General features: G+C 40.3%; 55 protein-coding genes, 3 tRNA genes and 1 pseudogene (1 of these 59 running past the window's edge). 32 read left to right on the top strand and 27 right to left on the bottom strand.

Features of this window, described 5'->3' with window-relative positions; translation table 11 throughout:
- On the top strand, positions 1–385 hold the 3' portion of the coding sequence (locus VB732_RS11485) for a biopolymer transporter ExbD (RefSeq protein ID WP_323230962.1). Its footprint begins 17 nt before the window's first position; 385 of the gene's 402 nt are visible here — the last part of the coding sequence; its start codon lies beyond the left edge, outside the window; its stop codon occupies positions 383–385.
- A gap of 81 nt (positions 386–466) precedes the next feature.
- Here the strand turns inward: VB732_RS11485 and VB732_RS11480 are convergent, their stop codons facing one another.
- Both VB732_RS11480 and VB732_RS11475 read right to left on the bottom strand, forming a co-directional pair.
- Complete coding sequence (locus tag VB732_RS11480; RefSeq protein ID WP_323230961.1) at positions 467–1,231, bottom strand: thioesterase II family protein; 765 nt, start codon at positions 1,229–1,231, stop codon at positions 467–469.
- 630 nt (positions 1,232–1,861) lie between these two features.
- Positions 1,862–3,082, bottom strand: coding sequence for a glycosyltransferase family protein (locus VB732_RS11475; RefSeq protein ID WP_323230960.1), 1,221 nt, complete (start codon positions 3,080–3,082; stop codon positions 1,862–1,864).
- A 723-nt stretch (positions 3,083–3,805) separates the two neighbouring features.
- Here VB732_RS11475 and VB732_RS11470 point away from each other — a divergent pair.
- From VB732_RS11470 to VB732_RS11460, 3 genes are all read left to right on the top strand, one after another.
- On the top strand, positions 3,806–5,287 hold the full coding sequence (locus VB732_RS11470; RefSeq protein WP_323230959.1) for a carotenoid oxygenase family protein: 1,482 nt from the start codon (positions 3,806–3,808) through the stop codon (positions 5,285–5,287).
- Positions 5,288–5,573: 286 nt separating this feature from the next.
- On the top strand, positions 5,574–5,723 hold the full coding sequence (locus VB732_RS11465) for a hypothetical protein (protein WP_323230958.1): 150 nt from the start codon (positions 5,574–5,576) through the stop codon (positions 5,721–5,723).
- Between the two features lie 285 nt (positions 5,724–6,008).
- On the top strand, positions 6,009–6,668 hold the full coding sequence (locus VB732_RS11460) for a hypothetical protein (protein ID WP_323230957.1): 660 nt from the start codon (positions 6,009–6,011) through the stop codon (positions 6,666–6,668).
- A 423-nt stretch (positions 6,669–7,091) separates the two neighbouring features.
- Here VB732_RS11460 and glgB read toward each other — a convergent pair whose 3' ends face one another.
- The 3 genes from glgB to VB732_RS11445 form a co-directional block, all read right to left on the bottom strand.
- A complete protein-coding gene (glgB, locus tag VB732_RS11455; RefSeq protein WP_323230956.1) occupies positions 7,092–9,383 on the bottom strand; it encodes a 1,4-alpha-glucan branching enzyme in 2,292 nt (763 codons plus the stop codon).
- A 179-nt stretch (positions 9,384–9,562) separates the two neighbouring features.
- Positions 9,563–9,892 (bottom strand): hypothetical protein, encoded by a 330-nt coding sequence (locus VB732_RS11450; RefSeq protein WP_323231020.1) that lies wholly within the window; start codon positions 9,890–9,892, stop codon positions 9,563–9,565.
- Positions 9,893–10,396: 504 nt separating this feature from the next.
- Positions 10,397–10,579: a hypothetical protein gene (locus VB732_RS11445; RefSeq protein ID WP_323230955.1), complete on the bottom strand. Its 183-nt coding sequence runs from the start codon at positions 10,577–10,579 to the stop codon at positions 10,397–10,399.
- 485 nt (positions 10,580–11,064) lie between these two features.
- On the opposite strand from VB732_RS11445, the gene VB732_RS11440 reads away from it, so the two are divergent.
- The 4 genes from VB732_RS11440 to VB732_RS11425 all read left to right on the top strand — a co-directional run bounded on the left by VB732_RS11440 (position 11,065) and on the right by VB732_RS11425 (position 15,929).
- The gene (locus tag VB732_RS11440; protein ID WP_323230954.1) at positions 11,065–11,763 is read left to right on the top strand and encodes a hypothetical protein; all 699 of its coding nucleotides are present in this window, start codon (positions 11,065–11,067) and stop codon (positions 11,761–11,763) included.
- Between the two features lie 95 nt (positions 11,764–11,858).
- Positions 11,859–13,697: a penicillin-binding protein 2 gene (locus VB732_RS11435; RefSeq protein ID WP_323230953.1), complete on the top strand. Its 1,839-nt coding sequence runs from the start codon at positions 11,859–11,861 to the stop codon at positions 13,695–13,697.
- A gap of 223 nt (positions 13,698–13,920) precedes the next feature.
- Positions 13,921–15,036, top strand: coding sequence for an iron-containing redox enzyme family protein (locus tag VB732_RS11430; protein WP_323231019.1), 1,116 nt, complete (start codon positions 13,921–13,923; stop codon positions 15,034–15,036).
- 200 nt (positions 15,037–15,236) lie between these two features.
- The gene (locus VB732_RS11425) at positions 15,237–15,929 is read left to right on the top strand and encodes an SAM-dependent methyltransferase (RefSeq protein ID WP_323230952.1); all 693 of its coding nucleotides are present in this window, start codon (positions 15,237–15,239) and stop codon (positions 15,927–15,929) included.
- Positions 15,930–16,079: 150 nt separating this feature from the next.
- Here VB732_RS11425 and VB732_RS11420 read toward each other — a convergent pair whose 3' ends face one another.
- Positions 16,080–17,126 carry a glycerophosphodiester phosphodiesterase gene (locus VB732_RS11420; protein ID WP_323230950.1) on the bottom strand — a complete coding sequence of 349 codons (1,047 nt, stop codon included), beginning with the start codon at positions 17,124–17,126 and terminating at the stop codon, positions 16,080–16,082.
- A gap of 59 nt (positions 17,127–17,185) precedes the next feature.
- Between VB732_RS11420 and VB732_RS11415 the strand changes: the two genes are divergently transcribed.
- From VB732_RS11415 to VB732_RS11400, 4 genes are all read left to right on the top strand, one after another.
- On the top strand, positions 17,186–18,250 hold the full coding sequence (locus VB732_RS11415) for a vWA domain-containing protein (RefSeq protein ID WP_323230949.1): 1,065 nt from the start codon (positions 17,186–17,188) through the stop codon (positions 18,248–18,250).
- Between the two features lie 134 nt (positions 18,251–18,384).
- On the top strand, positions 18,385–18,849 hold the full coding sequence (locus tag VB732_RS11410) for a hypothetical protein (RefSeq protein ID WP_323230947.1): 465 nt from the start codon (positions 18,385–18,387) through the stop codon (positions 18,847–18,849).
- Positions 18,850–18,954: 105 nt separating this feature from the next.
- Positions 18,955–20,991, top strand: a complete 2,037-nt coding sequence (gene ligA / locus VB732_RS11405; RefSeq protein WP_323230946.1) for an NAD-dependent DNA ligase LigA — start codon at positions 18,955–18,957, stop codon at positions 20,989–20,991.
- A 287-nt stretch (positions 20,992–21,278) separates the two neighbouring features.
- The gene (locus tag VB732_RS11400) at positions 21,279–21,509 is read left to right on the top strand and encodes a DUF6737 family protein (protein ID WP_323230945.1); all 231 of its coding nucleotides are present in this window, start codon (positions 21,279–21,281) and stop codon (positions 21,507–21,509) included.
- Positions 21,510–22,126: 617 nt separating this feature from the next.
- On the opposite strand, the gene VB732_RS11395 is transcribed toward VB732_RS11400, so the two are convergent.
- A complete protein-coding gene (locus tag VB732_RS11395) occupies positions 22,127–22,480 on the bottom strand; it encodes a hypothetical protein (protein WP_323230944.1) in 354 nt (117 codons plus the stop codon).
- 542 nt (positions 22,481–23,022) lie between these two features.
- Between VB732_RS11395 and VB732_RS11390 the strand changes: the two genes are divergently transcribed.
- The gene (locus tag VB732_RS11390) at positions 23,023–24,234 is read left to right on the top strand and encodes a sensor domain-containing diguanylate cyclase (protein WP_323230943.1); all 1,212 of its coding nucleotides are present in this window, start codon (positions 23,023–23,025) and stop codon (positions 24,232–24,234) included.
- 159 nt (positions 24,235–24,393) lie between these two features.
- On the opposite strand, the gene VB732_RS11385 is transcribed toward VB732_RS11390, so the two are convergent.
- Positions 24,394–24,981 (bottom strand): thioredoxin family protein, encoded by a 588-nt coding sequence (locus tag VB732_RS11385; protein WP_323230942.1) that lies wholly within the window; start codon positions 24,979–24,981, stop codon positions 24,394–24,396.
- A 131-nt stretch (positions 24,982–25,112) separates the two neighbouring features.
- Here VB732_RS11385 and VB732_RS11380 point away from each other — a divergent pair, with 131 nt between their 5' ends.
- A complete protein-coding gene (locus VB732_RS11380) occupies positions 25,113–25,673 on the top strand; it encodes a hypothetical protein (RefSeq protein WP_323230941.1) in 561 nt (186 codons plus the stop codon).
- On the opposite strand, the gene VB732_RS11375 is transcribed toward VB732_RS11380, so the two are convergent.
- Both VB732_RS11375 and VB732_RS11370 read right to left on the bottom strand, forming a co-directional pair.
- A complete protein-coding gene (locus VB732_RS11375; protein WP_323231018.1) occupies positions 25,670–26,188 on the bottom strand; it encodes a hypothetical protein in 519 nt (172 codons plus the stop codon). The genes VB732_RS11380 and VB732_RS11375 overlap by 4 nt on opposite strands.
- A 170-nt stretch (positions 26,189–26,358) precedes the next feature.
- Entirely contained in the window at positions 26,359–26,982 is a 624-nt protein-coding gene (locus VB732_RS11370; RefSeq protein WP_323230940.1) for an exopolysaccharide biosynthesis protein, read from the bottom strand.
- A 277-nt stretch (positions 26,983–27,259) separates the two neighbouring features.
- On the opposite strand from VB732_RS11370, the gene VB732_RS11365 reads away from it, so the two are divergent.
- From VB732_RS11365 to VB732_RS11355, 3 genes are read left to right on the top strand one after another with little or no spacing between them, the layout of a single operon-like run.
- Positions 27,260–28,042: an ABC transporter permease gene (locus tag VB732_RS11365; RefSeq protein WP_323230939.1), complete on the top strand. Its 783-nt coding sequence runs from the start codon at positions 27,260–27,262 to the stop codon at positions 28,040–28,042.
- 6 nt (positions 28,043–28,048) lie between these two features.
- Positions 28,049–29,362 carry a cytochrome P450 gene (locus VB732_RS11360; protein WP_323230938.1) on the top strand — a complete coding sequence of 438 codons (1,314 nt, stop codon included), beginning with the start codon at positions 28,049–28,051 and terminating at the stop codon, positions 29,360–29,362.
- A gap of 8 nt (positions 29,363–29,370) precedes the next feature.
- On the top strand, positions 29,371–30,186 hold the full coding sequence (locus VB732_RS11355) for a hypothetical protein (RefSeq protein ID WP_323230937.1): 816 nt from the start codon (positions 29,371–29,373) through the stop codon (positions 30,184–30,186).
- A gap of 18 nt (positions 30,187–30,204) precedes the next feature.
- On the opposite strand, the gene urtE is transcribed toward VB732_RS11355, so the two are convergent.
- Positions 30,205–30,903, bottom strand: coding sequence for an urea ABC transporter ATP-binding subunit UrtE (urtE, locus tag VB732_RS11350; RefSeq protein WP_323230936.1), 699 nt, complete (start codon positions 30,901–30,903; stop codon positions 30,205–30,207).
- Between the two features lie 109 nt (positions 30,904–31,012).
- On the opposite strand from urtE, the gene VB732_RS11345 reads away from it, so the two are divergent.
- Positions 31,013–31,621, top strand: coding sequence for a Uma2 family endonuclease (locus VB732_RS11345; protein WP_323230935.1), 609 nt, complete (start codon positions 31,013–31,015; stop codon positions 31,619–31,621).
- Positions 31,622–31,659: 38 nt separating this feature from the next.
- Here VB732_RS11345 and VB732_RS11340 read toward each other — a convergent pair whose 3' ends face one another.
- The 8 genes from VB732_RS11340 to VB732_RS11305 form a co-directional block, all read right to left on the bottom strand.
- Entirely contained in the window at positions 31,660–31,884 is a 225-nt protein-coding gene (locus VB732_RS11340) for a type II toxin-antitoxin system HicA family toxin (protein ID WP_190944452.1), read from the bottom strand.
- 2 nt (positions 31,885–31,886) lie between these two features.
- On the bottom strand, positions 31,887–32,093 hold the full coding sequence (locus VB732_RS11335) for a type II toxin-antitoxin system HicB family antitoxin (protein WP_323230934.1): 207 nt from the start codon (positions 32,091–32,093) through the stop codon (positions 31,887–31,889).
- Between the two features lie 59 nt (positions 32,094–32,152).
- Positions 32,153–32,899, bottom strand: coding sequence for an urea ABC transporter ATP-binding protein UrtD (urtD, locus tag VB732_RS11330; protein ID WP_323230933.1), 747 nt, complete (start codon positions 32,897–32,899; stop codon positions 32,153–32,155).
- Complete coding sequence (gene urtC / locus VB732_RS11325) at positions 32,874–33,992, bottom strand: urea ABC transporter permease subunit UrtC (protein WP_323230932.1); 1,119 nt, start codon at positions 33,990–33,992, stop codon at positions 32,874–32,876. Before urtC ends, urtD begins: the two co-directional genes overlap by 26 nt.
- Before the next feature lie 30 nt (positions 33,993–34,022).
- On the bottom strand, positions 34,023–35,183 hold the full coding sequence (locus VB732_RS11320) for an ABC transporter permease subunit (protein ID WP_323230931.1): 1,161 nt from the start codon (positions 35,181–35,183) through the stop codon (positions 34,023–34,025).
- 180 nt (positions 35,184–35,363) lie between these two features.
- Positions 35,364–36,680 carry an urea ABC transporter substrate-binding protein gene (gene urtA, locus VB732_RS11315; protein ID WP_323230930.1) on the bottom strand — a complete coding sequence of 439 codons (1,317 nt, stop codon included), beginning with the start codon at positions 36,678–36,680 and terminating at the stop codon, positions 35,364–35,366.
- Between the two features lie 193 nt (positions 36,681–36,873).
- Entirely contained in the window at positions 36,874–38,019 is a 1,146-nt protein-coding gene (locus tag VB732_RS11310; protein ID WP_323231017.1) for an FAD-binding oxidoreductase, read from the bottom strand.
- Positions 38,020–38,255: 236 nt separating this feature from the next.
- The gene (locus VB732_RS11305; protein WP_323230929.1) at positions 38,256–40,247 is read right to left on the bottom strand and encodes a zinc metalloprotease HtpX; all 1,992 of its coding nucleotides are present in this window, start codon (positions 40,245–40,247) and stop codon (positions 38,256–38,258) included.
- Positions 40,248–40,659: 412 nt separating this feature from the next.
- On the opposite strand from VB732_RS11305, the gene VB732_RS11300 reads away from it, so the two are divergent.
- On the top strand, positions 40,660–41,967 hold the full coding sequence (locus tag VB732_RS11300; protein ID WP_323230928.1) for a glutamate-5-semialdehyde dehydrogenase: 1,308 nt from the start codon (positions 40,660–40,662) through the stop codon (positions 41,965–41,967).
- Positions 41,968–42,084: 117 nt separating this feature from the next.
- On the opposite strand, the pseudogene VB732_RS11295 reads toward VB732_RS11300, so the two are convergent.
- The 3 genes and pseudogenes from VB732_RS11295 to VB732_RS11285 form a co-directional block, all read right to left on the bottom strand.
- Positions 42,085–42,195 (bottom strand): annotated as a pseudogene (locus VB732_RS11295) (chorismate-binding protein); the annotation flags it as partial.
- 9 nt (positions 42,196–42,204) lie between these two features.
- Positions 42,205–42,876: a hypothetical protein gene (locus tag VB732_RS11290; protein WP_323230927.1), complete on the bottom strand. Its 672-nt coding sequence runs from the start codon at positions 42,874–42,876 to the stop codon at positions 42,205–42,207.
- 137 nt (positions 42,877–43,013) lie between these two features.
- A complete protein-coding gene (locus tag VB732_RS11285; protein WP_323230926.1) occupies positions 43,014–44,429 on the bottom strand; it encodes an isochorismate synthase in 1,416 nt (471 codons plus the stop codon).
- A 297-nt stretch (positions 44,430–44,726) separates the two neighbouring features.
- On the opposite strand from VB732_RS11285, the gene menA reads away from it, so the two are divergent.
- The 3 genes from menA to VB732_RS11270 are packed head-to-tail and all read left to right on the top strand — an operon-like array spanning position 44,727 to position 48,035.
- Positions 44,727–45,623, top strand: coding sequence for a 2-carboxy-1,4-naphthoquinone phytyltransferase (gene menA, locus VB732_RS11280; RefSeq protein ID WP_323230925.1), 897 nt, complete (start codon positions 44,727–44,729; stop codon positions 45,621–45,623).
- Between the two features lie 40 nt (positions 45,624–45,663).
- A complete protein-coding gene (locus VB732_RS11275; protein WP_323230924.1) occupies positions 45,664–46,668 on the top strand; it encodes an o-succinylbenzoate synthase in 1,005 nt (334 codons plus the stop codon).
- Positions 46,653–48,035: a 2-succinylbenzoate--CoA ligase gene (locus VB732_RS11270; RefSeq protein ID WP_323230923.1), complete on the top strand. Its 1,383-nt coding sequence runs from the start codon at positions 46,653–46,655 to the stop codon at positions 48,033–48,035. The genes VB732_RS11275 and VB732_RS11270 overlap by 16 nt, the downstream gene beginning before the upstream one ends.
- Here the strand turns inward: VB732_RS11270 and VB732_RS11265 are convergent.
- The 3 genes from VB732_RS11265 to VB732_RS11255 all read right to left on the bottom strand — a co-directional run bounded on the left by VB732_RS11265 (position 48,028) and on the right by VB732_RS11255 (position 49,374).
- The gene (locus VB732_RS11265) at positions 48,028–48,474 is read right to left on the bottom strand and encodes a thioesterase family protein (RefSeq protein WP_323230922.1); all 447 of its coding nucleotides are present in this window, start codon (positions 48,472–48,474) and stop codon (positions 48,028–48,030) included. The genes VB732_RS11270 and VB732_RS11265 overlap by 8 nt on opposite strands.
- Positions 48,475–48,652: 178 nt before the next feature.
- Positions 48,653–49,111, bottom strand: coding sequence for a type II toxin-antitoxin system VapC family toxin (locus VB732_RS11260; protein WP_323230921.1), 459 nt, complete (start codon positions 49,109–49,111; stop codon positions 48,653–48,655).
- A complete protein-coding gene (locus tag VB732_RS11255) occupies positions 49,108–49,374 on the bottom strand; it encodes a FitA-like ribbon-helix-helix domain-containing protein (RefSeq protein ID WP_323230920.1) in 267 nt (88 codons plus the stop codon). The genes VB732_RS11260 and VB732_RS11255 overlap by 4 nt, the downstream gene beginning before the upstream one ends.
- Positions 49,375–49,731: 357 nt before the next feature.
- Between VB732_RS11255 and VB732_RS11250 the strand changes: the two genes are divergently transcribed.
- From VB732_RS11250 to VB732_RS11240, 3 genes are read left to right on the top strand one after another with little or no spacing between them, the layout of a single operon-like run.
- A complete protein-coding gene (locus tag VB732_RS11250) occupies positions 49,732–50,196 on the top strand; it encodes a hypothetical protein (RefSeq protein WP_292717700.1) in 465 nt (154 codons plus the stop codon).
- A gap of 12 nt (positions 50,197–50,208) precedes the next feature.
- A complete protein-coding gene (locus VB732_RS11245) occupies positions 50,209–52,260 on the top strand; it encodes a hypothetical protein (RefSeq protein ID WP_323230919.1) in 2,052 nt (683 codons plus the stop codon).
- On the top strand, positions 52,250–53,407 hold the full coding sequence (locus VB732_RS11240; protein WP_323230918.1) for a hypothetical protein: 1,158 nt from the start codon (positions 52,250–52,252) through the stop codon (positions 53,405–53,407). The genes VB732_RS11245 and VB732_RS11240 overlap by 11 nt, the downstream gene beginning before the upstream one ends.
- A 131-nt stretch (positions 53,408–53,538) precedes the next feature.
- Here the strand turns inward: VB732_RS11240 and VB732_RS11235 are convergent.
- Positions 53,539–53,623 (bottom strand) — tRNA-Ser (locus VB732_RS11235).
- A 131-nt stretch (positions 53,624–53,754) separates the two neighbouring features.
- Positions 53,755–54,675: a TIGR04168 family protein gene (locus VB732_RS11230; protein ID WP_323230917.1), complete on the bottom strand. Its 921-nt coding sequence runs from the start codon at positions 54,673–54,675 to the stop codon at positions 53,755–53,757.
- On the opposite strand from VB732_RS11230, the gene VB732_RS11225 reads away from it, so the two are divergent.
- The 7 genes from VB732_RS11225 to VB732_RS11195 all read left to right on the top strand — a co-directional run.
- Positions 54,655–54,810: a hypothetical protein gene (locus VB732_RS11225; protein ID WP_163937771.1), complete on the top strand. Its 156-nt coding sequence runs from the start codon at positions 54,655–54,657 to the stop codon at positions 54,808–54,810. The genes VB732_RS11230 and VB732_RS11225 overlap by 21 nt on opposite strands.
- A gap of 14 nt (positions 54,811–54,824) precedes the next feature.
- Positions 54,825–55,799, top strand: a complete 975-nt coding sequence (gene nadA, locus VB732_RS11220; protein ID WP_323230916.1) for a quinolinate synthase NadA — start codon at positions 54,825–54,827, stop codon at positions 55,797–55,799.
- A 123-nt stretch (positions 55,800–55,922) separates the two neighbouring features.
- Positions 55,923–56,008, top strand: a tRNA-Tyr gene (locus tag VB732_RS11215).
- Positions 56,009–56,094: 86 nt separating this feature from the next.
- Positions 56,095–56,166: transfer RNA gene (locus VB732_RS11210), tRNA-Thr, on the top strand.
- 150 nt (positions 56,167–56,316) lie between these two features.
- The gene (locus VB732_RS11205; RefSeq protein WP_323230915.1) at positions 56,317–56,946 is read left to right on the top strand and encodes a site-specific DNA-methyltransferase; all 630 of its coding nucleotides are present in this window, start codon (positions 56,317–56,319) and stop codon (positions 56,944–56,946) included.
- The gene (locus VB732_RS11200) at positions 56,943–57,086 is read left to right on the top strand and encodes a PmeII family type II restriction endonuclease (RefSeq protein ID WP_323230914.1); all 144 of its coding nucleotides are present in this window, start codon (positions 56,943–56,945) and stop codon (positions 57,084–57,086) included. Before VB732_RS11205 ends, VB732_RS11200 begins: the two co-directional genes overlap by 4 nt.
- On the top strand, positions 57,067–57,671 hold a 605-nt coding region (locus VB732_RS11195), incomplete at its 3' end, for a PmeII family type II restriction endonuclease (RefSeq protein WP_323231016.1). The genes VB732_RS11200 and VB732_RS11195, both read left to right, overlap by 20 nt.

Genomic DNA, 57,671 nt, shown 5'->3' with positions numbered 1-57,671 from the left:
ACCAGAACTTCCACTACAGATCAACATCTTGCCGATGATTGACGTGATTTTTGCAATTTTGACATTTTTTATCATGTCAACTCTGTTTTTAACACGTTCAGAAGGTTTGCCAGTCAATTTACCGAAGGCCAGCACAGCGAAACAACAACAAGTTCCGACTAAAGTTACCGTTACGGTAGATGAAAAACAACAGGTAAGTCTGAACCGTAAACCAATTGAAATTGAGGATTTGACAGAGCAAATACGCGCTCTAGTTGGTTCTAACCCAGAAGTTTTGGTGATTATTAATGCTGATGAGAAAGTTGATTATGGTCGAGTAGTAGCGGTGATGGATCGGGTTCGTAAAGTTGAAGGGGCAAAGTTAGCGATCGCTACCCAAAAATAAAAAGTAGAAATATTGTACATCAGAAGTTCAGAGAGTCAGAAAATTTCTATATTCTGACTCCTTCTTATTTAATGGTTACTATCAGCTACGCTTAGACATCTGCAATTCTTGAGATATAAGTTTAAATAATAATTCTTGATGTGAATGGATAAAAAAGTGGTCGCCGTTGAACTCGTGTAATGAGAAAGCACCCATAGTCTGTTCTCGCCATGCTTGCAAAGCTTCATGACTAACTTCTTGGTCTTGCAAACCACCAAAAACAGTCATAGGACAGTCCAATGGCTGTTTTTGAGTGTAAATATAAGTTTCTAGAACTGCAAAATCTGCCCGCAAAACCGGGAGGAACATCTGCATAAGTTCTGGGTTTTCTAGTACTGCTTTGGGTGTACCGTTAAGACTGCGTAGCTCGTCTTGCAAATCAGAGTCTGATAGGGTGTGGAGGAATGGTTTTATCAGTGGTAATTGTGGGGCGCGGCGAGCAGATATGAAGAGGTGAAAGGGAGAAATACTATACTTAGAGCTAAGTAGATGTGTCAACTCGAAGCTAACTAATCCGCCCATACTGTAACCGAAGAAGGCGAATGGTTTGTCTAAGTATGGCATGAGAACTGGAGCGATCGCTTCCACAAGAGATTCTAATCGCGTCAAGGGTGCTAACTTCATCTGTCTTCCCCGCCCTGGATATTCCACTGCACAGACTTCAACATTACTAGGTAGATTATTAGGCCATGTGCGAAAAATTGCCGCACTACCACCAGCGTAGGGTAAGCAGAATAAACGCAAGTTTGCTTGAGGATTGGGCTGAGGACAGATAATCCAGGAATTAGAGCTTGGTGTAGTTGTCATCGTCGAGTTTAGAGCTAGATAATACAACTTTGCTTTAATTTTTAAATATATTCACTGATAATATTATGACAGTAATGGAACCTTGTCCGACATCAAATGACGAAGCGATCGCAAAAACCACAGGATTGTGCGATTACTTCGTTCCGCTATCGCTGCACTCGTAATGACCATTTATTGGGTCTAAAAAGCTTGAAACTCTTGCAGATAAAACTTGTGTGTACACTGTAGCCACTATATACGGAGAGGGTTAGGGTGGGGTAAAACTGAGACAAAAAACAGGTGAGTAAACTATTTCAAACTTGTGTATATACCATAGCCTTTTTAAGGGAGGAACCGGAATCAAAGTCCCCCTCTTTTAAAGGGGAATTTAGGGGGATCTAAAACTTTTGATACAGACAAGAGGACTTTTCAAACAACCTCAAATACTCCTGTCTGATTTTTGAATAAAATTTAAGATAAAACCATGATAGAAAGGGCTTTTCACTCTCAATATGTTTTCAAAAATCAAATCGGAGTTCTTCTATATGCCAAGACCATCGCTGTCTATAAGGTTATCGATATAATATATAGTGTCTTAATTACCTCCAACAAATTAATTTTTGGGCATTTAAGAAATAATGATAATAATTATCAAGGTGGAGAACTAACCAATGATCCATCAGACATTTGGTGGATCTGATTGGCTAAGTTCTTCAACTTGGTCTTTCTAGACAACATGATTTCACTAGGTTTAACATCTACTGACTCAAGAATTGTCTGCAAGCGATATACCCAATCATGTCGCAGTAGTGAGTTGACAACATTCTCTTTCCTAATTCTTGCCAAGCGTTCGGGTTGAGCATCCAAATCTGCGATAATCTCACCGATTTCAGGAGTATCAAAGGGAATCTTGATAACAGCATCAGGCCAATCAAAATATTTGTCGAATTCCTTTGAAACCGGAGGCTCACCAAGCATGATTGTTCCAGCAGCAGCACCCTCAAAAAAGCGAGAACCAAACTCTTGGTTAGTTCTTATGAATTCCGCCTCATTAATTCGTGCGCGATTGGCAAAGAAATAACGGCTTCTTTTAATTAAATTAGCTAATAAACTCCGATGTTCTTTAGCATTGTTTACCGCAAAGGTTTGTTGTTTAGTGGCATTTTTGATTCCAGAAATTTTGATGGTATCGTAGTAATAAAAAGCTTGTTGCTGTTGTGCAAATTCTAAGAGGGCTTGATGGGTTATAGGTGAACGACGACCCAGGTTGCAAACATCGATACTGCGGTGAGGCAATAAGGGATAGGGGCTGAATTTTAATGTGTCTACCCCAGGTGGTAAATAAGTACAGGGACGACCAGTGATTTTACTGATAGCCTCAGTAGAATTTTTTGTACCGACAAAAATATGATCGAAATCCTTTAAAAACTCCAAAAAATAGAAATTAGAAGGCTGAAGATATGATTCCCAAAATTCGAATATATAGCAAACTGCCTTATTGCATTTTTGCCGCCAATTTTTGAATGAATGCAGTGCGAACAGTTCAAAAGGAAAATTAAATGTAGGAAAGAACAATTCATACTCTTGGTTAAAGAAGTAGGGATTAGCTCCTGGCACGAGGGACTCAGCTAATGGTTTAGAATTAGTCAGATATCTAGTAATTTTGTAGATTTTTCGCGTTACACTGTCGTCGGCACTCAATAATTTGAGCATGTCAACAGCATCGTTCTCGGAGATCGTATCTTCAAACTCATATAAGTTACACAAAGCCACTAAATTAGCGATTTCACGCATTGATACTAAGAGAATACGTGATTTTTCATCGGACAATGAATTAAATTTCTCTGTAAATAAATATTTATCTGTTTTCATCTACTTCCCTACTTTAACAAAGTGTGCTAAAGCCAAATAATATCTGGTTTAATCTGTTACTTTTTCTACGATGGATTTTGTATGAGTGAATTTTGATGTTTTCCAGATTAGCTTTGGACTTCAGCATTCCTCAGTAACTACTTACATCAAAGCATGTAAAAGGATAATTTTGGCTAAAATATGATGAAGTTTTAGAAGGCAGTAGATAAAAAGCAGGGTGGCCATTAAAGTCGAAAAGCTAGCTGAGATAAAGGAACACAAGCTTTGAGAGAAGGGAAGATGCTAAGGGATGTGCTTACTATACTGAGTCATCAATTAGAAACTCTCAAAGCCTTGGTGATAAATAATCACAATCAATACAAGTGCTTCAAGCATTCGTTAAACGCCCACAAAAAATCTTACTCAAAGCTTCACATTTCATGACAAAAATGATTAACTTATATGAAGAAGAAATAAAAACTAGAATACACAAGTTGTTATCTTTCTTGATGAATATGTCATGTTCTCTCTAAATGAACACTTTAGACAATGCTTGATAAGCTTCAGTCCAAGCCACCATCACTTATTCTGTAGCAGCTTCTACCAAAATATCTTTCATGGCTTGCAGTAAACTTTCTCCGACAATAAGATATTTTCCCTATTCCCCACCTAAACGGTTTAATTGCATCAAAGACGAAAATGTAAGAATGCAGGTATGTACATCGATCATTATCAAAATTTGATATGCATACTATTAGCAAAAAGTCAAAAACAAAAGGTTGGGCAGGTGCAATACCTTCTCTACGAGACGCTACGCGAACGGTGAGCTTTGCTAACGCACAACCAGCGAAAGAATTTCCCTCTACCCAATTGCCAATTATCTCTGGTAAAATCCCAGAAGCCTTGCGCGGCACTCTTTACCGCAATGGCCCGGCACGGCTAGAACGCGGTGGCATTCGCATGGGACACTGGTTTGATGGAGATGGGGCAATTCTTGCTGTAAATTTTACCGATGCAGGTGCAACCGGGGTTTATCGCTACGTACAAACCTCTGGCTATCAAGAAGAAGCCGCAGCAGGTAAACTACTCTACGGCAATTATGGTATGACTGCACCAGGCCCAATTTGGAATCAATGGCAAAAGCCCATCAAGAATACTGCCAATACCTCGGTGCTTGCACTTCCAGATAAACTTTTGGCATTGTGGGAAGGTGGTAAACCCCACGCCCTCGATTTACAAACTTTAAAGACTTTGGGTGAAGATGATTTAGGAGGATTAACTAAAGGATTAACCTATTCTGCACATTGTAAGCGTGACAAGCAAACAGGAGAGATTTTCAACTTTGGTATCACCCCTGGACAAAATGCGACGCTGAATATTTACAAAAGCGATTCGACTGGGCGGATTATCCAACAAGCCGCATACCAGCTAGATGGTATACCATTGGTGCATGATTTTGTTTTAGCTGGACAGTATGTTGTATTTTTCATTCCGCCAGTGCGGTTGAATGTCTTACCCGTGTTAATAGGGATAAACAACTATAGTGATTCGCTAGAGTGGCAACCTAGATTAGGAACTCAGATTTTAGTTATTGACCGAGAAACTTTATCTGTAGTGAGTCGTGGAGAAACCGAACCTTGGTTCCAATGGCATTTTGCTAATGGTTATGTAGATGCTAGCGGTTCAGTAATTGTGGATATTGCCCGTTATGAAGATTTTCAAACTAACCAATATCTTAAGGAAGTAGCAACAGGTGAGACTCATAACCCAGCTAAAAGTACGCTAACACGAGTTCATCTGCATCCTCAAACTGGTAAAATTGCGTCAATTCAGCAATTATTTAGCAGACATTGTGAATTTCCCAATGTGCCACAGCAAAACGTGGGGAAAGCTTCTCGCTACACATATATGTCAACATCACGTTCGGGAACAGATATCAGCCAAGAAATATTAAATGCGATCGCTCGTCTCGATCACAATACCGAAACTCTCACTGAAGCAAACTTTGGAGAAAACCGTTATCCTTCAGAACCCATCCACGCCCAAGACACCCAAAACCCTGAGCAAAGTTGGGTGTTAACCGTTGTCTACGATGGTAACTCTCATAGTAGCGAAGTTTGGGTATTTGATAGCGATCGCCTGGATGCCGAACCCGTTTGCAAACTAGGATTACCCAACGTCATACCCCACAGTTTCCACGGCACTTGGAACCCAGCCTCTTCATAGGGAATAGGAGAAACCCACAGCTTTTAAGCTGTGGGTTTGTAAACTGTTACGCAAATAAGATTGCACATCAACTGGTGAGGTTGTCCTAAGTCAATAGTCCTTTGTCCAATTGGTAAACACAAATGACTAATGATTAATAGACCTCTTGCAACAGTCAAAAAATCAAGAATGTCATTCTGAAGGGAACGCAGTGGAGAGAAGAATCTCACTACTCTGTTTAGCACCGCTCAATATGATAATTTAAACATTTATGCAAGAGGTCTAATGACGTTCTACACCGAAAATAATGCAATATGTAGGCGCGTTAACTTATCAAGATTGCAGAAAACTGTATTGTCTTTTGACGGGTGTGTTGCCAAAATTGCAATACCACATTAAAACCAGTCAAGCAATTTTAGATTTATTCTGCCTACTAGAGGCGGCGGATGAACCGTAAGGAAAAATATCGGGTGATTTATAATCGCCGCTATACAAACAAAAACCGCCTACGCGGACTTAGTTTATATAGTCTTAAATTTTCATCTTTTAGATAAGACGTATTGAAGAAGAATTCAGAAGTCAGAATTCAGGAGTCAGAATCAAGACGCTCGTTTGCGTAGCGTCTCCCCTTGGGAGAAGACTCGCTTGCCGCCGGCGCTATCTGCTAGTCGTACAGAATTCATTCTGAATTCTGACTCCTGACTCCTGAATTCTGTTCGATAACCAAGTATTTCAAATTAAGATGAACAGACGTAAACATACAATTGAACATGCATTTACTATTATTCATAATGGCCCTCTACAAACTTTAGCAAACGTCTTGAGACAGATGCAGGCTCAAGACTGGTCACATGAGGAATTAAGATTGCAGTTAGAAAAACTAAATTATGAAATTCGAGAAATCGGTGAATATTTAAAGCTAGAGGCTTTATCTCAATACGAAAGTCTCCGTTTAGGTAGCGGGTTAAAAATTAACTTAACATGCCCAATCCATGAACTTTTTTATGTTGTATACTCTAGTACACTAGAACGCTCGGACTTAGAGTATTTAAAAGATATAAAAGTAAAAATTCGTACATTCGAACCAGTAGACGAAAAGTATTTAAGTGTTCAAAATAAACAGGAACTTTGTTTATTTCTGGAAGAAGCTTTATGTAATGTAGGTAAACATGCTAAAGGTGTCAGATGTATCGAAGCTATTGGGAAGAAAGACAATGATTCCTATACCCTTAAGATTCAAGATAACGGATCTGGACTGATTTCATATTTGGAAAGTAAAGGGACAAAACAATTAAAAAATATCGCCAAAAACTTGGGTGGTGATTTTAAACGTGAGACTCTTTATCCCAAAGGAACGATATGCCAAATAACTTGGAAATTAGTAAATAGTAAGAGTAATTAGGGCACAACACAAAAATTAAATATTTTTTTCATAAGAAACAACATGATATATCAAATCTTAAACCTAATTATTGATATGACCTTGCCAAATTTTCATTAGCGATCGCCAGTCCCTCTCCGAGTCGGAGAGGGAAAGGTTTTACATAGTAAAACCAGGGAGAGGTCTTTTTATTCGATTAAACTATGGGCACATAATGGACTCGTCGAACTACATTCACATTATTATCGTTATTACTGTTTTGATATAGTTCCAAAGCCGATTCCCAAGATTGAATAGCATCATGAAAGTTTCGTTTCCTTTTTGTAACTTTCAATGCCTTGATTAACTAATATAACAGTACAAAATAGGGGCAATTCGTGAATTGCCCCTACAATGTTGATCATCAAAAAACAGTCTTGGATGGGCAATGCCCACCCAAAATTGTTATCCAATTACCTCAGTAGTCTTCTTCTTATCCAACTTGAGAATTAACACACCCAAAGGTGGTAAACACAAATCCAGCGAATAAGGACGACTGTGCAAAGACCAATCATCTGTCCACTTACCACCTAAGTTGCCCATATTACTGCCGCCATACTGACGCGCATCGCTATTAAACAACTCAGTATAAAATCCCTTTTGCGGTACACCGATGCGGTAGTGAGAATGCGGTTGCGGTGTAAAATTGCAAACGACGATCGCAAAATCATCAGAATCCTTATCACGACGCATGAAGGAAACTACACTATGGCGGTTGTCGCTACAGTCAATCCACTCAAAGCCAGGTTCAGCAAAATCCTGAGTGTACAAAACTGGTTCAGAACGGTAGAGATGGTTCAATTCTCGGAAAAACGTTCTTAACTGTTGGTGGGCTTCATGCTGTAATAAATGCCACTCCAAATCTGCCCAAGCATTCCACTCACTCCATTGCCCAAACTCCATGCTCATAAACATGGTTTTCTTACCTGGGTGAGCAAACATATAGCTAAATAAACAACGGATATTAGCTAACTTCTGCCATGTATCCCCCGGCATTTTGCCGATGATATTGCTTTTACCATGCACCACTTCGTCGTGAGACAGAGCCAGCATGAAGTTCTCGCTGTGGTTGTACCACATACTAAAGGTGATGTTGTTTTGATGGAACTGGCGGAACCAAGGATCCATGCTGAAGTAATCCAGCATATCGTGCATCCAGCCCATATTCCACTTCAAGTTAAAGCCTAGTCCGCCTGTGTAGGTGGGCCAAGATACCATCGGCCAAGAAGTGGATTCTTCAGCAATTGAGAGAATACCGGGGAAATAGCTAAAGATAATGTGATTTACCTGACGCAGAAAATCTGCTGCTTCTAGGTTTTCTCTACCGCCATACTGGTTGGGTAGCCATTCTCCTGGTTCGCGGCAATAATCGTTATACAGCATCGAGGCAACAGCATCGACACGAATCCCGTCAATGTGATACTTGTCAAACCAAAAGAGGGCATTGGCTGCGAGGAAGTTACTAACTTCATGGCGACCATAGTTGAACACCAAAGTACCCCATTCTTTATGTTCACCTTTACGGGGGTCAGCGTGTTCGTACAGGTGGCTACCATCAAAGAAAGCTAAACCGTGTCCATCTTTGGGGAAGTGACCGGGAACCCAATCCACAATTACCCCCATATCATTTTGGTGACATTTGTCAACAAAATACATGAAATCTTCGGGGCTGCCAAAACGGGAAGTGGGGGCATAGTATCCAGTTACTTGATAACCCCAAGAGCCATCAAAGGGATGCTCTGCAATGGGTAGCATTTCTATATGGGTGTATCCTAATTCTTTGACGTAAGGAATTAGTCGGTCAGCTAGTTCGCGGTAGGTAAGGAAGCGTGCGCCCGGTTTCAATTCAGAAACGACAACTACCGGTTCAGTTTCGCCATTTGGCAGTTTAGCAGGTTCGGCACTCGAAGCATGTAACCAAGAGCCTAAATGCACTTCATAAACGGAGACGGGCTGGGTAAGGGGGTCAGTGTGCCGCCGCTTTTCCATCCAGCCTTCGTCATTCCAACTGTAAGAATCTAAATCAGTGACAATGGATGCTGTTTTCGGGCGGGGTTCTTGCTGGAAACCGTAGGGATCGGATTTTTCGTAAATGTGCCCTTCAAAATTTTTGATTTCGTATTTGTAATGCTCTCCCACACCGATTTCAGGAATAAATAATTCCCAAACCCCGGTAGGGCCTTTACGCATCTGGTGTTTCCGTCCATCCCAAAGGTTGAAATCTCCCAACAATGAAACGTTGCGAGCGTTAGGTGCCCAAACTGCGAAATAAACGCCTTTAACGCCGCCTATTTCTGTGGGATGCGCTCCCAGTTTTTCATATATCCGGTGATGATTGCCTTCACTAAACAAATGCAAATCAAAGTCTGTCAAGTTGGGAGAACGGAAAGCGTAAGGGTCATAAGTGACTCGCTCATGTTCACCCTCTTTAATCCGTAACTGGTAGTTTGCCAGTTCTGCGGTTTCAATCGTGCATTCAAAAAAGTGGGGATGATGCACTGTTTGCATTGGGTATTCCTTCCGTTCTTCAGGAAGAACCACCCATGCTGCACTTGCATTTGGTAAGTAGGCCCGCACAGCCCAGACAGTTTTGCCGTCTTGTTCTATGGGGTGAGAACCTAGTATTTCAAAGGGATCGTTATGCTGATTCCAAACGATGCTGTTAACCTGTTCAGGGGCGATCGTGGTCATGGACATGAAGCTACCTAAGTGAAATAACGTGATTGACTAAATCTACTTTTTTAATATCTATATATATTCTTTACATTTATTTGCAATTTTGTCGCCACCGTTATCGTACATCAGAATGGGGAATGGGGAATGGGGAATGGGGTAGAGGATGAATGACTAATGACAAATGACAAATGACGAATTTATCAAAAATTTAAAAATGGGAAAAACTGAAGTAAGGTTTTACGTAGGCGAAGCAAGAAAATCTGATCCCGAATTTTGGGGTCTAGTTTTGGTGGTGGGACTTGTTGAAGCTGCGCCTGTACTTGGATGTATTCAGCAGCTGTTAGGAATCTTCCATCAATTGGCGATCGCGCCTCTATGATAATCTGTGTCCTTAATATTTCTTCTGGCGTATCCTCTGGCGGGGGTAATGCTATGACCATCGATCCCCAATAGCCATTTAACACAAAAAATGTTGCAGTAATCACAATCAAGCCCAGGAAATTTACTGCCTCTCTTGCCTTAATCCCCATCTCCTGAACTGCGTTCACAACGCAGTATGAAAATCTGTTTCCCAATTCCCCATTCCCAATAAAAATCTGGCAACATCAAGGTACACCACTATGTCTCTCTTAATACAGAATAGACTACAGGGAATGCTCTTGAGCAATTGCCAGCGATCGCAATGAATTATTTTTTCCTCTCAAAACTCAGGAGTCTAAGCCATTGCAAACACTAAATCAGGGAAATATTTACTCGCAAGATGGCTTAGATATATGGAACTTAATTCCCCTTTCCTTGGAATAAGATTCGATCAGGCGATAATTTCAGGCAAACACTGGTTTAGGAGGTAATCCTCGTCACCAGTGTTCGTTACTTGCTGCCCTACTTAGCTGATATTTGAGCGAACCCTAAGCTCTGATACACCAACAGAAAGATATAGGTTTCTAGATAAACCTCATTAATCCAAGCTAGATGGTGACGAGGGTTGCTACTAAGTTGTTTAGGACATGATTTCAACTAAAGCTAAAAATGCCTTACTTAGGAGTTGCTGCGGGGGTAGTTGCGGGAGTAATTGCGGGAGTAATTGCGGGAGTAGCAGCAGGTGCATCAGTTGGTTCACCTGTAGCAGATGGAGTAGGGGTACCACCGCCATCACAGGCTCCGAGAATTGTAGCCAGACTTAACATTAGAGCAAAACCAAAGACTTTTGTTTTCATAAACTCCTCTTTCACCAATTGTGGCTAGAACAATATTTTCGCCTGTTGAATACGATACCGTATTTATTGCTTTTTTTTTAAATCCTAGAAGATTACATACTAAAAAAACAATCCTTTGGGGTATTCTTTTTCAGATTATTTATCAATCATCCAGCCATCTGATTAGTTTCTTTTAACTCAGGAGCAAAACAGAAATTACCGAATTTTCTAGCAAACAGAGCTATCATAGCAAAAATTTTATTTTTTTCATGAAGTATTGCACCTTGCTGCCCTGCGTTGCCATACTTTAGGTGCGATAACTGGAGGGCAAGCTGTCTAGTTGCTAATCACTGATTGCAAACATTGGTACGGCTACCTATTAGAACAGTTAAAAGGGTGTAGTCTGTTATGTGTGCTTGTCGCCCACAGAAAGGGATTCTGACCTTAGCAAAAACAGGCAATCAAAAAATCAATCTAAAGTACAGTATTTTTCATCTAAAAAATTTATGGTAGTTGCTCGTAAATCTGCTATTTCTACAAAAGGTAATTGGTTCCGGCGAGATTCTATCCTTTCTTTAGGGAGGCGACGCTCTAAGGCTATGGAGTCGGTAGCAAGGAGCGCTTCTACACCAGTGACCCCAGCCACACCTGTATCCTCTCCGAGACAACAACGTTCCTCAAAAAATTTAGCCGCTTCTTCTACAAATCAGGCAGCTATGCTCAAATCGGTGAAAGAGTTGGGTAGACAACAAATGCCAAATCTCAACGGACAGTCCAGTGCAACTCAGAAGAGTTCAGGGGTAGATTTTCCTCGCCTTCCCACAATGCCTAATTCTGGAACAGCACCTTCATGGTTGTTGCGCTTGTACACCTTTCATCGTTATTCGACAGTTTTCGCGTTCTTGTTAGTAGCATCGACACTTGCTGTTTATGGCTGGACGGTATACTCTCAACAGCTTTGGGGTAAGTCATATCGCAGACTGCACAACCTCCAACGTCACGAACGGATGTTAACGACAACCAATGCCACGCTGACAAATAAAATGGCTAAGGACGCGGAGCAACCAGCAGCAGGGCTTGTATCGCCGACTCCTCAAGGAATGATTTTCTTGTCTCCACCATCTCATACCCCTAAACCAGCATCATCTAACATCACGCCAAGTTCAGAAAAGCAACAACAAACGCTCTCGCCACTGGGATACTAATCCTTAAGAGTCATTAGTCATTTGTCGTTAGTCACTAGGACTCAGACTTTGGCTAATAACAAAAGACAAGAGACAAAGGACAAAGCACGAACCCAATGCAGAAGTCATCAAGCAAAACAAGATTGAGAAAGTTTCGGAATCCAGGATTCAAAAGACAACAGAAGGGTTCTAAACAAGGGTTTTTGAAGACACTTGCTTCTAATATCCAAAACCAAACATCTAACACCAAGTCCCGACTGTTTATAGCCTGGGGCGTATTAATGGCAGCAGGGTTGGGACTGGGTATCAACTTGTATAACCTGCAAATTGTCAGGGGGCCAAAGTTAACCCAGTACGCGCGAAACCAACAAATGGTGGATTTGCGACCTTTTATGCCCCGTCGCCCCGTGGTAGATCGCAATAGTAATCTGTTGGCTATTGACCGTCCTGTATATACTTTGTACGCCCATCCTAAGCTGTTTGATAAGTCTAATGAGGAGATAGCAGAGCGGCTGGCCCCAATATTGGCAAAAGATACTGCTGACTTGGTGAAAACTTTTCAAAGCAAAAAAAGCGGGATTGTACTTGCTCCAGCCCTACCAGAAGAAATTATCGATCGCGTCACTTCTTTGCGCTTAAATGGTTTGGAGTTAGTTCCAAAATACGCCCGATTTTATCCGCCAGATGATTTGGTTGCTGATGTAGTGGGCTACGTGAATGTTGACCGTATTGGTCAAGCAGGGGTGGAATACTCTCAAGAGAAGTTGTTAGAACGTCCTGTGCAAACGGTGCGGCTCAGTCGTGATGGTAATGGGACTCTGATGCCTAATCATGCACCGGAAGGTTTTTTGCATTTTGATGATTTGCGCCTGCAACTGACTATCGATAGCCGTCTGCAACGAATCGCCCGCGTCGCACTCAAAGAGCAAATGGAGAAGTTTGACGCTAAACGTGGGGCGGTAATTGTAATGGATGCATTGGATGGTTCTTTACTCGCCCTTGCTTCTCAGCCTACCTATAATCCTAATGAATACGGTAAAGCTAATATTTCCCTATTTAAAAACTGGACGGTAGCGGATCTTTATGAACCAGGATCGACTTTTAAACCTTTGAATGTAGCGATCGCTCTGGAAAATGGCGTTATTAAAGCAGATGATACATTTAATGACTCTGGTAATATTCGAGTCGCTAATTACACCATCAAAAATGCGATGAATAATGGCTACGGGCAAATCAGCATTGCTCAGATTTTGCAATATTCCAGCAACATTGGCATGGTGAAAATTATCCAACGCTTAAAGCCTTCAATCTACTACAACTGGCTAGAACGCTTGGGGCTAGGACAAAAAGTTGATACAGATTTACCTTTTGAAGTTGGCGGTCGCCTCAAAAGTCAAGAAGAATTTATCGCTTCGCCAATTGAACCAGCTACTACTTCCTTTGGCCAGGGCTTTTCTATGACACCGTTACAGCTAGTGCAAATGCACGGTGCTTTAGCCAATGGCGGTAAGTTAGTTACACCTCATGTAGTTCGAGGGCTGATTGATACCAAAGGGCAGATGCATGATTCGCCCACTCGCACTATATCGCGCCAAATTTTCTCAGCTGCAACAGCCCAAAAGGTTGTAGAAATGATGGAAACTGTTGTTGATGAAGGCAGTGGGAAGCCTTCACAAATTCCTGGATATCGCATTGCTGGTAAAACTGGTACAGCCCAAAAAGCTAGTCCTAATGGTGGGTATATCAAGGGTGCTAGAATGACCAGCTTTGTGGCTATTTTACCAGTGGAATCTCCTCGCTATGTAGTGTTTGCACTGGTAGATGAGCCAAAAGGAGAAAGTGCTTATGGTTCTACTGTCGCCGCCCCAATTGTGAAGTCGGTAATCGAAGCACTGATTCGTCTTGAGGAAATTCCCCCAAGTAAGGCGATTGAACAACAGCCGAAAGCGCCGTAGGGGGTAGGGGGCAGGGGGCAGGGAGCAGGGGGCAGGGGGACAAAAGTTTAGAACTTACAACAAGTCTTTCCCAATTCCCAATTCCCCATTCCCCATTCCTTTAAAACTTAATTTTTGTTTATAACCAAGGAAAGAGGTAGAGAAAGCTACTCGTGTGGGAACTTAGGTATTAGAGGTGAAAGTAATTTTAATTTCTCACTTTTCCAATGCTACCGAAGATTCCATGCAAAGCAATTTAGTTAGATTTCCTAACGCTGGGGCTGCAAAAAAGAGTACGCAAACAGAAGAAGGAACAATTACCAAGTACGACCAGGCTGAGGAGCAATTTATAGAACTGCTAGCAACGGAGGATTTAGATCATCAACTAGATGTAAGACCTGCAATAGCTAGTGAGTTTGAACAGGCACTCTCAAGGGCAATTCGCGCCGCCTATAAAAACGATCGCTCTGATGAACAAGCTCACCGTTTTCTCCAACGGATACTTTACCGAATTAATCGGCTCAAGCTGTTTTGGTACGACGATTTGCGGCACTATACCAATGAGCGATCGCTTTATCTATCCTTATGTCGTGACAAAATTGAAGCTGCTTGGCAAAGCTGGGAACTAGCGCATCTCGATGTAGCAGCGCTGCAAGAATTGGATGTAAAACACGCTTTAATCGAGCGTGCATCTGCTGATTTAAATCCGCCTTTGTCGGAAACTAGCAGCTATATTCGTGAGAAAATGACTGAAGCTGGCTATCGTCACCTGCTAGCAATCGGTTCGTTGGATGGCTTGGTTGAAGCTAGTCATATTTCCCGGACTTTGGGTGGCGCTGCTAATGAAGTGCAGTGTACACTCATACGAGTCTTAATAGAAGAATACGGCAACGGTCGTTTATCCCGCAAGCACTCTACATTTTTTGCCCAAATGCTTGCTGAATTCGGGATGAACACTCAACCAGAGGCATACCTCGATTTAGTACCTTGGGAAGTATTGGCTTCTACCAATCATAACTTCCTGCTGACTGAGCGCAAACGCTATTTTCTGCGTTATTGTGGCGGTTTGACCTATTTTGAGGTGGCTGGGCCTGCGGTTTATAAAAATTATATGTTGGCGGCGCAACGACTGAAACTTTCAGAAGCAGCAGTGGGTTATTGGGAACTGCACATCAGAGAAGATGAACGCCACGGCCGTTGGATGTTAGATGATGTAGCTTTGACTCTAGCAGAAAAGTATCCCAATGATGCTCATGAATTGCTGCTTGGATACGACCAGCAGAAACTCATGAGCGATCGCGCCGGTAATGCTGTTGTGCGATCGATACGCGAAGCAGAATCAGCCGCTTTAATTATGTGATCGATCCCAAAAATTAGAAATAGCAGTTTTTTCTTAGCGTTTTAATTTGACATTTCTACGTCATTTTAGTGCCGCTTTCCCTGCAAGTGCATTTCTTTAGCAACCCTTTGCTAAAGGAACAGTTTTTTATTGCCTAAATACAAGGTAATAAACAACCTCCTATTACATTGATTATACCTTACACCTTAAAGTACAGTCAAATGAAAGATATCTTTTTTTGCCCTGAAGAATCTAATTTCTACTCCAATTGTTTAGAAAACTTTGTGTTTAGAAATTGTAAAAGTTCCGAATCAATTGTGGAATTTGGTTCAGGAGATGGTAGCCCTGTAATTAATTCCTTATTGAGAAATAAGTTTAATGGCGTAATCCAGGGATTTGAATTAAACACTTCTGCATGGAAAGTTGCAAATTCAACCATTGATGAATACAATCTCACAAATAAATATATAATCCATAATTCATGTTTGTTTAATTCTTCTCAACCCCATGCCGAGTATCTTGTAGCCAATCCACCCTATATACCCGCACCAGATAAGGATATTTATATGCCGCTCTTATTTGGGGGCGTAGATGGAGCTACACTTACCAACGATCTTTTATCGTTAGATTATGAAAATGTCTTGGTTTTAGTATCTAGTTTTTCTAATCCAATCAATACCTTGAACTTAGCAAAACAAAATGGTTATGATGTTCAAAATTTCATGGTATTACCTTTGGAGTTCGGCTATTATAGCTCTGAACCTAAAGTTAAGAAACACATAGAAGAACTCCGAAAAAACAAAATGGCATTTTATTCTGGCGATTATTACTTTTTGGCTGGCGTTTTATTTACAAAATCCCAGGCTGTAATTGATTTATCTAATCAATTAGCTCAGGTGATGACGAGTTTGTGAAAATAAAATTGTTCAGATTTCCTAACTATTTAATAATTAGGAAATCTGATTTATCATGACTGCAACTTTGATTTTAACTAACTATAGCGATCCTAAATGAGTCGTGTAAATCTCCGATTCCTCTCTCTGCGCTCTCTGTGCCTCTGCGGTTCATTTATAGAGATTTTCCCTCACAGCACAAGCCGTATCAGGGTAATCGCTAAATACGCCATCAACACCTAAATTGAAAAATAGTTCATATTCTCCTTCGGGATTTCCTTGAAAAACCAGTGGCAAAAAGTAATCTTCATTACGGAAAGTCCAGACATGAACCAGTAAACCAGCCGCATGAGCATCAATAACTAAAGATGTTGGCGATGTCTGGCGACAAGCCGCTTTGCGTCTACGCAATTTACCACTACTATCTCTAGGAACCAACAAATTTTTATGAATACCAACCGCCCGTCCATATTTAGCAATCTCTTTTAAACCTGATGCAGTTGCTAAATCTACATAAGTGCGTTCATCGCCACTAACGACAAAATCATAAGGTTTACCTCTGTTATTCAGCAATTGCACCAGAGGTAAATCCGTCTTTGTAGATAAATCTTGTAAATTACTCACTTCAAAAGACTGAATAAAAACGGGTGCATTAGCTCCCTGATAACCGTTGGCTGTTAAAGTTGCCAGTAAAGGTGCTTCTAGGGCTAACCCAATAGATTGAAAGTAAGTTGGGTGCTTAGTTTCTGGGTAAATGCCGATCGCACGATTAATTTCGGCACTTTTACGCTTCACTAAATCGATAATTTCTTGCAGCGTGGGGATTTCTAAGAGTCCATCATAGACGGTATTTTGCGATCGCAGTTGTCCAATTCGCTCTTTGGCTCGTAGTGTTTTCAGTTCCGCCAAGGTAAAATCTTCAGTAAACCAACCTATTTTCGATTCACCATCAATTATTTTGGTGGTTCGTCGGTGAGCAAATTTGGCATGGTTTGCAATGTCGGTAGTTTCAGAAATCTCGTTTTCGTGACGAGCAATTAAAACACAGTCTTTGGTAGAGACTAAATCTGGTTCAATATAATCAGCGCCTAGTGCGTAGGCGCAGCCCGCCGTAGGCATCGCTAATTCATAAGCAGCTAAAGTGTGTTCTGGACGATAGCCACTAGCCCCTCGGTGAGCAATGATAATTGGAGGTTTACCTGTAAAATTTTTAACCATGATTGCGTGCCATTTATAATTTTGTAAGTTAAAAATTAAATATTCATTTAGGTGGGTGTATGACAAGTAATAATATTGAGATTGTTTTCAGTTTTGATACAACTGGGAGTATGTATCCTTGCCTTACCCAAGTACGGCGAAAAATTAAAAATACCGTTACGAGACTAATAGACGAAATTCCCTTAATTAAAATTGGGATTATTGCTCATGGTGACTACTGCGATGAAGGTTCAACTTATGTCACCAAAATATTTAATATATCCGGTGATGTTGATGCTATCTGTGATTTTGTGCAAAATGTCGAACCTACAGGTGGCGGAGATGCACCAGAATGTTACGAATTAGTATTACATGAATCCCAATCTTTATCTTGGTCAAAATCAGCAACAAAATCACTGGTTTTGATTGGTGATGATATTCCCCATCCTCCAGCACACAATCCTAAAAAACTGAATTGGCGCAAAGAGTTAGATAAATTAGCTGAGGCCGATATTACAGTTTACGGAGTTCAAGCACTCAATCGCCCTCATGCCACTCCTTTTTATCAAGAACTTGCAGAAAAGTCTGGCGGTTTTCATATCAACTTAGACCAGTTTTCGTATATTAGTGATTTGTTTTTAGCAGTTTGCTACCAACAATCTTCTAATGATCAGCTACAAGCTTATGAACAAGAAGTAATTGATCAAGGAAGGATGAGCCGTGGGTTAAATAAAATATTTAACACCATGATGAATCGGGAAACAACATCCTATTACGAATCGGCTGATTTACGGGCAGTTTCTCCGGGGCGTTTCCAGATTTTAGAGGTTGAACAAGATATTTCAATTAAAGCTTTTGTATTGGAAAATGGTTTAAGTTTTAAAGTTGGGCGGGGTTTCTACGAATTCACTAAAACAGAAACTATCCAGGCTCAAAAAGAAATTATCTTAATGGATCGGGCAACGGGTGATTTATTTCAAGGAGGTGCAGCACGAGAAATGTTAGGTCTACCGATGGATGCAACGATTCGGATTAAACCTAGTAACCTAGAAAAGTATGTCGTGTTTGTCCAAAGTACCTCTGCTAATCGTAAACTGATTGGCAAAACTCGATTTTTATATGAAGTCGAAGACTGGGATCGCTAAATCCCAACCACTAAGGTAATGTACTCTTAATTTGCATAACCAGGGCGGGCAAGATGCCCACCCCATAATAGTTTTACTTCTAGGTAATATGCAAGGTTATTTGTCTAAAAGCTTAGTAGGCACAATACAAGACCATGAACTCAAATAAGCCTAGTATAAAACACATTTATATTGACGGTCAAAAGATATTATTTCCCAGCCAAGAAGAATGGGAAACTTTGCGATTGAACCCCTTTATTGATGATATGCCACTAGCTGTTTTAGATTTGCTTTGGCCAGCGCTTGAGTTAACTCAAAAATATCCTGAAATTCACTTAGGGCTTGGAAAGATATCAAATTTCAAGAGATGGATGCCATATATTTTTCTAGAAATAGAATCAAACTTTCAAAGAGTCCAGTTAGAAACTTTAAGCTGTGGTTTTTGCAATTGGCGAGGAAAAACAGCTAATCCTATGGATACGAGTCTATATTGTGGAGATGGGATAAATCGGGATCGGTTTACTCTAATGAAAGCTGCTGAAAGATATCCGATACTTCCTTGCCCTTGTTGTGGCGATCGCCTACCAAGACATCCAATTTGGGTAGAATATAATATGTAAGATTAATTCATCAAAGCCTTGATTTCACAGGTTAGTCACGGCTATCCAAACAATAGACTTCATTATCTTTAAATTCTATTCACTAGATATTTTGTAATTATTCTAATGACCCAGATTAAGCCGGAAGTAAAACGTATAGAAGAATTGCGCCAGTTATTGCAACAAGCAAGCTATGCTTATTACGTCTTAGATGCTCCAATTATGGAGGATGCAGTTTATGACCAGCTATATCGAGAATTGCAACAACTGGAAATTCAATATCCAGAATTGATCGCAGCCGATAGCCCGACTCAGCGCGTGGGTGAGAGGCCAGCAACGCAGTTTACCTCGGTGCGCCATAATATCCCCCTGTACAGCCTAGAGAATGCATTTAATATTGATGAGTTGCAAGGGTGGGAGCAGCGCTGGCGGCGACAAGTACCGAAAATAGATTCGGTGGAATATGTCACTGAACTCAAAATTGATGGTTCTGCTTTGGCTCTTACCTACCAAGATGGGATTCTAGTTAGAGGCACAACTAGGGGTGATGGGGTGATGGGTGAAGATATCACCCAAAATGTGCGGACAATTCGCTCAATTCCCTTGCGTTTGAATTTTGAAGGGTTAGAAATTTTAGAAAGGGTGGAAGTGCGAGGTGAGGCATTTTTGCCTTTGGAAGTATTTAAACAAATTAATGAGGAAAGGCAAAAAGCAGGGGAGCAATTATTCGCTAATCCCCGTAATGCCGCAGCAGGTACACTCAGACAGCTAGATTCGCGCATTGTCGCTAAACGGCGGTTAGCTTTCTTTGGCTACACGTTACATATTCCTGGTAGAGATGACACCAGTATTGCCAATACCCAATGGGAAGCGTTGGAGTTATTAGAAAAGATGGGTTTTCAAGTGAACCCAAATCATAAACTTTGTGCCTCGATCGCAGAAGTGGCAAAATATTATGAATATTGGGATACGGAACGCCTGAATTTACCCTACATGACTGATGGGGTAGTAGTAAAGCTGAATTCTTTTAAACTTCAGGAACAGCTAGGCTTTACCCAGAAATTTCCTCGCTGGGCGATCGCTTTGAAGTACCCAGCCGAAGAAGCACCTACTCGTGTAGAAAATATTGCTGTAAATGTGGGACGAACGGGGGCGTTAACGCCGTTAGCAGAAATGCGCCCTGTGCAACTGGCGGGAACAACAGTTTCTCGCGCCACTTTACATAATAGCGATCGCATTACTCAATTAGACATCCGCATTGGCGATACTGTCATCGTCCGCAAAGCTGGGGAAATTATTCCAGAAGTAGTGAGAGTACTCAAAGAACTCCGTCCGGCTGACACTGAACCCTTCGTTATGCCCACCCATTGCCCAGTATGCAATCAAGCAGTGGTGCGCGAATCAGGTGAGGCGGTGACTCGGTGCGTCAATGCCTCCTGTGCAGCGATTCTCAAAGGTTCCATTGAACATTGGGTAAGCCGTGATGCTTTGGATATTAAAGGTTTAGGCGAAAAACTGGTACATCAACTCGTTGATAAAGGTTTGGTGCATTCCGTTGCCGACTTGTATGAGTTGACAGCAGAGAAGTTGTATGCATTGGAAAGGATGGGGAAAAAGTCGGCAGAGAAATTAGTCGATGCGATCGCTCAATCAAAAAATCAACCTTGGTCAAGGGTATTGTATGGTTTAGGTATCCGTCACGTTGGCAGTGTGAATGCCCAATTGTTGACTCAGAAATATTTCACCGTAGATCAGTTAGCGACAGCAAAGCAATCAGATATTGAAGGAATTTACGGTATCGGTGCTGAAATTGCTCAATCTGTGTACCAGTGGTTTCGGATTGATGCCAACCAAAAATTGATAGAACGCTTGCAAGCGGAAGGATTGCAATTAACTGCCCCAGAGGAAACAAAAACAGTTGGTGATGGTAATCAAAAGTTTGCGGGTAAGACTTTCGTAGTTACAGGGACACTACCAACCCTAAAGCGAGATGAGGCAAAGGCTTTAATTCAAAAAGCGGGTGGAAAAGTTACTGATTCCGTAAGTAAAAAAACAGATTATTTGGTGGTAGGAGAAGATGCCGGTTCTAAATTAGAAAAAGCCCTCTCTTTGGGAATTACGCAGTTGAGCGAGGCACAATTTTTGGAAATGCTTAACGAATAATTGCTCAGGAAGTACGAGGAATCCCCGTCAAAAGGAGGGAATTAGAGGCAGCCGCTCAGTTGTCCAAAGTTAGCTGTAGCAAACTTCCAGAGTACGGAGTATTGAGAAGTCTAAAATTTAACCTAGATTGGAGTGTTATATTTCTGACGAATATTACCAAAATATTGATAATATTAATAGCGATACCTGCGGTGGGCAAAGCCAACGCGTTTAACTTTGGAACCCTAGTTGATCATTAACCATAAAAATGGTTAAAGGAAGATTTGGAGTTTTATTAAATAAAATTAATGTCTGAACAAAAGCCTATAAGCCCTTGGAACTACAAACCTTGGTGGTGTCAACCCTGGTCTATAGTTCTCACAGGTGTAACTCTAATTAGTGCTAGCTGGTTACTATTTAAAACTATCTGGCTCACAGTTCTCGTATCGATTCCCATAGTGACATGGATGGGATTTTTTGTATTGTTTTGGCCACAACTAATGATTCGCAGTGGAATTTTAGAGTCGTATAAAGACTAATTCGAGTTTGATGTGTTACTAAAAATTACTCCAGGGAGAGGAAATTATCAAAACGGAATTCATCGAGTCCTATAGAATTAATTCTGAATTCTGAATTCTGAATTCTGACTCCTGAATTCTATTTCAATAATTTCCGGTATATTTATCCGCTAGTGGGTAAGTCTTCTTCAGGCAAGATTTGTCTATGCTGAGTACCCACGGAATGCCTTTGTCTGCTGGAGGGCTAACAGTAATTCTACCTCTATTAGTAAATCTTTTTAACAAGTTGGTAAATTGGGGAACAGTTCTCATGATGTTCTGATAACTTTCTATATCAGGACAAATCATGATTAACATCATAATCCAACTATTAATTTTGAAATACCAATGGCAACTTGATAGCAATATGCGTGTGATGCGATCACCTACGGTGGGCGGTTACGCCATCGCACGCTAAGAAAAAGTTTTTTTTCGTTGCTTCTTTGAGTTGTCTAAACAGTATTTCACTCAACTGAATTGTCATATTTGAAGGCAAATCATCTGGAGATAGGTAGGGCTGACTCATAAGTTTTTGTGCGTTTTAAGGCATTAATAAGCTGAGGGTTTTGCAGGATTAATATTACAGAAAATTCCAGTTATCATAATTGTTTATCTTGTGTAACAATCCACATCAAATCTAACCACAATTGAGGATAAACTTTCTTGATCTGTGATTTTGGATCATGCAACAGATTTGTAGCATTTAAACAAACAACTTCAACTAAGCCTAAATATTCTGCTACTTCTATCAGTAAATTTTTCTCTGCTACTACAGCAGAAATCAGTCTGTCAGGACAGTAAATCCTTATATATTTTGCATGAGCGATATACGCTCCTTTTGAGCGAGAATTTAGCACTTTTACATAGCAGTGGCGTAATATTTTCCATGCTGCTGGATGAGCTTGCTCAATAATAAGGGTAAATTGTTGGGTTAAGTCTTCTTCGGTAATCATTACTCTCTCCATTTTTGCGCTAAAAATTGTAGTTTTTTCTCATCTCTGCACAATAAAGATGGCGCAGTATTGCTATGAGTAAAATTAACAATTTTTAGTTTGGGTAAAATTTACCCAGGCGGCAGAATTGCTTGGTAAGTTTTCTACAGCTTATGTTAGTTTCCTATCAAGGATCAAAGCTGAAACCGATTATTAAAACTGTATCAATCACTGCTTTGTACCAAAACAATTGGTATAAAATCAAGTTACAAAAAGAGAGAGGTCAAAGTGTATTGCTTCCATTCGAGAACCGCTATATATCGGATTATTTCTGCGCTTCTGTGCAGAGATGATCTGGAGTGGGCTGCAAAATTAAGCGATCGCTGTTGTCTTATAGTTTCTCTGCATCTACACAAATTAGTAGTATCAAAAATATCAAGTCTTCACAGTATAATAAGTTTTGATAAATTTTAGTTTACATTGAGAATTTTTAACCTGGCTTTGGGCACAAGACCTTGTAGTAGAGATACACAGGGAATTTGCACAGTAAAAGCTAGGGTGATATGAACAACAGAGCAAACCAAAGGCATGAAAAACATCATGCAATACAATATTTCTGGATATTCAACCGAATGTTGATTTTCGTTGCAGAGATGTTTATATCACGCAGCCTTGATGCTGGAGAGTTAACCCTGCGATTGTTGCGAAATTTCCAGCGTACCAGACTTTCGTGGCTAAGGCTCAGACACTCACCTGTGGAAACACCATCTGCACCTCTACCTGAAAATGAACCAGAAAGGCTCAAAGCATTGGCAGGCTACAATATTCTGGATACTCTACCCGAACAAGCATTTGATGATCTAACTGCTCTAGCTGCCTATATCTGTAAGACTCCAATTGCTTTAATTAGCTTAGTAGATGCCGATCGCCAATGGTTTAAATCTAAGATTGGACTAAAAGCCAGAGAAACACCCAGAGAGTGGGCTTTTTGCTCCCATGCCATTCTGCAAGCAGAGGATATATTAGTGGTTCCCAACGCCATCAAGGACGATCGCTTTGCTAATAATCCTCTAGTTAAAGGTAATTTCAAAATTCGTTTTTATGCTGGTGCGCCACTAGTTACGCCCAATGGTTTGCCCATCGGAACGTTATGTGTGATGGATATCATTCCTCGTCAGCTAAGTTACCAGCAGTTAGATGCACTGCGCCGTTTAACTCGGCAAGCGATCGCTCAGATGGAACTCATTCAGGAAGTTCGCAACCGCAAAGAATCAGAGATGGAAGGAAGGCAGCTATCGCTAACTGATGAACTAACAGGTTTGCATAACCGTCGTGGCTTCTTTGTGATGGCTGAACAACAATTGAAAATTGCTCACCGGATGAGATTGTTGTGCTGGGTTATCTTCATTGATTTAGATGGACTAAAACAGGTTAACGACACCCTTGGTCATGATATGGGAGATGCCTTGATTGTTGATGCCGGTCGATTACTCAAGCAAAGTTTTCGGAACTCAGATATTGTTGCCCGCTTAGGTGGAGATGAGTTCATCGTTTTCATCTCCAGCTATTTTAAAGATGCTGATAGCATCGAAGCGTGTCTGCAAGTAAATACTGCCAACTTTAATCAACAGCAGAACCGTAAATATCAACTTTCGATGAGTATAGGGATAGAGCGTTACTCACCAGGAAGTAATATGTCACTAGAACAACTAATCGCCAGTTCTGACGAATTAATGTATGCGAACAAGCGTCTTAAGCGGCAATCTGTTGTTTGATGGTGGGAATTGGAAATTGGTGTTGTACAAACTAATACCAATTTAATGTGAAGCTGCACTAAGTGAGTAACTCTCTATTCTTGGCGTTCTTGGCGTTCTTGGCGGTTCGTTTAATATTCTGTGCATCTTCATACAGAATTGGTATAAGAATAAAATTTACTAGTCAACTACTTGGCTGCCATGACTGCGAGGGTCATCTTGATTAGTGGTTGGTGCTACTGGGGTTGAAAATTTTGAAACTTTGCCGCTAGCTTGGGCATAAGGGAGTGACGAACCAGTAACTAAAGCTTCTAAGTTACTAGCCATAATTGTCCGGGGTTGATCACCGACGGCTTGGGCTATGGTTTCCCCTTGCTTAGTCAAAAATACAAAATGGGGAATCCCATCTACCCGATATTTCAACATTTCCGGTAGCCACTTGGTATTATCCACATTCAACATGACAAAATTCATCTTGTCAGCATACTCTGTTTCTAGTTGAGTGATATCTGGTGCCATTTTCTGGCAGACAGTACACCAATCAGCATAAAACTCTACTAAAGATGGTTTGCCGTTGCTAACGGCTACTTCTAGCGGTGTGGACGATTCGCTTAACTTGGCTAGGGTTGCTGAGGTTGTTTCGGTTCTCAATCCTAAGACTAAGGCAACGCTAAGAGCGATCGCTACCATTACAACTAAGAAGTTTCTCAAACGCTTCCCGAATGGAGATTCAGATTTATCGGGAGAATTAACAGGTGCATTACTCATAACAGAATTATTAAAACTTATTAAGCAATTTCTTCTTTAGTTTAGCTGACTCAAAGCGCTCTTTAATGCGTAATTTGCAATTCAAAATGGGTATTACAAATAAAGACTTTAGATGAAATAGGTTATCAAAGATGGTTTTAAGGATCAGTTATATCAGTGCTGTGTGTGGTGTATTTTTATTAGTTAGCGTTAGTAGCTTTCACAATTTAGCCATAGCCAATACAAACAACCAATCACAACTAATAGCACAAGGGCAAAGTAGAATCCAGTCACACCCAGTTTTTAAATCTATTCTGCCGAAATTAAAGCAAAAGACTCAAATTAAAATTTTATTGCCGAAGTTCATTCCCGAATCGGATGGGGAAAATCCAATTTACGCAAATATAGAAGCTGCTACACAAAAAAGCTACGAGATTTCATTGGCTTTTACTCCTGACTGTAATGGTGCTTCTGCTTGTCGTTTGGGCGCTGTTACGGCTGAAGTCGTAACCCGCAAAACACCCCGTCTAACTGGAAAACGTGTATCCCTAACTAAGGGTATCACTGGCTATTTTGTAGATTTTACTTGTGGTGCTGGTTGCTCAGATGCTACCTTGACTTGGAGACAACAGGGTGTGCAATATGTTGTTGGGTTAAAAGCAGGCGATCGCACTTCTTTGGTAAAAATGGCTAATTCTGCAATTAATCCCTAGATAACATCAGAGTTTGATTCAACTTTCCAGCGAAACAGCCGTGGTAATTGAGACACATCTATGATGTAATTAACAATCCACAGCACTAATTCAAAAATCAACAAATATCGTAACCACACCAACTCACTTTTAGAATTCAAAAGTGTCAAACCCTCATATAACTGCCAGAAGCGGTAAGGCAAGTATATATAGGGAACCATTACCCAGACTACATTTTGCAACTGCCTGAGTGTTACTATCTCAGAGATGATTTGCAACCCTAATACAATAAAATACCAACCAAGTACTGTTAATACAGTGCGATCGCCCCACCATACACCCCACAATAGCATCACTACCAAGGGCAGTAATCCTCCTAACAGTTGCACTGAGCCAAACCAGATTTTATACCAATCGGGAAATGGTAGAGGTAACGTATAAGGCTTTGTGTGTTTCCACCCCCAGTTCACAACCACAATAAAAAGTGTGGCAATGAGGAAAAAGAGGAGATTTTCTAGCAACAGATATAGGTTCATAGCCATGAGAAGATTATCAAATTCTGCTGTTCCTATGTCATTCTCCTCAAGTGGTATTTTTGCTATTTAACAAAATTTGGGGACTTTAGTCCCCTGCCTCTAGAAGCAGCATGTTTCGATGCCTACTTAAAATCCCCGTTACAAAACGTAATTGCGAATTGCGAATTGGTTTAACGGCCTAGCCAAGTCTTGATAATATCGAGAAGACTGGAACCCCCCCAAATCAATGCAAATAGTATGGAAGTAGTTAAAGCTGCCCCCATTACGCACATCACTAAACCACCGAGGCTAATAGCACCATCATCTTCCAATAAGCCAAAGCTGGTTACAAAAATTCCCATTGCTGGCAGGGTATTAGTTCCTGGAATCGGAATCATCATGGAAATCGCCATCAAGGCGATCGCTATTCCAATGGTTACTCTACCTGGTAAAGTAGTACAGATATAGCTTAGACGAGGACGAGCGATCGCTTCAATTCTTTTTAACCAAGGAATCCCTGCCTTTAAAAACCCCTGAACTGTTGTGAGTTGGATAGGATGATTCATCATCCGCTTGGGTAGCCACAGGGTTTTTGCACCAGCAATTAGCTGTATCGATAATAGAAAAATCAGGATACCGAAAGGGACTGAGTATCCGGGTGCTGGAACTGGCAAAGCGGAAGGTAGAGACAGGATAACCAGCAAAAATCCAAAAACTCTTTCTTTTGCCAACAGTAATATCTCTGCCAAAGTTACTTTTGAAGGTCGTTCTTCATCGAAAAAATAGCGTTGCAATTCGTTAGACAGTTTAGCCATAGATTACCAATATTCCGCAAAACTCAGTAAATAAATATACAAATTAAAAAGCCAGAATCAGCAAAGACAATTGCTCATACCCCCAAGCAGCCAAGTGATTGCATTAGTTCTGGCAAATCCAGATGCATAGAACTTCTTACCTTTCAACAGTAGATCCACAACATCTTAACGTTTAGCAATTTTCCTGAATAAAAAGTAATATTAAATTTACATAAAGTTATTGTGTAATCTTAGGAAACGTAGTGACAAATAGCAGGTTTTGAGTTAAAGGTGCAAGATGCAAAGATATTTGAAAGTACTAAGATTATTTTGGGGTGCTGCGATCGCATCTGAGTTAGAATATCGTGTTAACTTTTTCATCTCTACCCTCACCAGCTTGGGAAATCTTGCGGGTAGCCTCTTTGGACTATTCTTGTTTTACCGCACTGGCTATACTTTTAGTGGCTGGTCATGGGAAGCAGCTTTAATAGTTTTAGGAATTTTTACTTTACTACAAGGATTTTCTGCGACTTTTCTAGCGTCTAACTTGAATCGCATTGTCCGCCATGTCCAAGAAGGCACTTTGGACTTTATATTATTAAAGCCTATCCGCAGTCAGTTTTGGCTTTCGACTCATACCCTTTCACCTTGGGGACTGCCGGATCTAATTTTTGGTTGTATTATTATTGGCTATGCAGGTAAACGCCTTGGTGTAGGGATAAACAGCTATTTACTTGGTATATTGCCGTTATTGTTCAGCTTCCTGATTTTATACAGCCTGTGGTTTATGCTGGGATCAATGAGTATTTGGTTCGTCAAAATATACAACGCTACTGATGTATTGCGTGGTTTGTTGGAAGCTGGAAGATATCCCATTGCAGCATATCCTACTGCTTACCGCTTTTTCTTCACCTTTGTGATGCCAGTAACTTTTTTAACTACAGTACCAGCCCAAGTATTGCTTGGTCGCAGTGAAATTAGCTGGTTGATAAGCACGGCAATATTAGCAGTAGCCGTGTTTTTTGCTTCTACTTGGTTTTGGCGATTTGCGTTGCGGTTTTATACTAGTGCTTCGAGTTAGAGAAATATGAAAAGTAATCAAATTCCTCCTGGAAGCTTTGGTATCCCTGTATTAGGTGAAACACTTTCCTTTGTTTTCGACCGCGATTTCGCCAAAAAGCGCTATCGCCAATATGGTTCTATCTTTAAAACTCATCTTCTTGGCAGACCTACTGTAGTAATGGTTGGCCCAGAGGCATTAGAGTTCGTTTTGTCAAGCCACATCGATAATTTTTCTTGGCGCGAGGGATGGCCTAATAATTTCAAGACATTACTGGGTGAATCACTTTTTCTCCAAGATGGAGAGGAACACCGCAGAAATCGCCGCTTGATGATGCCGGCGTTGCATGGCCCAGCATTGGCGAGTTATGCCTCCACAATGGAAGATATTACACGTAGTTATCTGCAAAATTGGGAGAAAAAACAGGAGTTTACTTGGTTCCAAGAGTTTAAACAACTAACATTTGATATTGCGAGTCAATTATTGTTGGGTACACGTCCTGGGCCTGAATGTGTGCGCCTCAGTCAGCTGTTTACAACTTTGACAAATGGGTTGTTTGCTATTAATCCGTTGCCTCTACCATTTACGACATTTGGTAAAGCTATAGCTGCACGTAACCAGATTTTAGAGCATCTCACTCAAGTTGTCAGAGAACGTCAGCAAAACCCAACTCAAGATACCATCAGCTTGTTGATAAAAGCTAAAGATGAAGATGGTAACAGCCTGAGCGAAAAAGAAATCATTGCTCAAGCGGTGCTGTTACTCTTCGCTGGACATGAAACTACTACTTCGATGCTGACTTGGTTGTGTACAGAGTTAGCCCGTCATCCAGAAGTTCTCGAAAAAGCTAGAGTTGAACAATTACAACTTGCAAGTCAAGGTGATTTGGATTTAGAACAATTGGGGAAAATGCCCTATTTAGAGCAGGTTTTGTGGGAAATCGAAAGATTGCATCAACCTGTCGGAGGTGGGTTTCGTGGTGTGATTAAAGACTTCGAGTTTAAAGGTTATCACGTTCCTGCTGGTTGGCAGTTGCTTTATTCAATTGTGATAACTCATAGTCTAAAGGAAATCTACCTTGAACCAGAGCTTTTTGATCCAGAGCGTTTCAGTCCCCAGCGCCAAGAACACAAAAAGTATCCTTTTAGTTTAGTTGGTTTTGGTGGCGGGCCACGCATCTGTATTGGTATAGCTTTTGCCAAAATGGAAATGAAAATTATTGCTGCTCATCTTCTACGTAGTTATGATTGGGAGATATTACCCAATCAAAGTTTAGAGGTAGTTACGGTTCCCACTAATCGCCCTAAAGATGGGTTACGGGTTAGATTTCAACCTCGGTGAAATGTTTTATGGTATCCCAAATAGACATACATTTACCCAACGGAGTTTTGCAACGCTTACAAAATGTGAAAGATTATGTGGGCGAAAGCGTTAACTCTCTAAGTAACTCAGCACAACAAGTTGGGAACTCTTTGAAAGCAACAGCAACTACAACGACTGATAAAGCAATTGATACAGTTACCACAAGCTTAGAACAAACTTGGCAAACTGCTGATAAATTTAAAAGTACAACATCGGGCGCAGTTAAAGATGCAATGACATCTTCTGTAAGTGATTGGCTGACACAACACCCGATATTTTTTCGGTTAGTCCAAGTACTAGGTTGGGCGACTAATCACCCAATTATTAGTATAGTGATTTTGCTGTTTGCACTTGCCTTGCTTTGGAGCATCATCAAAGCAATTGTCCGCTTAATTGAAACAGCTAGTTGGTCAATACTCCAAGTCCCGATAAAATTACTTCTGGCTTCGATTAAAGTTAGTTTTCTATCCTTAGCTAAAGTTGGCAGTTTTGGTATTCAACAAATTACGGCTACTAAAACAACTAATAATCTGCCAGCTTTGTTACCTGAAAGTTTTCAACTAAGTAAGCAACAACGATTAGCAGAAATTTCTGGTCGCTTAGAAGCAATTCAAAAGGAACAGCATGAGCTTTTACAAGAAGCCGCAGATTTGATTGCTGATGACACTATTGATAGAGACAATCCAAAATTTATAATTACGAATTCAGAACAAGAAAGTGGAGAAATTAAACCCGTTTATACTCCTACAGAGGCGCAAGCTACATCCGCCAGTCACATTTCAATTCTGAATTCTGACTCCTGACTTCTGAATTCTGGTTTATTAAACAGCTAAAAAGCGTTGAATCACATCTTGGCTGAGTTCATCTGTGGAACCGGAGGCGACAATACCACCTTTTTGCATGGCGTAGTAGTAATCAGCCTGACGAACAAAGTGTAAATGTTGCTCTACCAATAAAACCGAAATGCCTGTGGTTTCAACGATGCGACGAACTGCGGCTTCAATTTCGAGGATGATGGAGGGTTGAATACCTTCAGTGGGTTCATCTAAGACGAGTAATTGAGGTTCTCCCATTAAAGCACGTGCGATCGCTAATTGTTGCTGTTGTCCACCACTCAAATCACCACCCATCCGCGCCAGCATGGTTTTTAACACCGGGAATAAGCTAAAAACTTCTTCTGTAATTTCTGCTTTTTTTACTGGCTTGCGTCTAGCTTCCAACCCCAACAGTAGATTTTCTTTGACTGTCAAACGAGGGATAATTTCTCGTCCTTGGGGAACATAACCAATTCCTAACTTTGCTCTTTGGTCTGGAGATTTCGAGTTAATTAATTCTTCAGCTAAGTTAATAGTACCGCTACGGGGTTTGAGTAAACCCATGATTGTTTTGAGTAGGGTGGTTTTACCTACGCCGTTACGTCCAATTAGGCAGACCATTTGCCCAGATGGTACGCTTAAATCTACATTGCGGAGAATGTGGCTTTCGCCGTAGTAAACGTTGAGATTAGAGATTTTTAGCATTGTAAGTCCTAATATTCAGTTAATATCCAAGTTAGAATACCTTGTAAGCTGTACTGACTCCGACAATAACATTCAGTGGTAGTCTGTGTAGGGTAAGAAAGCAAAGCAAATGACCCAAACGGCGAAAAACCAAAAATTGCTGACCTTTGAGGAGTATCTTACCTATGACGATGGTACAGACACGCGCTATGAGTTGGTGGATGGAGAATTAGTCGAGATGCCACCAGAAAGTCAGGAAAATAGCAATCTGGCAAGATTTTTATTTGTTGAACTACTAAAACATTTCCCATTTTATTTAGTTGCCCACAAGGATACAGAAATTGAGGTGGCGGGGCGACGGGCGAGATGTCGTTTACCTGACTTAATGGTTCACACAGAAGAATCTTATGCTGCCCTTATCGGTGCTACTCGTGCCACCCTCACTCGTGATATGCCACCGCCTGCGCTAGTGATTGAAATTGTTTCTCCGGGAACAGCAAACAGCGTTCGTGATTATCGCTACAAGCGGACGGAGTATGCCGCTAGGGAAATATTGGAGTATTGGATTGTTGACGCACAAATGCAACAAATTACAATTTGCCAGTGGGTTGAGGGACAGTATGAGGATAAAGTATTTACAGGTGCGGCTTGCATGGAATCAGTGGTAATTGCTGATTGGGCGCTAACAGTAGAGCAGGTGTTTAACAGTGCAAATCGAGCAGAATTACTAGGCGAATAGAATCTTATTAAAAAATAAAAACTGGGATGCACTCCGCATCAAATTGCAGAAACAAACTCGTTGACTGTAAGCCCAGCAGTGCGAATCAAACTTCGCAACGTTCCTTTTGCTACTTCACGATGCTCAGGAACAGACAGTGTGGCTAACTCTCCTTCCTTAACCAGGATGATATGGCTTCCACTTTGACGTGCAACTTCCCAGCCAAATGACTCAAATACACGAACAACTTCACGTCCGCTAAGAACAGGAAGAGTAGACGCCATAACTAAGCCACAACCTCTACTTGGTGAGTCTCTATGGTAAGTGGCAAACCGCGCTCGGCACGAACTTGTAGGCAGGCAGCTATTGCATCTTTGATATTCTCTAATGCTTCTTCCTTAGTCTGACCTTGACTAACACAACCCGGAATACTGGGGCACTCTACAATCCATGCACCATCTTCATCACGATCAATCGTTACATTGAACTTCATATTTCCTCATCCACTAAGCTTATAAATATAGTATATCTAAGCCTTGTAGTGCTAAAAATTTAGTCTTCTTGTTTCCCCAGATAGACTTCAATTACACGAGAGTCATTTTGTACTTCCTCAAAATTACCTTCGCACAGCACCGAACCTTCATGTAATACTGTTACTTTCTTAGCAATTTGACGCACAAATTCCATATCGTGTTCAATTACTAAAATGGAATGACTTTGTGCTAATGCTAGAAGTAATTCACCAATGTTGTATGTTTCTTCATCTGTTAAACCCGCAACTGGTTCATCAACAAGTAATAAATCAGGTGACTGTGCTACTAACATCCCAATTTCTAAACGTTGCTTTTCTCCGTGAGAAAGTAAACCTGCTCTAATATCTGCTTTCGGAGTTAAACCGATGGTTTCTAACAATCCTTTAATATTATTCTTTTCAACAGTATTAGAAGCTTCAAACAATGTAGAAAATACATTTTTCTTCTTATTACTGGTAATCTCTAAATTTTCACGGGGCGTTAAATTTAAGTAAATTCGAGGTGTTTGGAACTTGCGCCCAATTCCCAATCGCGCAATTTTATATTCAGGTAAAGAACGGAGGTTTCTTCCTTTAAATAAAACCCGCCCAATAGTTGGTTGCACTTTCCCGGTAATCACATCCAGAAACGTTGTCTTTCCTGCACCGTTGGGGCCAATTACTACTCGTAACTCACCCACATCCATACTAAAGTTAAGCTGATTTAAAGCCTTAAATCCGTCAAAACTAACAGTTACGTTTTCAGTTTCCAATATTTTCGCGTTCATGTTGCACTTCCGGGTCTTCTTCCAAGGTGGGATATGTAGCAATTTCTTGACGACGGTCGAAAAAGGAAATATTCTGGCTACGCAACCATCCCACGATACCGTCAGGAAGCACTGTGACGACTATCAGAAATAATGCGCCTTGGAAAAATAGCCAGATTTCAGCAAATTGTTCGCTTAAAAAAGTACGGGCATAATTTACTAATAAAGTTCCCACAATCGCACCAATCAAAGTAGCGCGTCCGCCCACAGCTACCCAAATCACCATTTCAATCGAAAAAGCAATATCCATTGCTCTGGGTGAGACAGAACCACTCTGAATGGTGTAGAATGCTCCTGCTATGCCTGCGATCGCACCTGAAACTGCAAACACTAGCACCTTAAAATCTGTAGGGTCATAGCCAGAAAATCTTACCCGACTTTCATCATCACGAATCGCTATCAATAATCTCCCAAAGCGCCCAGTTGTCAACCAGCGACAAATACCGTAGGTGATTGCGAGAAACACTACCGTCAGGGTGTAGAAAACAAACTGCGTTTTGGCATCACTGACCGTTGCCCCAAACAAAGTTGTAAAATCTATTAGTCCGTTCGTACCGTTGAAAAATTGTTGTTGACCGTTAAAGAAGTTGAAAAATACAATAGTTCCCGCCTGAGTCAAGATGGAAAAATAAACACCCTTGAGGCGATTACGGAAAACCAAATATCCCAATAATCCTGCCAATAACCCTGGAATTAGTACCACCAAAGCTATTGTCAAGGGAAAAGAATAAAAAGGTTGCCAAAAGGCGGGAAGTTCTGTAACTCCATAAAGCCCCATGAAATCAGGTAATTCTCCAGTCGGGACTTGCAGTTTTAGGTACATTGCGATCGCATATCCACCCAAACCAAAGAAAATACCATGTCCCAAACTCAATAAACCAGTATACCCCCAAATCAAATCAATACCCAAAGCCACAATCGCCAACGAGAGAAATCGCCCCAACAAATTTAGGCGAAACTCCGAAAGCACCAGTGGCATAATCATTATAAGGAAGAGTGCGATCGCAACCACCACCCCCACCTCAATTAATAACCCTCCTCCCCTCTTCCTCATTCTCTGCGTCCTCTGCGTCTCTGCGGTTCGTTAAACATCAACAGTACGTCCCTTCTGCGGGAAAATCCCCCCAGGCTTCCACTGCAAAAACACAATAATCAGCGCAAACACCATCACCTTCGCCATACTCGTCGTTGCAAAAAAAGTAAACAAATCAGCCAAAGGCTTAACAGGACTCAACAACAAAGCCAAAGTCCCAGAACCAATTAAAAAATTAGCCGTCCCAATACCCAACGCCGCCACAATCGTCCCGGCTAAATTACCCACACCCCCAACAACAACAACCATAAAAGTATCAATAATATAGTTTTGCCCAGTATTTGGCCCTACAGAACCGAGTAAACTAATCGCACATCCAGCCACACCCGCTAAACCAGAACCCAGTGCAAAAGTAATTGCATCAACCTTTTGAGTTGGGATACCCAAACAAGCACTCATACTTCGGTTTTGCGTCACAGCCCTAATTCTTAAACCCCAGCTAGAACGTTGTAAAAATAAATAAATTCCCGAAACACAGATTATTGTTAAAGCAATGATAAATAACCTAGCAAATGGCAATTGCACACCACCCAAAGATATCCCCGCTTGTAACCAAGTAGGTGCTGTTACATCCACATTTTGAGCGCCAAACCAAGGTTGAGTTACTGCTAGCTGATAAGTTTGACTCAAGAAATTGCCCGTTGCTATTGTCACCCCCAACGATAATAAAAATATCACCGTTGCAATCCAATTACGAATTCTTCCCAAATCTGTGCGGGAATTTAAAATCCATAACCCGCCAAAAAATAACAGAGAAAATATGGCAATGCCAATTATTAATACCCAATTGACACTGCGAACAAGCTGCTGAAAAATCAAACTTACTCCCCAAGTTGCCAAGAGAGTTTCTAATGGTCGTCCATAGAGATAACGAATCACACCTTTCTCTAGGATTAATCCCACAGTAGCCGTGAAAATAAAAGCGATAATCAAAGCTAAAAATATATAGGCTTCAAACCATATTCCACCCAATTGTTTGCAGACATTTTGCACAACGAATGTTGTATAAGCGCCGAACATCATCAATTCACCATGTGCCATATTGATGACACCCATCAATCCAAAAATAATTGCTAGTCCAAGTGCAGCAATTAATAATACAGCACCAATACTAATGCCATTAAATACAGCTTCTAAAATTCCTGCAAACACTTTTTTCCTCACATAATAATTGTAATTATGTTTAGACTGTGTTACAGCACAAGTGACTAAACATAGCAACAATAAATATTTTTACCGTAACGTACCGAAATAAATGGTGCGTTGCACTTCGCTATAACGCACCCTACAAAGTAATTCGTAACTAATTACGAATTACGAATTACGAATTATTTACGCTTTCTTGTACTTACCACCCTTCGCTGGGTCAGTCCAATCACAAGCAAATCCTTTAGTCTCTTTCACAAATTGATTCCAAGGAACTGGTTCAACTGGTGCAGGAGTAGCATAGACAATATCAAACAAACCATCTTGTCTGACTTCACCAATCCGCACAATTTTGGATATGTGATGATTGGCATCCATTGTCACTTTCCCTTCAGGTGCATCTAAAGTTTGACCAAAAGCCGCAGTCCGCACTTTTTCTAAATCAGTAGTTCCAGCTTTTTGGACTGCTTGCTTCCACAAATAAACTGCAATATATCCTGCTTCCATTGGGTCATTTGTTACCCGATTTTCACCGTATTCTTTCTTGAAAGCGGCAACAAACTTTTTGTTAGCAGGTGTATCTACTGTTTGGAAATAATTCCACGCAGCGTAATGACCTTTGAGATACTCTACACCAATTGCTTTGACTTCTTCTTCGGCAATACTAACAGACATAGAGGGATATTTATCTGGTGTCAATCCAGCCCCTTTCAATTGTTTAAAGAAAGCGACATTACTATCACCATTTAGGGTGTTATAAATCACGCCACCATTAGGCAAATTTTGTTTTATTTTCGTGATGATAGGTGTAACTTCTGTATTGCCAAGAGGTAAATAATCTTCACCAACTGTTTTTCCACCTAAAGCTTCTAATTGAGCTTTAATAATTGTGTTAGCAGTGCGGGGAAAAACGTAGTCAGAGCCAACTAAGAAGAATTCCTTGCCCTTATTTTTCAACAACCAATCAACAGATGGTTCAATTTGTTGATTTGGTGCAGCACCAGTATAGAAAATATTTTTAGAACACTCTTGCCCTTCGTACTGCACAGGATACCAGAGCATGTGATTTTTGCTCTCAAATACTGGCTTGACATTTTTACGGCTAGCAGAAGTCCAACAACCAAAAACTACAGCGACTTTATCTTGATCAATTAGCTTAGTTGCCTTCTCTCTAAAAGTATCCCAGTTAGAAGCACCATCTTCGGTAATTGCTTCAATTTGTTTACCTAAGATACCACCAGCAGCGTTAATTTCTTTAATTGCTAATTTTTCAGCATCGACAACACTTTTTTCACTAATAGACATCGTACCACTCAAAGAGTGCAAAATACCTACTTTGATGGTGTCACCAGCAGTAGCAGCAGCCGGAGTTGCAGCCGGAGTTGCTGCTGGATTCTCTGTAGTAGTCGGAGAATTATTCGCACAAGCTTTGATAAAAAAGCTGCTTCCAAAAGTTGCAGAACCGTAGATTAAAAACTTGCGTCTGTTAAATTGTCTTCTCATCTTTTTATGAATTTTCCTCTCGATCAATCAATCAACTTAATAGAAAGCTGACAATATTAAACTTTAAAGTGTGATGATAGTGCGATAGTTTACTAGTAAAAAGTTACCTTTGATACAAAATGTATGATTTTTGTAACAAAAAAACAACTTTACAATATTAATCTTTATTAAGCTTGGGATTATGAAATTATTATTAGTGAGGAAGAGATAGCTGGATAATAATCTCATCTTTCTTACCAGATGCAAAATTAGCAAAGCGCTTTGCTAAAGGTGGTATGATTACTAAAGGATTGCTGAACCCAGAGAACAAATGAACGTTTTCAAATGCTGGGATAGTACCAATAAACGCCAGGCGATCGCTACTAAATGCCACTAAGCAATGATGCCAAGTTCCTGGTAAATTTCCCAATGCTGGTAAAACCTCACCGACACTTTTTCGCAGCCACTTTTCGCTTGACTCTGAGTTTACCTTGGCATGAGGATCTGCGATCGCCCGGCTAATTTGGCCAATGCGGAAGCTACCATCTTGAAACTGAATTGCACCCGCATCTAAAATCGGTGTTACTAACTCATTACCTGATTCATCCCATAATTCATCAACTTGAGAAGATTCAGCTTCTAGTTGAAGACGTTGCATATTAGCTGGCATAACTAAGGTGCGTAACTGCACATCTACAGGCGGAGTTTCAATAATTTCTGCATGGGTAAAATACAGCTTGACGGGAATACCAGCAGATTTTAATAACTGGCGGCTGAGTCCACCCGCACAAATAACAACATTCGCGCTGTGGTAAGTTGCAGTTGTGGTTTTTACACCATCTTGCAGTACTTGTAATACTTGGGTAATCTGCATTTCACCGCCAGCCCGCAGAAAAGCTTGAATGTAAGCAAGTGATGTTTTTTCTGGATGAATATGACCATGTTTAACAGTTAAAGCACCAGATATCGCTTCTGGATTTAGCTGTGGTTCCAACTCACAAGCTTCTTGGACACTGAGTAAACGGGGTGGAATGGCAGAATGATTATATGATGCAGCCGTTGCTTCTGGGTCACTAGCGGCTGAAATAGTAAGTAATAAATCTAATTCCCGAAACTGGATATCAGCGTCTAACTCTTGAGATAGGATATGGTAACGCGCGATCGCTTCTTCGCACAATTGACGAGTTAATGGCGTATTCCCCGACCAATAAGCAAGCCCACCATAACTATAGCGAGTTGCATTCTGTGGTGTTTCGCATTGCTCCAATAAAAGTACAGCAAAACCTGTTTTTACTAATTCATAAGCGAGTGCAGCACCCGCAATTCCACCACCAACTACAATCCAGTCATACTGTGGAATCAATATATTAAACAACATACTCGGCATTATATTGAAACTGAAACCATGTTTATGCAAAAAAGGAGGCAGTTATTACTACCTCCTTATTAATTAAAGCTTGGATGGACTGAGAAATGCTTTGAAAGCAGGCTATAAAGTCATACCAGTTTGAAAAATAATTACCACAGATAGACTAATATAACCCAGATATAAAAGGCCGTTCCCAATCCAAAATCTAAAATCCAAAATGGTATCAGCTAGTTGCTCAAAAACATAGTCAAGACCACTCCCAGAATAATCGATCCACCACCAAGGATGAATGACCAGAAGCGATGGTAACTGTTGACAATAGTGCCATTTTCACTCTGGAGTTGAATCAGATCCATCCAAGGTGCAACACCCCGACGGAACCAACCCACAGCCCCCACTTGTTCACCAATCAAGCTTTTGACTCGCTTCATCCCAAACAAGAAATTGCCGATAGGGCCAAAGCGTGAGGCGTAATGCAAATAAAGCATTCCGCTACGATCCTGAATTTTTAAATCAGAACCAAATTTATAACCAGCGTCGCCGCGACCAATTAGTAGACCTTCAAGTTTTGCTGGTTGTCCACGTAACGGACTGGCGTAAGGGTCTGACATCAGCGTGAGAATGTCAGTTTCTGCTGCTTGCTTGTAATTAGGGAACATCACCAAGGCTTTAACTAGAATCCCCATTCCTAAGCCGATAAGTGGCGCACCAAATGCTAAACCTGTGTTTGGGGAACTTGACCATAGAATCACACCCATTACCAAACCAACCAAGAAACCAATTGTTTCAGCGCCATAAAGGACAACATCTAAAAAGAAGTTGCCGTAAAGCCTACTCTTACTCAGAGTTTTGCCTTCTCCAATAACTCGCCCCATATCAAACTCAGTCGGTAAACCCAATTGTTCGGCATAAGTGCTTAATGCACGAACTCGTTTACCCGTCAATGGATGAGTTGAATTTAATTCCATCCACCAGCCCCAGGGGTTAAACATATCCCAGAGAAAGACGCGACCAATTTTTTGGGTATCGGATGCAATGCGATAAGCGGTTCCTGTGGAAGCGGCGGCTTTATGATCGTAGATACCCAAGGCGCGAGTCCCTTCAATTAAACGGCTGGGTTCTTGTGTCCGCGAACCTTCTTCTAATATCCCGTAGGCAATCTTCACCAAAGCGCGGGATAATCCATTGGGATTACCTGTACTTTCGGCTGCAAAGTGGTCAGCAAAGTATTCTCGTGTCCGAGAGAGGTACAGCAGTAGATAAGTACCAATCATATAGAAGACGTAGGCAACTAAACCAGCAGTTTGTATGGCATCTTTAATCTTGCTATCGCCACCCCGCCCTAATCTTCTAGCTGTGATGTAAATGAGGTAGCAGATTTGCACTAAGGTAGAAGCTATAGTCATCACTGCAAAGTCCCAGTGGACAATGTGACCTAGTTCGTGAGCATAAACAGTAGCAATTTCATCATCATCCAGATATGTGAAAAGTCCCTGGCTGACGACTAAGCGGGCGCTATTCGGTAATGAACCATAAGTAAAAGCTGTGGGGTTTTGGTCGTTAATAATTCCTAGCCGTGGTGCTTTCAGATTTTTCTGTTCACAGACTTGGCGAATAACTTTAGCTGTCTCTGGACTAAGACTTTCAACTTCAGCTAACTCTACCCAACGAGTTTGGTAAAGCCAGCTTTGAGTTAAGTCCATGATAAATGGAGACAGGAAGAAGGCGACGATATTAAAAACTAGGGTAATACCAATAGCGATCGCTAACCCTTGGAGTGGATCGTTGCTACCCAAAATAAATACTAAGCTCAAACCTAAAGCGAACACCATACCAAACAGCAAGGTCATGGTGACACCAGAAGCTAATGCCAAACTACCACCCACACCCCCCATCGCTAATTTCATCCCAGTAGTGACAGCACGGCCAGCTTTTTGGCTGGCGTTAGATTGGGTTGCTGGCGTTTGGCGGAAAGATTGACTAGCTTGTTCTGCCCAACCGCGAGCTTGTGGGTTTTCACTCATCATTAACTTTTGACACAGGATTTTGGCTTTTTCGGTTTCGCCTGTGGCTTGATAGGCTTTCATCAGCCACATCTGTGCTGAAAGATAATCTGAAGAATTGTGTTCAGCGCAATCACGGCAGAATTGTTCAAGTAATTCAACCGCTTCTTGATAACGCTTATCTTTTAAGGCATCTAATCCAGATTGCAATGACATTATGATCTCCCTAGTAAAGGAGTAGTATTTATCCATCAATACTCAATAGATCCAACTTTCGTCACTACAATTTCGCAAAAGTTCAAAAAATGGCAGTATAAATTATTCACTTAAGAAAAAGGCTAGAGAAACATAAATTATAATGTCTCTCCAGCCTATGGTACGCATAAATCATTTTTAAGGCTTTTAAATTTGCCTGTGTTAATACTTAGTTTGTTTATATAAAAGTAAAGTTTTTACTTTTGCTCGCCTCTGTATTTCATATTCAAAGAATAAATGTTTTGAACCCGGTTTTGCTTCACCCGATCAGAGTAATTGCTGATTACCCAAATGGTTCACCCGATTGGGGGAAGACGAGAAGCAATAATCAACTTCAGATTGATAAGATGAAGAAAAGGTAAAGATTTTTGCTATGACTATTTTTGATATTAGTTCTCCCCTAATTGCGATCGCAGGACAAACCCGCAAAGCTGCAAGTAAGCTGGCGATTCTCTCCACTGAGGCAAAGAATCAGGCACTTGTTGCGATCGCAGAAGCTTTAGAATCAGCTAAAGATGAAATTTTACAAGCAAATATCGCTGATTGTGAAGCTGCTAATGCCGAAGGAATTCCCAAACCGCTTTATAAACGCTTGCAGTTAGATGAACATAAATTAAGAGATGCGATCGTTGGGGTACGAGATGTTGGTAAGCTAGCCGATCCAATTGGTAAAGTCCAGATTCACCGCGAACTTGATACTGGTTTAATTCTCAAACGAATTACTTGTCCTTTAGGTGTTTTGGGGATTATTTTTGAAGCCCGTCCAGAAGCGGCGATTCAAATTGTTTCCTTGGCGATTAAATCGGGAAATGGTGTAATTCTCAAATGCGGAAAGGAAGCGGTACGTTCTTGTGAAGCAATAGTTAAAGCAATTAAACAAGGATTATCTCAAACTGCTGTTAATCCAGATGCAGTGCAGTTATTAACAACTAGAGAAGAAACTCTAGAACTTTTGAAGTTAGATAAATATGTAGATTTAATTATTCCTAGAGGTTCTAATTCCTTTGTCCGGTTCGTACAAGAAAATACACGGATTCCTGTATTAGGCCACGCCGATGGTATTTGTCATCTTTATATAGATAAAGCGGCTGATATTTCTAAAGCAGTTCCGATTACTGTTGATGCAAAAGCGCAATATCCTGCTGTCTGTAATGCAATTGAAACTTTGCTAGTTCACCAATCAATTGCTACAGAGTTTTTACCGAAAGTTGCTGAGGCTTTGCAAGAACGTCATGTAGAATTAAGAGGTGATAAACGCACCTTAGAACTTTTGCCTAATATCGTAGCTGCAACAGAGCAAGACTGGGAAACAGAATACAGCGATTTTATTTTGTCGATTAAAATTGTAGACTCTTTAGAAGGTGCGATCGCGCATATTAACGAATATGGTTCTCGTCATACTGACGCGATTATTACTGAAGATTCAGCATCTGTGGAAACTTTCTTTGGACTGGTAAATTCAGCCAATATATTCCACAATTGTTCTACCCGATTTGCTGATGGTTTCCGCTATGGTTTCGGTGCAGAAGTCGGGATTAGTACGCAACAAATGCCTCCTCGCGGCCCCGTTGGTTTAGAAGGGTTAGTGACATATAAATATCAAATGACTGGCGATGGACATATTGTAGCTACTTACACTGGGGCGAATGCTAAAGCTTTTACTCATCAGGATTTAGTGTAAAACATTATCAAAAGTATATGCTCTAGTAACGCTAGAAATACACCGGATAAATCGGTGTATTTTTTATATGCTTTTATGCAGATAAATCTTTGGATATTTTGTAATTTAGAAGCCTCGTTAAACTAATGCTTTCAATAACGCCTGAAGTTTAAGTTGCACCTCTGCAAACTCCTTGTCAGGATCGGAGCCAGCAACGATACCAGCACCAGCATACAATCTCGCGCGATCGCAAAAGTATTAAACAAAAGCAATATAATCAATCCGTATAAAATCATCGCGTTGGCACTTGAAGCGACTCAATCTGGTAGCTGCATAAGCCTGCTGTTCATGCAGGAAGTCTTCTACAAAGCTATATGCGTTTTCTATTTCTCCTGCTGTCAGTCGCCGAAACTTTGACTCAAACAAGTGTGGCTCAACTTGGCGTTCCGGCTCGTCCAGTAAAGCTTCATCATGATTATCTTGCCAGATCGCCTCATCAAACTCCAAACGCTCCATCAGTTCACCGTTCTCCCAATAAACGTAACCAATGGTCAAACCAGAATCATCAACCCAGTAGTAAATTGTACGGGTATGTAGCTGTTGAGAAATAGATTGAGCCTGTAGCTCCCAATCCCACGAACAGGTTACAAAGTTATGAGAATCATCAAATGTATCAGTAGTAACATACGTATACTTGTCGGTCATAGATACATCTAAAATTCCTGTCCACGAATGTCCGCGAAATTGAAATACAAGCAGTCCAGGATTTTGAATATTTTGCTCGTGAATGTCCTGCTCCCACTCCGCCCCAAACTGTGCCACAATTTCAGCTATTTGGTCTAAAGGCGCATTTACCAATAATCCCACAGCAATTGTATCTATATCTTCTAATCCATAACGTTCTTCAATGGTTTGGTTTTCTGAAATCATATTCCAAAGAGTTAAACTACATCTTAAAATGAGCAGCAATAACAAAACAATAAATTAAAAATTAGTGCGATCGCCCTTTGATGTCGGAACTTAAGGGTTTATCGACTTTAGCTGGCATACAAGATTAGTAATTAACTTTAAACTAACGCTTTCAATAACGCCTGAAGTTTAAGTTGCACCTCTGCAAACTCCTTGTCAGGATCGGAGCCAGCAACGATCCCAGCACCAGCATACAATCTCGCGCGATCGCCATCAATCAATGCTGAACGAATTCCCACAATAAACTCACAGTTACCCTGAGAATCTATCCAACCCAGAGGCGCAGCATACAAACCTCTCTCAAAGCTTTCGTAACGACGAATTTCGGCACAGGCTACATCTCTTGCTGCACCAGCAACGGCTGGTGTAGGATGCAATTGTCCGACAATTTTTAATGGGTGGATGTTCGCTGGTACTACAGCACTGATTGGTGTCCACAAATGCTGGATGTTCGATAATTGTCGCAGCCGTGGTGCTAATATTTGTGGTGACAAACCTAGTTGAGATAGGCGTTGTGTAATAAAATCAAGTACTAGCGAATGTTCATGCTTTTCTTTTTCACTATTGAGTAAGCGATTGGCATTAGCTGCATCTTCAGCAGGGGTTTTACCTCGTGGTGCAGAACCAGCCAAAGCATCTGTAATTAACTGTTGATTATTAATACTAATTAATCTTTCTGGACTCGCCCCAATAAAGTTTTGTCCTTTGCCATTACTTGTAGAAAAAATATAACAATTAGGATGTATTCGCCTAAGATTATTTAGGGATTTAACTAAGTCAAAGCGGTTGCTTGATTTTACATCTAATATATCTGCTAGGACAATCTTACTTAAATGACTAGACCGAATTTTTTCCAAAACAGATATTACTGAACGTTTAAAATGTGTAGCATTCGTGACAGATTTCTTGTATAAATTTCCCGAAAAACAATCAATATTAGCAGAGTAATATTCTAAAGATTGGATAAATTCAATTTTATTTTGCACATTCTCCAACAACCTTTGAATATTTGTATTTTCATTAAGAATTATATTTGTTACTAATATACAACGCTGATTTTTTACTGCTACTTGCCAACGTGGAAGAAAAATGGTAGCAGATGGAAATGGATAATCCGCTTGGGCGTTTTTATCAAAAAAGCTGAAATAAGAAAAAAAGTGAGGCCCAGAAAAAGGTTGATTAGCTTTACCAAAATTAATTATATTTTTTAGACAAGATTTGATAAAATGTTCAGCTTGAGCAAAACGATCTGCACCGTCAATCTGTAATTTTGCTACAGAATCAATTGCTGCGATCGCTTCTCCTTTAGCTCTGTCCTCAAAGTAAAAATTTATTTCATTTGCTTGTGTAAGTCGATCCAATACAAGTAAAGGATCAACTAAATCGATCTCTTGAGAGATACTGACAATTTGCTTGTCATTATTTTGGAGGCACTTTTCTTGGATTGATAACAAAAATTGATATAAATCTTTGCGCTCTACAAACAAGTTGCTACGACATGGTGAAACTGTCATGGATCTAACGATAGTAAATTTTTTTGAAGTTACTTCCTAAAGTGTAATTAATCGTGGTCGTATTTTTACAGGTAACATATTAAGTTGCCATTTCACCAGCGTAGGATTTGCTTTGTTCATGGTGTTCCTAGACCATAATAAGACAGTTTCAGCCTGAGATTGCAACGTGAGGGTGAGTGTTAACAACACGAGGTTAACAAGTGAGAGTTATTTATATATCACCCAAATCTAGCGTCTCTTTAAATCATAAAATTTCAAGTGTGAGTAATATTCCGGCAATTTAATTAATCACAACTGATGACTACCAAGCAAATTTTATATCCCAACACTAAGTTATGGATGGCAGCGATTAAACCGCCAATGTACAGCGTTGCCATTATGCCCATTTGGGTAGGAACAGCAGTTGCTTATGCAGACACTCAAATGTTCAATGGTGCAGTATTTTCTACTTTTGTAACTGCCGCAATTTTAATTCTTGCCTGGGAAAATATCAGTAATGATGTCTTTGATTCTGAAACAGGTATCGATCAAAATAAACAACATTCTCTGGTGAATTTGACTAGCAATAAGCTATTAGTATTTTGGTTAGGAAATTTGTGTTTAGGTTTGGGATTGCTGGGCATACTAGCGATCGCCTTTTGGCAACAAGACCTAACTGTTATCGGCATCATTCTACTATGCTGTGGTTTGGGCTATATGTACCAAGGGCCTCCCTTTCGCTTAGGATATCAGGGTTTAGGCGAGATTCTTTGCTTTTTTGCCTTTGGCCCTTTAGCAGTAGAGGCAGCCTACTACAGCCAAACTCAAACTTGGTCAATGACAAGTTTAGCAGCCTCAGTCATTGTTGGGATTGCCACAACCTTAGTCTTGTTTTGCTCACACTTCCACCAAGTTAAGGATGACATAGCCGCAGGTAAGCGATCGCCTATCGTCCGTCTAGGAACCCAAAAAGGGGCCCAAGTCCTAATCTGGTTTACTGCTAGCATTTATCCCCTCACCTTGCTGTTTGTACTATTGGGAATTTCTCCAGTTTGGACGTTACTGAGTTGGGTAAGTTTACCCTTTGCTGTCAAATTATGCCGCCACGTCCAAGAAAATCATAACCAGCCGGATAAAGTTAGTAACTGTAAATTCATCGCTGTAGCCGTGCATTTCTGGGCTTGCTTGCTGTTCGGCTTAGGATTTATTCTCTAGGACATTGGGAATTGGGAGAATCACTAATAAATCTTGACTAATGACTTACAGGTTTCAATTTCGTCCCTATCAGCGAAAATTTTTGCGATCGCTGACTACTAATCATGGTAAGTGGGATATTCGTGAAGGTATTATTCTTCGCCTCACCGATGAATCAGGTAAAGTCGGCTGGGGAGAAATTGCCCCCATTAGCTGGTTTGGTTCCGAAACCCTAGAACAAGCCTTATATTTTTGTCGCCAACTTCCAGAAGAAATTACAGACGAGATAATTTTCTCGATCCCAGATGAGTTACCTGCTTGTCAGTTTGGCTTTGAGTCAGCGTGGGAGTGGGGGAGTGGGAAGTGGGGAAATGAATTCTTCTCAATGCCCAATGCCCAATGCCCCATGCCCCATGCCCAATCTTTCAGTGCCTTATTACCAGCAGGGGAAGCGGCTTTAAATCAATGGGAAACGTTGTGGCAGCAAGGATATCGCACGTTTAAGTGGAAAATTGGTGTGGATGCGATCGCTGATGAACTAGAAATTTTTGACTTACTAATACACACCTTACCCGCCTTTACCAAACTGCGATTAGATGCCAACGGTGGACTCACCTATGAAGAAGCTAACTTATGGCTGTGGACTTGCGACAATCTCAAGGCAAATGCAGAACTACCCATAGAAATTGAATTTATCGAACAACCGCTACCCGTTGAGCAATTTCAGCAGATGTTGGAATTGAGTACGACTTATGAAACTGCGATCGCTTTAGATGAATCTGTCGCCACACTTGGACAACTCGCCGCCTGTTATCAACTAGGTTGGCGAGGGATTTTTGTGATAAAGCCTGGGATAGTTGGATCACCATCTCGTCTGAGAAAGTTTTGCCACCAGTATCAAATTGATACTGTATTTTCATCAGTATTTGAAACTGCGATCGGTAAACAAGCAGCACTCCAACTCACAGCCGAATTATCCCAAAACAACAGAGCAATTGGTTTTGGTATCGACCATTTTTTTGAACAAGAAGAAACGTGGTTTCAATCTTTATGGAACGACCTTTAGACTGTCTAAATAACCTATCTAAGGATGATTGGCTTATCGGTTATAACAGTACTCAATTGAATCAAATAGCTCAAGAACTATATTTAGAACTAACACAATTATCAGCCTGTGGAACGCCACCAAAAATTATCTTAGCTGAATGCGAACCATTACGATTTTTAGCAAGTTTTATTGCCGCTTGTGCAGCTAATTGTCCAATTTTTCTTTGTAACCCCGACTGGGGAACACAAGAATGGCAACAAGTCTTTGATTTAGTACAGCCAGATATTATTTTGGGAATGGGGCATGGGGCATGGGGCATGGGGTATGGAAATAATATCCAATGCCCAATTACCAATAGCATCATGATTCCTACAGGTGGTTCATCAGGACAAATTAAATTTGCTATTCACACTTGGGAAACTCTCATCTCATCGGTACAAGGATTTACAGAATACTTTCAAATCAAACAAGTCAATTCATTTTGCGTGTTGCCGCTATATCACGTTAGCGGTTTAATGCAATTTATGCGTTCTTTCACCACCGCAGGTAAACTAGCTATTCAACCATTTAAAGCCGTAGAATCCGGTCAAATATTAAATATTAAACAATCAGAATTTTTCATATCTTTAGTACCAACACAGTTACAACGTCTCCTGCAAAATCCAGAATTAACTGAATGGTTATCTCAATTTAATACCGTACTTTTGGGAGGTGCGCCAGCATGGAAGGAATTACTAGAAAAAGCCAGATTTCATCGTATTCGATTAGCACCTACCTATGGCATGACAGAAACCGCCTCTCAAATTGCTACCCTCAAACCTGATGATTTTCTCGGTGGTAAAATTAGCAGTGGTCAAATTCTTCCCCATGCCAAAGTAACTATTCGCAATCAGCAAAGCGAGATTTTAAAACCCAATCAAATTGGAAATATCACTATTAATGCTCAATCTTTAGCCCTTGGTTACTATCCTATAACCAGAGAAAATAAAACTGATTTCCAAGTAGATGATTTAGGGTTTTTAGACGATCAAGGTTATTTAAATATAGTCGGACGTAGCAGCGACAAAATTATTACAGGTGGAGAAAATATTTACCCAGCAGAGATTGAATCAGCTATACAAGCCACTCAAATGGTTGCCGACATTTGTGTCATCGGTATCCCAGATAAACATTGGGGACAAGCCTTAACAGCGATTTACATTCCTAAAAAAGCAAATACCTCTGCCTTAAAAATCCAAACCCTACTCAAAGACAAACTCAGCAAATTTAAAATCCCTAAATATTGGATTCCCCAGCAAAACTTACCCCGCAACTCCCAAGGTAAAATCAACCGCCAACAATTACAGCAAATAGCCACAGAATTCCTCCAAAACCCTATCACATAATCTCCCTCGACCTTCTTCTCTCTGCGCCCTCTGCGTCTCTGCGGTTCGTCTCCAACCACTGAATAATCTCATCAGGTAATTCCTGCTTACTTCTACTACTCACATCAATACAAACATGACGAGTAATAGCCTTAGCAACTATCACTTCACCCACAGTAATTTCGTAAGTAATTTCAAACTTCTCAACACCTATTTTTTGGGGAATTAAACTAATCAGCAGTTTGTCCCCACCAAACATAGGGCGCAAAAAATCAACACTAGCATGAACAATGGGAAAAGCTACAGATGGATGAGTAAAAAAATCTTTGAGATTAATACTTGATGCTTCTAAAGATTCTTCATAAGCCTCATGGCAAATACTCAAAGCATTAGCAAAATAAACTACCCCAGCAGCATCAGTATCTTGAAAGCGAACCGTGCGGTTATAAGTAAAAGGCATTTTTGACAATTGAGTATTAAAAACAGCAGGTTCATACCCTGCTTTACAAACTAATTTTATTGCAACTAAGTAAGTCGGTGATAAAAATTTAATTTCCCCAATTCTGAGTTTGTATCGATTTGTTTAGCCTCATTCAATGCCTTGGGGTTGAATATATGGTGAGAAAAGGCGATCGCTTCTACATTGACTCTAACGGCGGAACCTCGAAGTCATTAAACGAGGAAACATTGTAAGACGAAGCGGCTAAAGCCTTTACCAGCTTGCCGTCGAGAGTCAGTAAAGTAGCACCTACCTGCTGTGATAGCGCGACATAAGAAGCATCGTAGGCAGAAGTTCCATAACTCAAGCTTATAGTAACTGCATCCGCCATCAAGTCAGATGTCGAGACAACACGTAACGGAAAAGCTTTGAGGGTGGCTAAATCTGTCTGAACCTCAGCAGCAGTGTACATCCTTGCACGGACGTACTTCAATAAGGCGTTAGCACACTCAATGTAAAAGAGGTCTGGAACAAATATTTCCGTCTGTGGATTGGCAAAATGGTCGAAAAGTTGATTAACTTTGGCAGTTAGTGGATCAGCGATAAAATACTTGATACACACACTGGTATCTAACACGCATCTTAGAGGGGTAGTCATCTGTCGCGGTCTTCTCGAATCAGTTCAGTACTATCAGGTAATCCGAAGTCTGCTGGATTCACGCGGCGGCGCTGGCGACTTTCTTCTAGGACTTTAAGTACATTCTGGTGTTTCTGGTCTTCTATTTGCTGTGCTTCAGTTTTTAAAGCTTGTTCTAACAGAGTTATAACTTGGGCATTAATGGAACGGTGTTCAGATGCCGCTAACTCTTGCAGCTTGGCATACAAATCATCAGGTAAATTTCTTACATAAAGGGTAGCCATTGCTTTACCTCAAAGTAGAATTTATCTTTATGCTAGCACGATGCAAGCATAAGGCGGGAGTGGGGCGATCGCATCTCTGCTTTTGAGAAAGTGTAGCCAAGTTGCAATTATGATTATAATATCCAAAAAAATCACTCAAGTTTTGACTTGATACTCAAAACCTATGATTCCTAAATGGAAACTAATTTGATAGTTAAATTTAATCTATAGCTTTTTCTAGTCTGCTGAGGTACAAATCTCTGCGTACCTCTGCGCTTTACTTTGCGTCCCTTTGCGTTTCAAAATATTATCTGTACCTCACGTAACTGGGAATCGCTATAACTATTAATTAATAATTACTTTGGAGAATTAATTCTTGTGATCAGCAATAGTTCAAGTCCATTAAAGCTTATTGTTTGGCAACCTTGTCGTTGGGAAAAAACATACTTAGACATCAACACAAATGCTTTAGTCGATCCGACATTTCATCAACAACCAATTTATTCTTGGGAACCGTTTGGAGATCCCTTTGGTTCAATGACTAGCAGTGAGCAAACTCAGCGACTAAGAGAAGAACTAATTGAAAAATTTACACTAGGAACGAAACCAGAAAAACGTGGAATTGAGCAGTTCAAACAAGTTATTCAAGTAATAGACGAGATACTATCTAACGACGAATCATCTTGGAGCGACTCAGAAGAACTTGAACCCTTATCTAGACGCTTATCTAATAGTGATACTGTCAACCTTCGTCAACATCAACTTCTAGCTTTACGCCAACATATTCAGTGGGTATGTGATACATTTGTTAATGTTCCAGATGTCAATGTGTCTCTTCATTAAAATAATAAGCATATGGAATTAAAATTACTCAGTAAAGAAGATGCACTAAAATGTATCGCCCAATTAGGTAATAAGGGAGAACCATTTGAAATATTTCTTGGTGAAGATATTTGTTTTGGGCGTGAAAAATGGGTAAATGTGGGAACTATTTCATTACAACCAGGAGAGAAATATACTGAAAATGAACCCAGATATGATGAGTATTGTGCTGCTAAGTTTGGTGGCTTTGAATGGCAATTACCATCCTCAGAAAAGCTCAATGAGAATATTGCTAAAGCTCTTGAAAATCCACAGACTAAAGATAGTGTTCAGAAAGCTTTTAGGGAAGGATTACAGGATGTATTACGAAGGACTCTACTACTTTTACCAATTTTTGATGTTGAAACTATTGCCAAAATACCTTTACAGAAACCGATCACAGTTGTTACAGATACATCAGCCGTTCATCAAGGAGGACTTGATTTTTTATGTCGCTTTCTTACGCCTTGGGTAAGAATTAAAGTTCCAGCGATAGTTCATATGGAAATACTTACACAAGTAGATAATTATCTTTCTAAAATTCGCTGGAGTAATGAAAATAAGAACAAAACTAAAAATCACCCTGCAACACTTCGTCAACATCTTCTTAGTCAAGGAGGGCAAAGAACTTTACTTCGTCTAGAATTACATTCGGATGCAGAAATAGAACGTGGTGATTTAGGTGCTGATCCCCTACGTGGAATTGTGACATCTAGCCCAGATTCTGAAGATAAAGCTTTAGGCTTACAAAATGTAACTAGAAGTTTTGCTGATCGTCTCATTTTAGAAACTGCACGACGCTTTCAAACCCAAGTTCGCCCGGATCATCCACTTGCCCTTCTTACCAGCGATCAAGGTCTAGCTAGAATGACAATGGCTGAAGGAATGGATGTATTCTTTTTCCAAGCTCGTTCTGTTCCTAAATTTGATAGTAGAAAACTGACTGGCTCTCTTTTTCATCCTTTCAGTCAAGAAATATATACAGTACCACTAACAGATGTCCTTTGGGAATTAGCTGTATCTTTTGGTTGCCTGCGCTTGCAAAATTACAACACTAATGAGTCATTAGAGCTATGGGGCATACCTAGTGGGGAATATAGTTGGCAACCACATCATGTTAAGGATGATCTTCTTTGGGGAAATTTTAACTCTGTAACATCCTCTGTAACAACAGATAATACCTTCATTGTGCTATCAACCGACATAGAAAGCCAAGATCAAACTAATGCAGTTTCTAGCCCAAATATAGAAGCAATAGCTAAGACATATGCATTTAGTCCAGATCAGATGTTCTTACTAATGAAAATGTTAGTAGACAAAGGAGAACTAACTAATCAAGAGGCTCAAGAAAAGTTGGGTTTAACACATCAATCTCGCTATAGTTTGTATAAGAATTTTCTGCATAGTGGAAAATTTGTTGAGCTTAATGATAATAAAATTCTATGTACAGAATTACTAAAGTTTTTATGGGAAAGTATCCTAAACGAAGATTCTATAAAAGTTTTATATTTTTGGAAGAAAATACCATCTTTTGACGCAATATGTAACTATGTAAATCAAAACAAAAGTGTTGAATATAGCACATTACCAATTTCAAACAAAGCAAAACCAACCTACATCAAGCTCGGTGAGTCAGCCTGTGCTTGGTTGAATATACAAAACCAAAAAATTGTTGCCACTGATAACATCCCTAAATTAGCAGATTTTGCTAATTTAGCAGTAGAGGTTTATAAATTAATTCGTTCAAGGGAAGACACAGAATGGATACTTACTGGTCGCTGGTTAGAAGAATTGGCTATTAGATATGCTGTTCATCCCATATTATCTAGAAAATTGCTGAAAGAAGCACAAGAACAAAACTTATTGAATGTCTATGCTGAAGGATCTACTCCAGATACTCGTTTTGAACAGCACGATTTGTGGATAATTAAGACAAGTGACAGACTTCCCCAGTTAGAAAAAGTTTATCTCTATCATGGAGATTTTCTTATACCTGGTACATCTGCTGTACGTATTAAGCTAGAAGGAGTTAAAAATGCCTCTTGAAAATCTATTTACAGATGAGGCGACTACTAACGCACCAGAAGAGCAATCCAAATTGCTTTACAGAAAGTTTGGTGTGTTGAGTAACCCTTTCCCCAGCGCTGGACAAACCAGTGGTCATCCGCATATGTCAACAGAAGCAGATAAGCAAGTTGATGCTGCGGTAAAGACATTTTATGCAGATCGCAAGTCTCATGTAATTTCAATAACTGCTAGCCAAGGAATTGGCAAGACCAACCTTCTGAATGCGTATGAAAATGCTTTGCGTGAAAAACTTTCTCCACAAGGTTTTTTTGTTATTAGATACGTTCCAGATCCAGAACCATTTTTTGGTCCACTCATTAGGTCTATATTTGAAAATTTAGGAGAAGACTACTTACGTCGTTCAATTGATGCACTTGCAAAGAAGAAACAAGAAATAGATGATATTGAAAAATTATTAGAATTTGTTCGGATGAGCGAAATTAAAACAATGCTAAGAACTCTTTTAGAGGTTAAGTCAGAAGAAAAACTAAATGAGCGTATATCTCTAGCATATCAATGGCTTTTAGGATTACCTGTAAGAAAAATTCATCAAACCGAGCTGGGAGTAAATTTTCGTCTAGATACTGTAGAAGCAAAAACAAGAGCATTAAGAGATATTGTATATTTAGGTTCACAGATGAAAACTCTAGAAGGTATTTTTATTCTTCTAGATGAATTAGAAAAGCAAGACTTCAGCTTATCGAAAACTATAGTTTTAAGATATTTGTCGGCTCTCCGCGCTTTAATTGATGCACTACCTCAATATCTTTTCTTAATGGTTGCTTTAACAACAGATGCTCTTAATCGTTACCGTGAAATGCTACCAGCTATTAGAGGTCGTCTTGCTAATGAAGTTCAACTTTCACCTATAAGAAATGAAGAGGAAGCCGTCAAATTATTCCATTTCTACTTGGAACAGTCCAAAATAGAAGCCAGAAATTATGTAGAAAATAAACAATTACAAGCAGGAAGTGAGGTACTTTTACATGAAGATTCTGCTCGACTCTTATTTCATCAATTATTGAGAGGTAGTAATATTAAAGGCGTGCGGCAGCGTGATTACCTTAATGCTCTCTATGAAAAAGCAGATGAGTCCATCAATGAATCTATGCCAGCATCCGTTTAGGTAAGTTTCTTGAAGCTCTTCCTAACTTTAAGAATTCAAGAGGTGCTAATGAAGAATTAATTACAATTAAGCCGTTGCTGAGATGAAATCCAATCAATGACTTACATTTGTAAATTCTAATTTTTATTCAACGGAGAGGGGGAGATTCGAACTCCCGGAGGTTTTAGCCTCATCCGATTTCAAGTCGGACGCAATCGACCACTCTGCCACCTCTCCAGTAAATCTGTCAAACTTGTGCTGATCCTAGTTTTAGACGCTATTCAGGCGCTTTTGTTGGTTAGCACTAAACTTGACAGATAATACTATACCCTATTATCTACGCAGATTGCACTACTGGATGCGAATATCTACGACACAATACGCGATCGCTCGTACAAAATTTCCCCCTTAGCTACCTGAAAGTCATTCCCCACCCAAACTAGGGAAACTTGCGAAACCACACCTGCCTCTAGGGTGACAATGGAAAAATTACGCAACTTCTCGCCGTCATTTTCCACAATCCTGGGGACACTAGCCGCATTTAAGTAAATTGTCCCCTCTGGACTTCTAAAGATGGGCTTGCGCTGCACCTTCTTGGTATGGCGTAAATCTCGGTGCATGTGACCAAATGTCACCAGAGGAATGGTTTTACCAGCAGTCAAGGCATGAGAAATCGCCTCGCCCAAATCTGGATCGCCAAAGTCGCCGCCAATTGGATGCCAGTCTTTGCCGCAGGGGTCTTCGGGGCGATCGCCTAACCCACTAGGCCCATTGTGACCCAAAAATATAATTGTCTCGTAAGCGGCGCTTTTAACAGCTTTGAAGATGCGATCGGCGGATTCTTCCAAACTCGTCACACCGTAACGTTCTTTACAGATTTCCGCGAATTTCCACTCTGGGCCACCCCAAGTAAAGGGACGACCCCCCACTACAGTTAAATTCCAAGCGGGGAAATCTAACTTACCGTAACCGACATGGGACGAACCTAATAAATCGAGTTGTTCCTGTACCCAGTCTTCCTTAGAGCGGTCATAAGGAGCCTTTTTACGTCCCCATTCGGTGGCGGTGTACCAGGCATCGTGGTTGCCCATCACGGCTGCTTTGGGAATATCGAGAGATGCGATCGCTCTGACCACTTCCACCGATTCATTGCCAAAATCCCCGACAAACAGCACTAAGTCAACACCCAAATGCTTGAGTGCAACGCCATCTTCCACTTCCCATTGGTCGTGAATATCTCCAACTACAGCAATTTTGAGGTTTATCGATTGAGTTTTCTGACTGGTCATGCCACTTTCCTTGCCGTCTATCTCCAGGATATGAAACTCAGCCCGATTTGGACACAACCCCAAAATATCAACCGTCCACTATTTTTGGTAAAAACTACTATAATTGAATCCACAGGACATACATTTGCAACATAAAGCACCCCTAAACTGTGTTTACTACTGCACTAGCTCAACGAGAAAACACCCAACTGGGTGAACTACCACTAGATTTGTTTGCCGCGATTCAGAGTCTTAAAAAAGAACTCAACGCAGTTATCCTGGCGCATTATTATCAAGAGCCAGATATTCAGGATATTGCCGACTTTATTGGGGATTCATTACAACTAGCAAGAGCCGCCGAAAAAACCAATGCGGATGTGATCGTCTTTGCTGGTGTTCACTTCATGGCAGAAACAGCAAAGATACTTAATCCCGATAAATTAGTACTTTTACCAGATTTGGATGCTGGTTGTTCTTTAGCAGATAGTTGTCCACCAGACGAATTTGCAGCTTTTAAGGCAGCGCATCCAGATCATTTGGTGGTGTCTTACATCAACTGTTCTGCTGATATCAAGGCGATGAGCGATATTATTTGCACCAGTTCCAACGCTGTGAAGATTGTAGAACAGATACCGAAAGAACAGCCGATTATTTTTGCCCCAGATCGGAATTTGGGGCGGTATGTCATGGAACAAACTGGACGAGATTTGGTGCTATGGCAAGGTAGCTGTGTTGTCCATGAAACCTTCTCGGAAAAGAAAATTGTCCAGTTAAAAATTGCCCATCCTGAAGCAGAAGCGATCGCACACCCAGAATGTGAAAGTAGTGTATTGCGCCACGCCAGTTTTATTGGCTCCACAGCCGCCTTACTCAAGTATTGTCAAAGCAGCCCCACGAAAGAATTTATCGTTGCGACAGAGCCGGGAATCATTCACCAAATGCAAAAACTAGCTCCTGACAAGCATTTTATTCCTGCCCCACCGATAAATAACTGCGCTTGTAACGAATGTCCATTTATGCGGTTAAACACGCTAGAAAAGCTTTACTGGGCAATGAAAAATCGCACTCCCGAAATTACCATGTCAGAGGATATTCGTCTTGCTGCACTGCGACCAATGCAACGAATGCTGGAGATGAGCGTGTAACCAGTATTTTTATCCATAAGGTAGAGACGCAGTTTTGTTGCGATCTCTACCTGCAAGTTATTTTTTCTAACCACTTGCTAATTATAAAAGGTGGTGCTAAGATTTTAAATCGTGAGACAAATCGGGTCGGTGTCCGAGTGGTTAATGGAGACGGACTGTAAATCCGTTGGCTAGCGCCTACGCTGGTTCAAATCCAGCCCGGCCCACCACTTACGAAGTTATAAGTTATAATGTCTGGGTAAGCATCAAAACTCCCAGCATTTAACTTCTAGCTGAAAAATCGGAATTATATTTTGCCCGTGTGGCTCAGTGGTAGAGCACACCCTTGGTAAGGGTGAGGTCACGAGTTCAATCCTCGTCACGGGCTTTGATTATTGAAAATCAAACTTTTTGTTCAATATTGATTTTGAAATATATTAATTTAATAGCTTACAAAACTTTGTTGCTTTATTTTCATGCATTGAGTTTAAGAATCATGCTATTAATAAGTTTCTAAGATTTTGTATGTACTACAAAAATGAGTTTAAGTATTTCCCCAGAAATATCTACAGTTTCAGACCAAAACGAATCTACTCCAAATTTAGAGGAGTGGCGTAATAAAATTATCCTTGGCGACTGTTTGGATATTCTACAATCTATCCCTTCTAATATTGTTGATCTTATTGTCACCTCACCTCCTTATGCTGATAGTAGAAAAAATACTTATGGAGGGGTTCATCCTGATAAATATGTGGAATGGTTTTTACCCATATCACAAGAATTGAAGCGAGTTTTGAAGGATGATGGAACATTTATATTAAACATCAAGGAAAGAGTAGTTAATAGTGAACGCCACACGTATGTTTTAGAACTCATATTGGAGATGAAAAAACAAGGTTGGTTGTGGACAGAAGAATTTATGTGGCATAAAAGAAATTGTTTTCCTGGTAAATGGTCAAATCGTTTTCGTGATGCTTGGGAGAGATGCTTACAGTTCAATAAGCAAAAAAAATTTAATATGTACCAAGAGGAAGTAATGGTTCCAATGGGGGACTGGGCGAAGTCAAGACTGAAAAACTTGAGTGAAACAGATAAAAAGCGGGATAACTCAAAAGTTGGTAAGGTAAACGCCGTTAATAAGAGTGCTACCCAAATGAAATTACTATGAATAATTCTCTTTATCAAAATTATTATGACTATCTTTCAGAGGAAGTTATGACTCCCTTTTACAACGATAGGCTTAATAACCTAAATAATTTACGTTTAAAAGACATTTTAAAGCGTAAAAATCCATATTTATTTATTTAAAGCTAAAAATATTGAATTAGCTGGAGATTTAGTAAAAAGCATTGTTGATGCTTTTCTTTCTTCACAAGAGGAAACAAAATTTGGAAATTTACTAGAAAGATTTGCTATTTATGTATCTCAATCTTTATATGGTGGTTTTAAATCTAATTTTAAAAGTGTAGATTTAGAATTTGAAAGAGATGGTATTTATTATATAGTAGGAATAAAATCTGGAACTAATTGGGCTAATTCTGACCAGATAGCCGCAATGAAAAGTAATTTTAAAATTGCAAAACAAAATTTAAGGCAAAAAGGCGTTACTAGTGAGATTATTGCAGTAAATGGCTGCATGTATGGAAGAGAGACTGTGCATTTAAAAAATAATATAGATATTGAAAAAATTTATTACAAATATGCTGGTCAGGATTTTTGGTATTTTATATCTAATGATCATAATCTTTATCAAGAAATAATTGTACCAATTGATGAAAAAGCAAAAGATGAAAAATTTAAATCTGCGTATGCTGCGAAAGTTAATGAGATGACTCAAGACTTTATACTCAATTTTATGAAAAACAATCAAATTGATTGGGTTAAGCTCATTGA

Source organism: Nostoc sp. UHCC 0252 (assembly GCF_034931145.1).
Taxonomy (GTDB): Bacteria; Cyanobacteriota; Cyanobacteriia; order Cyanobacteriales; family Nostocaceae; genus Nostoc.
The sequence above is the reverse complement of the archived record's forward strand: the minus strand, read 5'-3'. Positions and strand labels throughout refer to the sequence as shown.

Coding starts and splice junctions, on each gene's coding strand:
- VB732_RS11205 (WP_323230915.1), top strand. CDS start 56,317: ATGAGTTTAAGTATTTCCCCAGAAATATCTACAGTTTCAGACCAAAAC.
- VB732_RS11375 (WP_323231018.1), bottom strand. CDS start 26,188: ATGAACCTATATCTGTTGCTAGAAAATCTCCTCTTTTTCCTCATTGCC.
- VB732_RS11415 (WP_323230949.1), top strand. CDS start 17,186: ATGACAAGTAATAATATTGAGATTGTTTTCAGTTTTGATACAACTGGG.
- urtA (WP_323230930.1), bottom strand. CDS start 36,680: ATGAGAAGACAATTTAACAGACGCAAGTTTTTAATCTACGGTTCTGCA.
- VB732_RS11420 (WP_323230950.1), bottom strand. CDS start 17,126: ATGGTTAAAAATTTTACAGGTAAACCTCCAATTATCATTGCTCACCGA.
- VB732_RS11260 (WP_323230921.1), bottom strand. CDS start 49,111: ATGACTACCCCTCTAAGATGCGTGTTAGATACCAGTGTGTGTATCAAG.
- VB732_RS11240 (WP_323230918.1), top strand. CDS start 52,250: ATGCCTCTTGAAAATCTATTTACAGATGAGGCGACTACTAACGCACCA.
- VB732_RS11435 (WP_323230953.1), top strand. CDS start 11,859: ATGCAGAAGTCATCAAGCAAAACAAGATTGAGAAAGTTTCGGAATCCA.
- VB732_RS11370 (WP_323230940.1), bottom strand. CDS start 26,982: ATGGCTAAACTGTCTAACGAATTGCAACGCTATTTTTTCGATGAAGAA.
- urtC (WP_323230932.1), bottom strand. CDS start 33,992: ATGAGGAAGAGGGGAGGAGGGTTATTAATTGAGGTGGGGGTGGTGGTT.
- VB732_RS11245 (WP_323230919.1), top strand. CDS start 50,209: ATGGAATTAAAATTACTCAGTAAAGAAGATGCACTAAAATGTATCGCC.
- VB732_RS11430 (WP_323231019.1), top strand. CDS start 13,921: ATGCAAAGCAATTTAGTTAGATTTCCTAACGCTGGGGCTGCAAAAAAG.
- VB732_RS11400 (WP_323230945.1), top strand. CDS start 21,279: ATGTCTGAACAAAAGCCTATAAGCCCTTGGAACTACAAACCTTGGTGG.
- glgB (WP_323230956.1), bottom strand. CDS start 9,383: ATGTCCATGACCACGATCGCCCCTGAACAGGTTAACAGCATCGTTTGG.
- VB732_RS11305 (WP_323230929.1), bottom strand. CDS start 40,247: ATGTCATTGCAATCTGGATTAGATGCCTTAAAAGATAAGCGTTATCAA.
- VB732_RS11230 (WP_323230917.1), bottom strand. CDS start 54,675: ATGACCAGTCAGAAAACTCAATCGATAAACCTCAAAATTGCTGTAGTT.
- VB732_RS11380 (WP_323230941.1), top strand. CDS start 25,113: ATGGTTTTAAGGATCAGTTATATCAGTGCTGTGTGTGGTGTATTTTTA.
- VB732_RS11290 (WP_323230927.1), bottom strand. CDS start 42,876: ATGATTTCAGAAAACCAAACCATTGAAGAACGTTATGGATTAGAAGAT.
- VB732_RS11285 (WP_323230926.1), bottom strand. CDS start 44,429: ATGACAGTTTCACCATGTCGTAGCAACTTGTTTGTAGAGCGCAAAGAT.
- VB732_RS11300 (WP_323230928.1), top strand. CDS start 40,660: ATGACTATTTTTGATATTAGTTCTCCCCTAATTGCGATCGCAGGACAA.
- VB732_RS11475 (WP_323230960.1), bottom strand. CDS start 3,082: ATGAAAACAGATAAATATTTATTTACAGAGAAATTTAATTCATTGTCC.
- VB732_RS11340 (WP_190944452.1), bottom strand. CDS start 31,884: ATGGCGTCTACTCTTCCTGTTCTTAGCGGACGTGAAGTTGTTCGTGTA.
- VB732_RS11345 (WP_323230935.1), top strand. CDS start 31,013: ATGACCCAAACGGCGAAAAACCAAAAATTGCTGACCTTTGAGGAGTAT.
- VB732_RS11480 (WP_323230961.1), bottom strand. CDS start 1,231: ATGACAACTACACCAAGCTCTAATTCCTGGATTATCTGTCCTCAGCCC.
- VB732_RS11270 (WP_323230923.1), top strand. CDS start 46,653: ATGGAACGACCTTTAGACTGTCTAAATAACCTATCTAAGGATGATTGG.
- VB732_RS11450 (WP_323231020.1), bottom strand. CDS start 9,892: ATGGGGATTAAGGCAAGAGAGGCAGTAAATTTCCTGGGCTTGATTGTG.
- VB732_RS11395 (WP_323230944.1), bottom strand. CDS start 22,480: ATGATTACCGAAGAAGACTTAACCCAACAATTTACCCTTATTATTGAG.
- VB732_RS11465 (WP_323230958.1), top strand. CDS start 5,574: ATGCAATATGTAGGCGCGTTAACTTATCAAGATTGCAGAAAACTGTAT.
- VB732_RS11470 (WP_323230959.1), top strand. CDS start 3,806: ATGCATACTATTAGCAAAAAGTCAAAAACAAAAGGTTGGGCAGGTGCA.
- VB732_RS11255 (WP_323230920.1), bottom strand. CDS start 49,374: ATGGCTACCCTTTATGTAAGAAATTTACCTGATGATTTGTATGCCAAG.
- urtE (WP_323230936.1), bottom strand. CDS start 30,903: ATGCTAAAAATCTCTAATCTCAACGTTTACTACGGCGAAAGCCACATT.
- VB732_RS11425 (WP_323230952.1), top strand. CDS start 15,237: ATGAAAGATATCTTTTTTTGCCCTGAAGAATCTAATTTCTACTCCAAT.
- VB732_RS11335 (WP_323230934.1), bottom strand. CDS start 32,093: ATGAAGTTCAATGTAACGATTGATCGTGATGAAGATGGTGCATGGATT.
- VB732_RS11440 (WP_323230954.1), top strand. CDS start 11,065: ATGGTAGTTGCTCGTAAATCTGCTATTTCTACAAAAGGTAATTGGTTC.
- VB732_RS11410 (WP_323230947.1), top strand. CDS start 18,385: ATGAACTCAAATAAGCCTAGTATAAAACACATTTATATTGACGGTCAA.
- VB732_RS11390 (WP_323230943.1), top strand. CDS start 23,023: ATGAACAACAGAGCAAACCAAAGGCATGAAAAACATCATGCAATACAA.
- VB732_RS11355 (WP_323230937.1), top strand. CDS start 29,371: ATGGTATCCCAAATAGACATACATTTACCCAACGGAGTTTTGCAACGC.
- ligA (WP_323230946.1), top strand. CDS start 18,955: ATGACCCAGATTAAGCCGGAAGTAAAACGTATAGAAGAATTGCGCCAG.
- VB732_RS11445 (WP_323230955.1), bottom strand. CDS start 10,579: ATGAAAACAAAAGTCTTTGGTTTTGCTCTAATGTTAAGTCTGGCTACA.
- VB732_RS11460 (WP_323230957.1), top strand. CDS start 6,009: ATGAACAGACGTAAACATACAATTGAACATGCATTTACTATTATTCAT.
- VB732_RS11385 (WP_323230942.1), bottom strand. CDS start 24,981: ATGAGTAATGCACCTGTTAATTCTCCCGATAAATCTGAATCTCCATTC.
- VB732_RS11365 (WP_323230939.1), top strand. CDS start 27,260: ATGCAAAGATATTTGAAAGTACTAAGATTATTTTGGGGTGCTGCGATC.
- urtD (WP_323230933.1), bottom strand. CDS start 32,899: ATGAACGCGAAAATATTGGAAACTGAAAACGTAACTGTTAGTTTTGAC.
- VB732_RS11275 (WP_323230924.1), top strand. CDS start 45,664: ATGACTTACAGGTTTCAATTTCGTCCCTATCAGCGAAAATTTTTGCGA.
- menA (WP_323230925.1), top strand. CDS start 44,727: ATGACTACCAAGCAAATTTTATATCCCAACACTAAGTTATGGATGGCA.
- VB732_RS11360 (WP_323230938.1), top strand. CDS start 28,049: ATGAAAAGTAATCAAATTCCTCCTGGAAGCTTTGGTATCCCTGTATTA.
- VB732_RS11200 (WP_323230914.1), top strand. CDS start 56,943: ATGAATAATTCTCTTTATCAAAATTATTATGACTATCTTTCAGAGGAA.
- VB732_RS11265 (WP_323230922.1), bottom strand. CDS start 48,474: ATGCCTTTTACTTATAACCGCACGGTTCGCTTTCAAGATACTGATGCT.